The organism is Flavobacterium sp. CF136, assembly GCF_000282055.1.
Lineage (GTDB): Bacteria > Bacteroidota > Bacteroidia > Flavobacteriales > Flavobacteriaceae > Flavobacterium.
This window is the reverse complement of sequence record NZ_AKJZ01000050.1, coordinates 1-57,671: the sequence shown is the minus strand read 5'-3', so window position 1 is coordinate 57,671 and position 57,671 is coordinate 1. Positions and strand designations below refer to the sequence as shown.

Annotated in this window: 59 protein-coding genes (1 of these 59 running past the window's edge); 29 read left to right on the top strand and 30 right to left on the bottom strand. The window is 32.1% G+C overall.

Annotated features, from left to right (window positions below; genetic code table 11):
* The 28 genes from PMI10_RS15125 to PMI10_RS14980 form a co-directional block, all read left to right on the top strand.
* Positions 1–156: the 3' end of a hypothetical protein gene (locus tag PMI10_RS15125; RefSeq protein WP_007809519.1), read on the top strand. The gene continues 795 nt to the left of window position 1, outside the view; 156 of the gene's 951 nt are visible here — the last part of the coding sequence; the start codon falls outside the window, past its left edge; its stop codon occupies positions 154–156.
* Positions 157–158: 2 nt separating this feature from the next.
* Positions 159–1,127, top strand: coding sequence for a TssN family type VI secretion system protein (locus PMI10_RS15120; RefSeq protein ID WP_007809517.1), 969 nt, complete (start codon positions 159–161; stop codon positions 1,125–1,127).
* 15 nt (positions 1,128–1,142) lie between these two features.
* Positions 1,143–2,222, top strand: a complete 1,080-nt coding sequence (locus PMI10_RS15115) for a LysM peptidoglycan-binding domain-containing protein (RefSeq protein WP_007809515.1) — start codon at positions 1,143–1,145, stop codon at positions 2,220–2,222.
* 71 nt (positions 2,223–2,293) lie between these two features.
* Positions 2,294–2,788 carry a DUF4280 domain-containing protein gene (locus PMI10_RS15110; RefSeq protein WP_007809514.1) on the top strand — a complete coding sequence of 165 codons (495 nt, stop codon included), beginning with the start codon at positions 2,294–2,296 and terminating at the stop codon, positions 2,786–2,788.
* Positions 2,789–2,798: 10 nt separating this feature from the next.
* Positions 2,799–5,534: a glycosyl hydrolase 108 family protein gene (locus PMI10_RS22265; RefSeq protein ID WP_007809512.1), complete on the top strand. Its 2,736-nt coding sequence runs from the start codon at positions 2,799–2,801 to the stop codon at positions 5,532–5,534.
* Positions 5,535–5,545: 11 nt separating this feature from the next.
* Positions 5,546–6,487 carry a hypothetical protein gene (locus tag PMI10_RS15095; protein WP_007809510.1) on the top strand — a complete coding sequence of 314 codons (942 nt, stop codon included), beginning with the start codon at positions 5,546–5,548 and terminating at the stop codon, positions 6,485–6,487.
* Positions 6,488–6,627: 140 nt separating this feature from the next.
* Positions 6,628–7,848 (top strand): hypothetical protein, encoded by a 1,221-nt coding sequence (locus PMI10_RS15090; RefSeq protein ID WP_007809508.1) that lies wholly within the window; start codon positions 6,628–6,630, stop codon positions 7,846–7,848.
* A 180-nt stretch (positions 7,849–8,028) separates the two neighbouring features.
* Positions 8,029–8,946 (top strand): hypothetical protein, encoded by a 918-nt coding sequence (locus PMI10_RS15085; protein ID WP_007809506.1) that lies wholly within the window; start codon positions 8,029–8,031, stop codon positions 8,944–8,946.
* A 209-nt stretch (positions 8,947–9,155) separates the two neighbouring features.
* On the top strand, positions 9,156–9,644 hold the full coding sequence (locus tag PMI10_RS15080; protein WP_007809504.1) for a hypothetical protein: 489 nt from the start codon (positions 9,156–9,158) through the stop codon (positions 9,642–9,644).
* Positions 9,645–9,937: 293 nt separating this feature from the next.
* A complete protein-coding gene (locus PMI10_RS15075) occupies positions 9,938–11,107 on the top strand; it encodes a hypothetical protein (protein ID WP_007809502.1) in 1,170 nt (389 codons plus the stop codon).
* A 19-nt stretch (positions 11,108–11,126) separates the two neighbouring features.
* Positions 11,127–11,639 carry a type VI secretion system TssO gene (gene tssO / locus PMI10_RS15070; protein ID WP_007809500.1) on the top strand — a complete coding sequence of 171 codons (513 nt, stop codon included), beginning with the start codon at positions 11,127–11,129 and terminating at the stop codon, positions 11,637–11,639.
* Between the two features lie 53 nt (positions 11,640–11,692).
* Positions 11,693–12,142 carry a hypothetical protein gene (locus PMI10_RS15065; protein ID WP_007809498.1) on the top strand — a complete coding sequence of 150 codons (450 nt, stop codon included), beginning with the start codon at positions 11,693–11,695 and terminating at the stop codon, positions 12,140–12,142.
* A gap of 20 nt (positions 12,143–12,162) precedes the next feature.
* A complete protein-coding gene (locus tag PMI10_RS15060) occupies positions 12,163–13,536 on the top strand; it encodes a DUF5458 family protein (RefSeq protein WP_007809496.1) in 1,374 nt (457 codons plus the stop codon).
* 99 nt (positions 13,537–13,635) lie between these two features.
* Positions 13,636–14,163 (top strand): hypothetical protein, encoded by a 528-nt coding sequence (locus PMI10_RS15055; RefSeq protein ID WP_007809495.1) that lies wholly within the window; start codon positions 13,636–13,638, stop codon positions 14,161–14,163.
* Positions 14,164–14,246: 83 nt separating this feature from the next.
* Complete coding sequence (locus PMI10_RS15050; protein ID WP_007809492.1) at positions 14,247–14,960, top strand: hypothetical protein; 714 nt, start codon at positions 14,247–14,249, stop codon at positions 14,958–14,960.
* An 11-nt stretch (positions 14,961–14,971) separates the two neighbouring features.
* Entirely contained in the window at positions 14,972–15,403 is a 432-nt protein-coding gene (locus PMI10_RS15045; RefSeq protein WP_007809489.1) for a GPW/gp25 family protein, read from the top strand.
* A gap of 139 nt (positions 15,404–15,542) precedes the next feature.
* Entirely contained in the window at positions 15,543–15,929 is a 387-nt protein-coding gene (gene tssD, locus PMI10_RS15040) for a type VI secretion system tube protein TssD (RefSeq protein ID WP_007809486.1), read from the top strand.
* Positions 15,930–16,059: 130 nt separating this feature from the next.
* Positions 16,060–16,455 carry a type VI secretion system tube protein TssD gene (tssD, locus tag PMI10_RS15035; protein ID WP_007809484.1) on the top strand — a complete coding sequence of 132 codons (396 nt, stop codon included), beginning with the start codon at positions 16,060–16,062 and terminating at the stop codon, positions 16,453–16,455.
* A 29-nt stretch (positions 16,456–16,484) separates the two neighbouring features.
* Positions 16,485–18,296 carry a type VI secretion system Vgr family protein gene (locus tag PMI10_RS15030; protein WP_007809482.1) on the top strand — a complete coding sequence of 604 codons (1,812 nt, stop codon included), beginning with the start codon at positions 16,485–16,487 and terminating at the stop codon, positions 18,294–18,296.
* A gap of 2 nt (positions 18,297–18,298) precedes the next feature.
* A complete protein-coding gene (locus PMI10_RS15025) occupies positions 18,299–19,876 on the top strand; it encodes a hypothetical protein (RefSeq protein WP_007809480.1) in 1,578 nt (525 codons plus the stop codon).
* A 37-nt stretch (positions 19,877–19,913) separates the two neighbouring features.
* Complete coding sequence (locus PMI10_RS15020; protein WP_007809478.1) at positions 19,914–20,201, top strand: hypothetical protein; 288 nt, start codon at positions 19,914–19,916, stop codon at positions 20,199–20,201.
* Positions 20,202–20,276: 75 nt separating this feature from the next.
* A complete protein-coding gene (locus PMI10_RS15015) occupies positions 20,277–20,483 on the top strand; it encodes a hypothetical protein (protein ID WP_007809474.1) in 207 nt (68 codons plus the stop codon).
* A 179-nt stretch (positions 20,484–20,662) separates the two neighbouring features.
* The gene (locus tag PMI10_RS15005) at positions 20,663–20,941 is read left to right on the top strand and encodes a hypothetical protein (protein WP_007809470.1); all 279 of its coding nucleotides are present in this window, start codon (positions 20,663–20,665) and stop codon (positions 20,939–20,941) included.
* A gap of 344 nt (positions 20,942–21,285) precedes the next feature.
* Positions 21,286–22,992 (top strand): hypothetical protein, encoded by a 1,707-nt coding sequence (locus PMI10_RS15000; protein WP_007809469.1) that lies wholly within the window; start codon positions 21,286–21,288, stop codon positions 22,990–22,992.
* Positions 22,989–23,318, top strand: a complete 330-nt coding sequence (locus PMI10_RS14995) for a hypothetical protein (protein WP_007809468.1) — start codon at positions 22,989–22,991, stop codon at positions 23,316–23,318. The genes PMI10_RS15000 and PMI10_RS14995 overlap by 4 nt, the downstream gene beginning before the upstream one ends.
* A gap of 11 nt (positions 23,319–23,329) precedes the next feature.
* The gene (locus PMI10_RS14990; RefSeq protein ID WP_007809467.1) at positions 23,330–23,905 is read left to right on the top strand and encodes a hypothetical protein; all 576 of its coding nucleotides are present in this window, start codon (positions 23,330–23,332) and stop codon (positions 23,903–23,905) included.
* Positions 23,859–24,314, top strand: coding sequence for a hypothetical protein (locus PMI10_RS14985; protein WP_157489860.1), 456 nt, complete (start codon positions 23,859–23,861; stop codon positions 24,312–24,314). Before PMI10_RS14990 ends, PMI10_RS14985 begins: the two co-directional genes overlap by 47 nt.
* A gap of 362 nt (positions 24,315–24,676) precedes the next feature.
* On the top strand, positions 24,677–26,515 hold the full coding sequence (locus PMI10_RS14980) for a type VI secretion system baseplate subunit TssF (RefSeq protein WP_007809465.1): 1,839 nt from the start codon (positions 24,677–24,679) through the stop codon (positions 26,513–26,515).
* Between the two features lie 103 nt (positions 26,516–26,618).
* Here PMI10_RS14980 and PMI10_RS14975 read toward each other — a convergent pair whose 3' ends face one another.
* From PMI10_RS14975 to PMI10_RS14945, 7 genes are all read right to left on the bottom strand, one after another.
* A complete protein-coding gene (locus PMI10_RS14975) occupies positions 26,619–27,464 on the bottom strand; it encodes a KPN_02809 family neutral zinc metallopeptidase (RefSeq protein ID WP_007809464.1) in 846 nt (281 codons plus the stop codon).
* Between the two features lie 95 nt (positions 27,465–27,559).
* Positions 27,560–31,612, bottom strand: a complete 4,053-nt coding sequence (locus PMI10_RS14970) for a PAS domain S-box protein (protein WP_007809463.1) — start codon at positions 31,610–31,612, stop codon at positions 27,560–27,562.
* A gap of 72 nt (positions 31,613–31,684) precedes the next feature.
* Positions 31,685–32,476 carry a hypothetical protein gene (locus tag PMI10_RS14965; protein WP_007809462.1) on the bottom strand — a complete coding sequence of 264 codons (792 nt, stop codon included), beginning with the start codon at positions 32,474–32,476 and terminating at the stop codon, positions 31,685–31,687.
* Between the two features lie 105 nt (positions 32,477–32,581).
* Positions 32,582–33,910, bottom strand: a complete 1,329-nt coding sequence (locus PMI10_RS14960) for an aldehyde dehydrogenase (protein WP_007809461.1) — start codon at positions 33,908–33,910, stop codon at positions 32,582–32,584.
* A gap of 76 nt (positions 33,911–33,986) precedes the next feature.
* Entirely contained in the window at positions 33,987–34,676 is a 690-nt protein-coding gene (locus tag PMI10_RS14955; protein WP_007809460.1) for an RluA family pseudouridine synthase, read from the bottom strand.
* A gap of 115 nt (positions 34,677–34,791) precedes the next feature.
* On the bottom strand, positions 34,792–35,610 hold the full coding sequence (panB, locus tag PMI10_RS14950; RefSeq protein ID WP_007809459.1) for a 3-methyl-2-oxobutanoate hydroxymethyltransferase: 819 nt from the start codon (positions 35,608–35,610) through the stop codon (positions 34,792–34,794).
* Positions 35,611–35,698: 88 nt separating this feature from the next.
* Positions 35,699–37,126 (bottom strand): L-serine ammonia-lyase, encoded by a 1,428-nt coding sequence (locus PMI10_RS14945; RefSeq protein WP_007809458.1) that lies wholly within the window; start codon positions 37,124–37,126, stop codon positions 35,699–35,701.
* Between the two features lie 319 nt (positions 37,127–37,445).
* On the opposite strand from PMI10_RS14945, the gene PMI10_RS14940 reads away from it, so the two are divergent.
* Complete coding sequence (locus PMI10_RS14940) at positions 37,446–39,593, top strand: cation:proton antiporter (RefSeq protein WP_007809457.1); 2,148 nt, start codon at positions 37,446–37,448, stop codon at positions 39,591–39,593.
* A 12-nt stretch (positions 39,594–39,605) separates the two neighbouring features.
* On the opposite strand, the gene PMI10_RS14935 is transcribed toward PMI10_RS14940, so the two are convergent.
* From PMI10_RS14935 to PMI10_RS14825, 23 genes are all read right to left on the bottom strand, one after another.
* The gene (locus tag PMI10_RS14935; protein WP_007809455.1) at positions 39,606–40,295 is read right to left on the bottom strand and encodes a 2'-5' RNA ligase family protein; all 690 of its coding nucleotides are present in this window, start codon (positions 40,293–40,295) and stop codon (positions 39,606–39,608) included.
* 172 nt (positions 40,296–40,467) lie between these two features.
* The gene (locus PMI10_RS14930) at positions 40,468–40,842 is read right to left on the bottom strand and encodes an iron chaperone (protein WP_007809453.1); all 375 of its coding nucleotides are present in this window, start codon (positions 40,840–40,842) and stop codon (positions 40,468–40,470) included.
* A 16-nt stretch (positions 40,843–40,858) separates the two neighbouring features.
* Positions 40,859–41,326, bottom strand: a complete 468-nt coding sequence (locus PMI10_RS14925) for an SRPBCC family protein (protein ID WP_007809452.1) — start codon at positions 41,324–41,326, stop codon at positions 40,859–40,861.
* 17 nt (positions 41,327–41,343) lie between these two features.
* Positions 41,344–42,033 carry a DUF2490 domain-containing protein gene (locus tag PMI10_RS14920; protein ID WP_007809450.1) on the bottom strand — a complete coding sequence of 230 codons (690 nt, stop codon included), beginning with the start codon at positions 42,031–42,033 and terminating at the stop codon, positions 41,344–41,346.
* Between the two features lie 96 nt (positions 42,034–42,129).
* Positions 42,130–42,711, bottom strand: a complete 582-nt coding sequence (locus tag PMI10_RS14915; RefSeq protein ID WP_007809448.1) for an LOG family protein — start codon at positions 42,709–42,711, stop codon at positions 42,130–42,132.
* 1 nt (position 42,712) lies between these two features.
* Positions 42,713–43,237: a GNAT family N-acetyltransferase gene (locus PMI10_RS14910; RefSeq protein WP_035631949.1), complete on the bottom strand. Its 525-nt coding sequence runs from the start codon at positions 43,235–43,237 to the stop codon at positions 42,713–42,715.
* Between the two features lie 214 nt (positions 43,238–43,451).
* A complete protein-coding gene (locus PMI10_RS14905; protein WP_007809444.1) occupies positions 43,452–44,582 on the bottom strand; it encodes a lactonase family protein in 1,131 nt (376 codons plus the stop codon).
* A 16-nt stretch (positions 44,583–44,598) separates the two neighbouring features.
* Entirely contained in the window at positions 44,599–45,696 is a 1,098-nt protein-coding gene (locus PMI10_RS14900; protein WP_007809442.1) for an MBL fold metallo-hydrolase, read from the bottom strand.
* Positions 45,697–45,700: 4 nt separating this feature from the next.
* A complete protein-coding gene (locus tag PMI10_RS14895) occupies positions 45,701–46,123 on the bottom strand; it encodes a DUF1801 domain-containing protein (protein WP_007809440.1) in 423 nt (140 codons plus the stop codon).
* Between the two features lie 6 nt (positions 46,124–46,129).
* Positions 46,130–47,176: a serine hydrolase domain-containing protein gene (locus PMI10_RS14890; protein ID WP_007809439.1), complete on the bottom strand. Its 1,047-nt coding sequence runs from the start codon at positions 47,174–47,176 to the stop codon at positions 46,130–46,132.
* A gap of 13 nt (positions 47,177–47,189) precedes the next feature.
* Entirely contained in the window at positions 47,190–47,555 is a 366-nt protein-coding gene (locus PMI10_RS14885; RefSeq protein WP_007809437.1) for a nuclear transport factor 2 family protein, read from the bottom strand.
* Between the two features lie 123 nt (positions 47,556–47,678).
* Entirely contained in the window at positions 47,679–48,080 is a 402-nt protein-coding gene (locus PMI10_RS14880) for a bleomycin resistance protein (protein WP_369792096.1), read from the bottom strand.
* Between the two features lie 128 nt (positions 48,081–48,208).
* Positions 48,209–49,273, bottom strand: a complete 1,065-nt coding sequence (locus PMI10_RS14875) for an alpha/beta hydrolase (RefSeq protein WP_007809432.1) — start codon at positions 49,271–49,273, stop codon at positions 48,209–48,211.
* Between the two features lie 21 nt (positions 49,274–49,294).
* A complete protein-coding gene (locus PMI10_RS14870; protein ID WP_007809430.1) occupies positions 49,295–49,717 on the bottom strand; it encodes a (R)-mandelonitrile lyase in 423 nt (140 codons plus the stop codon).
* Between the two features lie 11 nt (positions 49,718–49,728).
* Positions 49,729–50,343, bottom strand: coding sequence for a sugar O-acetyltransferase (locus PMI10_RS14865; protein ID WP_369792095.1), 615 nt, complete (start codon positions 50,341–50,343; stop codon positions 49,729–49,731).
* A 64-nt stretch (positions 50,344–50,407) separates the two neighbouring features.
* A complete protein-coding gene (locus PMI10_RS14860) occupies positions 50,408–51,286 on the bottom strand; it encodes a helix-turn-helix domain-containing protein (protein ID WP_007809426.1) in 879 nt (292 codons plus the stop codon).
* A 108-nt stretch (positions 51,287–51,394) separates the two neighbouring features.
* Complete coding sequence (locus tag PMI10_RS14855) at positions 51,395–51,781, bottom strand: YdeI/OmpD-associated family protein (protein ID WP_007809424.1); 387 nt, start codon at positions 51,779–51,781, stop codon at positions 51,395–51,397.
* Between the two features lie 34 nt (positions 51,782–51,815).
* The gene (locus PMI10_RS14850; RefSeq protein ID WP_007809422.1) at positions 51,816–52,289 is read right to left on the bottom strand and encodes a group II truncated hemoglobin; all 474 of its coding nucleotides are present in this window, start codon (positions 52,287–52,289) and stop codon (positions 51,816–51,818) included.
* Between the two features lie 305 nt (positions 52,290–52,594).
* Positions 52,595–53,617 carry a T9SS type A sorting domain-containing protein gene (locus PMI10_RS14845; RefSeq protein WP_007809420.1) on the bottom strand — a complete coding sequence of 341 codons (1,023 nt, stop codon included), beginning with the start codon at positions 53,615–53,617 and terminating at the stop codon, positions 52,595–52,597.
* Between the two features lie 253 nt (positions 53,618–53,870).
* On the bottom strand, positions 53,871–54,593 hold the full coding sequence (locus PMI10_RS14840; RefSeq protein WP_007809418.1) for a YoaK family protein: 723 nt from the start codon (positions 54,591–54,593) through the stop codon (positions 53,871–53,873).
* Positions 54,594–54,655: 62 nt separating this feature from the next.
* Positions 54,656–55,339: a GNAT family N-acetyltransferase gene (locus tag PMI10_RS14835; RefSeq protein WP_007809416.1), complete on the bottom strand. Its 684-nt coding sequence runs from the start codon at positions 55,337–55,339 to the stop codon at positions 54,656–54,658.
* A 310-nt stretch (positions 55,340–55,649) separates the two neighbouring features.
* Entirely contained in the window at positions 55,650–56,333 is a 684-nt protein-coding gene (locus PMI10_RS14830) for a DUF6090 family protein (RefSeq protein ID WP_007809413.1), read from the bottom strand.
* Positions 56,334–56,512: 179 nt separating this feature from the next.
* Entirely contained in the window at positions 56,513–57,523 is a 1,011-nt protein-coding gene (locus PMI10_RS14825) for a hypothetical protein (RefSeq protein WP_007809411.1), read from the bottom strand.
* Between the last annotated feature and the right edge of the window lie 148 nt (positions 57,524–57,671).

The following is a 57,671-nucleotide window of genomic DNA, read 5'->3' as shown; positions in this document are numbered from 1 at the left end:
GTTAATAATGGAAAGATAAAAATATTTATAGATTGTTTTTGCGAGCATTTTTTCCCAATGGAAGTTGAGGTAAGAACAATTTTAATAATGAATCAGGAAACCGAAGAGTTCAATTTTAGCAAACTACCTGTGTTAGGGTATACAACACGAATTTAGAAATGATAAAAAAGCATTTAGGAGCCCTTGTTGATGTCAGGCTTATAGTATTTTTAGTTGTAATTATAGCTGTCAGTTTTATACTTACAATGATATTTAGCGATAAAATAAAAGAATTTGCCGTAAAGTATAAAAGGAAATTTTACATCTATATTTTTTCATTTGTACTTATTTATGCGCTGGTCGGATTTTTAGGCTACAATAAATTATTTACAGAGCTGTCTGATGAGTTCCTTTTTTATCAGATTGCTTCCTTACTGTTTGGTTCCCTCAATGTTTATTTGTACAGATGGTATTTTGATGAGTTTAATTTAAAAGCAGTCGGTATTGAATTATTATTTTCCCTGCTGATTATGCTTTACTCCAGTGTACTTTTTATTGTAATTTATACTGCACTAAACGGAATTGGACTTACTTTCCTTATGTGTTCACACTTTTTGATATTTATAGTGCCTACGGGTGTTTATGCAGTATTTAATTATATGATGCAGATTCCTCCAAAAGAATATGTTACCTGGAAAATACCGGAGAGGAAAAACCCTTTCCCGGAAATTGAAAATGTCGAAATGAAGGATTTATTGCTTATAACTTTATTAATTCAAAAAAAACCAGACAGTACGGATTATACTACTATAAGATCCAAAGGCCCTGTCCGAATTGATTTTGGTGCTTTGTTTTACCATACGGTTTCCGGATACAATGACCATAATGCCGGAAGTAAAATTGAATTAAGGGAAAATGGTGAAAACTGTAGCTGGGTGTTTTTTCTGCAGCCTAAATGGTACCAGACTGCAAAATATGTAGATGCCAAGTATACTTTGGGAATGAATGGTATCACAGAGAATTCAGTAATTATTTGTAAAAGACAGAAAAAAGAAGAAGTTAAGCCGGATAAAAAAGAGAAAAAAGGCAATGAAGGCTTTATGTTTGAGCCTAAAACTGAGAAAAAAGAAGCTGAATTAGCTAACTAAAAATAGTTTAAGCAAATGTATTATATAGGGGAATCTGATGTGTCAGAATATGACAAGCACCGTACTTATAAGATAAGAAAGGGGGATACATTGCAAAGTGTGGCCCGCGAACTTGGTGTAGATGCTCAGGATCTCAGAAGACATCATAATATATATTGCAGAATTCCTGATTTGATTGAAGCCGATTTTAAAAGTCATTTGGAATTATTAATTCTTCCTCCCGAAAAAAAAGAGGCTAAAACAAACGACGAAACAGAGAAAAAGCGTAGAAAAGTTAGTTTTGGAGATGACAATAGGCTTCATTTTTCACCGGAAAGAACTAATGAAAATTATAAAGTACAATATATTTCAGAGGTTGGTGATGAAGTTGATGTTACTGAAATGAATGTAAATGTAAAATGGCTTGCTGTTGATAAAAATAAATATCATCTCTTTGAGATTAACCGGGCGTCAGATATTTATATTAATGGCAAAGTACCGGATACAACGATGAACGAATTGGGAGCAAAGACTGCAGAAGTTTTGTATCCGTTAAAAATTGTTGTTGATGAATTTGGCGAATGGATAGCTGTTTATAATTATAATGAAATTGAAAGCCGCTGGGAGAAAATAAAAAATGAAATTTTAGATTATTATGAAGGCGAAGTAGCTGAAACTTATATAGAACAGATCGAGTACGCATTGGAGAATGAAGACACATTATTGGCATCACTTCGTTCTGATTATTTTTTGAGAGCTTTTTTTAATGGTATTCATATAGGTTATACAGCAGATTATTCATTTAAAAATGAGATTACTTTTCCATTAGAAAAAAATAAGGAATCTGTATTTAAGGTGGAACAAAAAGTTGCCTCTCATTTAGATGAAGAAGGTTTGATAAAAGTAGAACAAAAAGGAGATTATATAGATTCCGGTTTAGAAATTGATTTGGGATATGCCCCTTGGAAAGGAAATTATAGTGCTGCTTATTTTTTAGATGCTGATTCTTATTATATAGAAAAAATGAATTTGGAGTGTAGTATCGATTATGATAATCCAATTAAAATTGCAATTAAAATTGATAGTATAAAACAAGTGAATCCAAATAATGATTAAATAATAATTATTTAAGATTATAAAAAGATAGGTATTAATAAAAATGTTTAATATTCAAATACGGTAAAGCCATGAGTGAAAAACATGTACTAGTGCAAGGAGCAACTGTAAAATGCAAGTTTAGCGTAGAACCTAAGTTGGATAAACTAAAGGTAAAAACACATAGTAAGCATTATGCCAATGATAAAGATGCCGAAAAAAAGCTCATTGCTACCGATAAAGAAATTGGACAGACACTGGAGAAAAACACTTTTGGTAAATGCAAAATGCAGCCCAACGGAAGCGGAGATTACCTGCCTTGTCAGGCCACTATTACCAAATGGAGCGGCTTTTATGACAAAGTTACACTCTCTAATAAAGGAAAAATTTTATTAGAAAGCAGCAAAGGAACATGTCCTGTCGGAGGACCTGATTGTATCACAGTGGACAAACACGGACAAAAAGCAGAACCGGGAAAACAAAATGCAAAAGAGGCTAAGCCACAGGTGAATAATCAGATAAATCCTTTGGCTAATACGAAGAGTTTAAAAAAGAGTTTAGAAGAGAGTGATTCTATTTGTAAATAAATAAAATAGTATGTCAGATTTTAAAATAACCGGAAATCCTAATCCAGTAATTGGAAAAGAAGAGTTTTACAGCATAGGTAATCCTGTGGCTAAGACATTTCCGTATACTGCTATACCAAAAAGCCCATTTGATACGCCGGTTTTATGGACTGTTCATATTTTAGAAAATGGCAGATGGAGAAAAACAAAAGAGAATGACAAAAAAGGGGATAAAGTATCCTATACTTTCTTACAGAGAAGCCTGGGCAGAAAAGGTATTCGTATTATGGCAACAAGAGGAGAGCAGACAGCCCGACTTGATATAGATACCCATCCGGCCGATAAGCCAAAAATTGACAGTATAGATTTACTCGATAAAAGCGGAAAAAAGCCTGCAAAACCTCTGTCATACGGGCAAACGCTTAAAGCAAGGGTTCATTGCCTCCATATGGAAAAACGCAAGGTATTTGTTACACTTTGGGAAGATGACGCAAAAGGTGCAGGACATAATAAAGAGAATGAAAAAAATATAATTGAAACTCGTTGGGGCTTTGTCGAAGACGGAATAGCCGATGTTGATTTTCTACTAAGACCCAGTTTTGCGAAAATTGCAACCAGAGGTGGGGAAGAAAAAGACAAAATCCATGAATACTATGTGACAACTAATTTTGACAATGAAAAATTAGCCAGTAGCAATGTTAATGTTAATGAACTTGAAACCCCGGTAGCCCCTTTTAAAGGTAAAGTGCCGGTACAACAGCCTGCTAAAAATAATGCTCCTGCGCAGCAGCCTAAAGCACAAGCTCCAGCCACTCCCACTCAGGCAAAGCCAAAAGGCGCTATTAGCAGCGTGAAGATTACAGACGCTGATGGAAACGCCATAAAAGGTGTTTACAGGGACAAACAAATTAAGGTCTGGATAAATTCTAGTGGATTGATAGGGAAAGAAATTCGTTTTAGGTTGTATGATGAAGACTATGTTAGTAATGATTTATTGGTAGATCAAAAATTTACGATTACAAATAATGTATTACCAATCATTGTTACCCTCAATAAAATACCAAGAAGCTTGGGTGGAGATACCGGAGAAGGAGCAGAACAAGAAGTATTTGCAGACATTGAAGTATTAGAAACCAACAAACATACAGTAAGTGCAGTAGTAGATGTAGATGCCAAAGCTTTTAAACCAGATCCGGTAAGTGATTCTAATACTGTTTTTAAGATTTTTCAACCGGATAAAGAAGAAAACAAAGGTGTGAGTTGTGGTGAGAAGTATTGTATTAAGAAAGGTGACAAAAGTGAATTGATACGAGAAGTAAATATTCGCTTGGCAGGTTTTGGAGGAAATGTACCTACTGATGAGTTTACAGATCGTACGGAAAAAATGATAAAACAATTTCAGCGAGATTATATGAAAGTCCCTGAAACTGGTAAAATTTGCGGAAATGTTCTTGTATCTATTGATGATTTTTCTCGTAAATTCGATATATCAACCACGTTTTGGAATCAAATTAAATGTAGTTGTGATACTAAAGGTAAACAGGCCACTAGTAAATTAAGAGGCACAAAGGAACTTAATTCTTGTGACGGATTTGGAGATAATACAGGGAAGTTAACTTATAAGGCTTTACCAAATAATGAGGCTAATCATAACTATGAATATCCTGGTATACATCGTTCATTATTATTTGGAGTAAAAGCATTACAATTCTATTTTAGTAAACAAAACGTTTATAAAATTGATCAAGTAACATCGGGATATAGATGTCGTTTTAAAAATTACAAAACAACAAATCACCAAGGTAAAGCAATTGATATACAATTTAGTAAAGGTGAATGGCAAATTCGAAATGCTGTTGAGAAAAATTTAAAAGCATTAGAGGATATTCGAGATAGTTTTTATATAAAGTATCTTGGAGCTCAAAAGAATTGGCCGGATAAAAATCTTTTTTCGACAGAACCGATAGGTTTATTGTATTATCCTGATGGATCTTTAAGATTTGACTACACTTTTAGTTGGTTACATGTAGATGTAAGACAGTTTGAAAGTATTTATCTTGAGGATAAATATTTTTGTAAGAATGCAAATGGCCTAAATGGAAAAAGTATCCTTCAATTTGCAAAAGAAGCTGGGTTTGATAAAATTTGTACATGTCTCGCTTCTAAAGCTGTTGTTGTAAACACAAATGTAAATACAACTAAGCAAGCTTGTTCGTGTGAAGATAAATTTAAAAAGGTTGCTCCAATAATTTTAAAGCACGAAGGCGGTTATGTAAATCACCCTAGCGATAAAGGCGGACCAACTAATAAGGGAATAACTGAAGCAACATGGAATAAATATGCTTTGTCAGATACTAATAATGAACCGACTTTAGAGAACTTAAAGAAAATTACTGATGATGATGCTACAAAGATTTATTGGAAAAGATATTGGGAGCCAAAAGGATTCTGCAAGATTGTTGATGAACGTGTAAGTTTAATGATTTATGATTGGACAATAACATCAGGAGGGGCAATAAAACAAGTTCAAAAGTTACTAGTTAATGAATTCGATCAAAAAATTACTGTTGACGGAGGTATTGGAAATGAAACTATCACTGCTATCAATAATATTCAAGAACAAGATAAATTATTAAAAAGAATAAGTGAAATCAGGAAGACATACTATACTGATTTGACTTATACAGACGGTGAAAAGAATGAACAAGACGTTTTCTTAAAAGGCTGGCTTGCTAGAGTAGATGATTGCCTAAATTTTAAACCATAATTTAATTAAAAATGAAAAAAACAATTGTATTAAAATATGTAATATTACTTTATTTATTTATCGGCTGTAAAAATCATGAAAGTAATACTAATGATGACAAAATTGCTAGCAATGAAATAAATTTAAAAAATAATGATCAAAAAGAAAAAATTGAAGAAAATGTTTCTTTAGATGGCAAATGGGAATGGACATATAATCCAAATAATGAGGATGTTCCCGATATGTTATTTACATTGTCAATTCAAAAAACAAATGATAATGAATTTATAGCTCAATATTGTGCTATTGCACAAAAAGGTAATAGGATAGATTGCTCAAATGAAAAAGAATATAATGTAAAAGGCACAATTAAAGGGAATAAAGTTGAAGCTACCTTCTATAGTTTTTTTGATAATAAAAAAACAAAGGCTAATGTTGAGTTATTAATACTAAACAAAGACAGTATTCAATGGCAAATTACAAAACAAGTTAACTTTGAATTTTATGCACCAACAAAGTGCATACTTACAAAGAAAAAGAAGAAAGTTTCCCAAAATAGTATACTTAAGAAAAATAGTTTACCATTTGATTTTGATAATTATAATAAGGTAACTGATAAAAATGTATATAAAGTTTACAACCCAGATGAGTTACCACAGATCACTAAAATTATAAATGATCAGTTAAATGAATATCCCTCGAGACTTTTCCTAATAGATAATGGAGGGCTACCTTTTGATACATATGTTTTTGAGACTGATGGAGATTCAGTAACTCAAATTTTAGTGAATATTAAAGACGATAAAGTTTTATCTAAGGAGATTGTTGGTTATGAGTCTGATAGCAAAAATACTTTTGTAATTAATAAAGATTTGTCTATTACAATGTATAAAGTTGATAGTGATAAAAATTCAAAAAGTATTACGAGAACTTTAAAAATAAAACAAGATGGAACCATTGTAAAAGTTAAATAATTTGATATTAACGATTTATAATTGATTCACAAATAAAACAATAAGTTCGTTGACGTATTGAAAAAGAAAAGGCCCCAGCTAGCAAAAAGAGATTTACTGTTGTTAGCTGGGTGGAATTCCTAATATTGAAAAAAAGAAAAATGCAGATGATATTAAATGTATACAAAACAAAAAAAATAGCCTTAATCATTTTTTTGATTCTAATTAGTTGTAAAGATTCTACAATTGCTAATGATCAAATTAATAATAATAGTGTTAAAAAAACAACTCTAGTAAAAGAAATATTAAAAAAGCAGTTAGAAAGTGGGGCATCGGAAGAATATGGAAGTTTTGATGATTATAATGTAGAAGATTTGAATGCATTAGCAAGTTTAGAAAGTGAAATATTAAAAAATAATGCATATACTTTTTTGTCTGATAAAGGTTTTTCTGAAAAAATAGATCTTTTTTTCAAGCGGAAAATAGACCCTAATTCAAATTCTGAATTTTTAAAAATAGATGTTAGCAATAGATGTGAAAAAAAAATAGATTTTAAACCTCAAACTGCAGATTTTCAATATATATACGTATCAAAAAAAAATAAGTTCATCACCCCTTTTTTGGCAATACCCCAATTAATAAATTATGAAAAAAAGTATCCTGAGCTTTCAGTTTATGAAAGTAAGGCAATTTTTGTAACAGATGAAGTTGAAGGTAATAAAATTGAAATTAAACGATGGAAAAATATACCTGATATAGAAAAACAAAGGCAAAAAAATATCCAAATATTAATTAATCGTAACAAATATATTTTTAATGACAATAAAGCAAGTTTAGTTTGGTTGAAATTTAATGATAAGGAATTTTTAGAATCATTAGTGAAAATTTTTGGATATGTTCAGGATAAGGATTTATTGAAATGGGTAGTTGAAAATAATCGATTTAAAACAAAAAGCGGGATTACTAATGGAGAAGAATATGGTCAGTTAATTTGGCATAGAACCTGTGACGGAAAATTTGTTTTTCATAAAGAAACCATTGAAATTATGCAAAAGGAAATGAAACCAAGCAATGGTAATTATATGGATGATTTGCTTGACTACATTAGGTATTTAGAAGAAGAGAAAACTTTAAAATTTGAAGAGAAAATGATTATTGTTGCTAACGTTCTTAATCTTTCTTCTATCCTTGCACAAGATAATAGTTATGAAAGATACAGATATTCTATGGGATCTTATTATAAATTTAGTGATGTTGAAACTAAAGTTTCTATTGATAATGAATTTAAAAAGAATAATTATTATGGGCTAACTAATTTAAAGACTTTTTGGGAAGAGGCTAAAGTAGATGGAGATGGTATTTCATACCCTGGACAAGAGTAGTATCCCTATATTTTGATTGAGAATATAGATTACCGATTTAGATATATAATAAATAGAGAAATATAATTTAAAAATAAAACAATAAGGTCATTGACGTATTGAAAAAAATCCCCAGCTGGCAAGAGTGGGATACTCTTGGTGGCTGGAGGGATTCATGAACTAGCAAAAAACACAAATAATATGCTTAAAGCAATGAGAATTACAATAATGGCTGTTTCTCTAATCTTAATTGGTTGTAAAGAGAATAATAATATAGAATCTTTAAAAACAGAACAAAAATCATTAACGACTAATCTAATAGTTAATGAAATCCCTTATTCAGAAAAATCGATTGATAATCTTTTGAAATGTGGTGATTATTCCTACATAGATGGTTGCTTTACTATAGCTGATTATGGATGCATATACCAACCAAATACAATAAATAAATTAGGTAATGCTGAAGTATATCTTGTTCCTAAAAAAGAATTAAAAGAAAATCTTGATGTTGAAAAAGAAGAAAGCAAAATTGGGAAAATGAGTATTGGAGATTTAAAGAAATTTTATGATATATACATACTTATAATAGATAAAAAATATTTAGTCCATAATATTAATATGGATGTGCCATATTATCCAAATTATCCTTATAAGCAAGCAATTTATAAGTATGAAGACGGCATATATAAAAACACTGTCATACTCAATATAAGTAATGAAAAAGATTCTCAATATAATGATTGGAAAACAAAATTTCTAAATACCTCTAATCGGTCAAAACAAAAAATAACTTCAGATTTGAAAGGAGATTATTTTATTAAGACTAAGGTTTCTAGTGTTGAAACAGGTGATGCTATTGATGTTAGTTTTTACTTTTCTTTCGATGTCTCGAAAGCAATTCTAAGTATAGGGACGAATAACTCTCTTGAAGCATATTGTGAAGGAAGTTATAGTGTTTCTGCAAATGATAATGTTTTAACGTTAAAATATACTGGTGAAGGCACTTGCACTTCAGATGAGGATGAAAGCACTTTTTTAATAAAAAAAGAGGACAATCAATATTATATTAAAAGTAAAAGATTTTATGATTTTAAATGGCAAGGATTAAATAAAAAATAAATTTTTAGTATTATAAAATAGATTAAATATTATAATCAGACAGATAGAAATCAATTAAAAAAGATAATCTACTTATTAAAAATAGCCAAGAACAATAAGGTCATTGACGTATTGAAAAGAAAAGCCATAGCTAGCAGAGCAGGATACTGTTGTTAGCTGATGAATATTCCAATCAATAATAATTATTAATTAAATTTATATTTAAAATAGTGAGAATAATAGTTTTAGCAGTTTTATTAATTCTGATTGGTTGTAAAGATTCTGCTTTAAAAGAATCAAATAAAAAGCCATTGAATGATGTAGCATTTAAGAAAATATCTAAAGAAAGCAATACTAAAAATATTCAATCAAAAGATTTAAAAACAAAAAATCAGGATTCTACAGATATATGGAAAGGGAAGTATTATTTTGAAGCTAAAAATAAAGACGATTTAAAGACAAGCTTCGAAATAAGTATAAAACAATTAGGAGATATTTCTCTAAAATATATAAGTGACGGAAATAAACCGGAAACATATAATCATATAGTGGGAGAATTAATAAATCCTGAAAAACTGAAAATAAATTTCAATATGAATTATGATGAGATGGGAATAATATTTTTGGAAAAAGATGAAGATGAGTTTTCGATTTCAGGCGAACCAATATATTTTATTAATCCGGGAAATGATAATGTATCAATTAAGAAAATAGAATAACCACTAATAATAGTAATTGATTTAAGCTTTAAAAGTTAGCCATTTTACAATAATAAAAAGCAAAAATCACGTGTAAATATTTTCTGTAAAAAGGGGGCTCAGTGCGCGATTTTGCTAGGGTTTAACCCGAAAAAGCCTATTTTAAAAGCGGTAAAAAATATTTTTGTAAAGTAAATAGTAAAAAAAGATAATGAATTTTTTGGTTATTACTTTTTTGAAAAAAGAAAGCATCAGAAAATAACCAAAAAATAAAAGAATGAATCTCATTTCAAATAAAAAAACAATATAGAATTATGATAGAAAAATTAAGTCATTTTCCCGTTAACTGGATCGACGGGATGAAGATAAACAAGAGTCATTTTTTATCGATTCAGGATAATGTTTCCGAATTGGTAAATGATGCAATCGGTATTCATACAACACCTATGAGTTATGGATTGCTGGATTCCGTAAATCAAAATAAGGAATCTACAAAAATTACATTGGCAATTGACAATCACAAACTTCTTCGCGTACGTGTAGAAGAATGTCATGCCATTACCCCAAACGGATCAAGGATTGAAATCAGCCAGAGCAACACAGATACATTAGATCTTCAGGTTCCGTATCCGGAAGACACTTATGATATTAAAGAAGGAGAACAATTGGTATTACTGGCTTGTATATCAGTTAATTCTAAGAAAAGAATTCCGTTTGGCGAACCGGACCCGGATGAGGTTCCCCCGAGATATCCCTATACACAGCCGGAATATAAACTTCACCTGATCAAGGCTGAGGAATTTCGTTCGGGAATAGGTTACGGAGGGTTTTATCTGGCAATAGGTAAAGTACTGGTAGGTGATACTACACTTCTTGATGAGGATTATATCCCGCCATCGGTTACAGTGGCCTGTCATCCAAAATTGGTCGATATGCACACGCAAATTGCACGTTCGTTTGGTCAGATAGAGATTTATTCGGTACAGATTTCACAAAAGATAAACCGAACTCAGCAAACAGGACTGCTGCCTCAGACGGTTATGCAATTGACGGATAATACAGGATACTATTTAGGAAGCTGTCTGACACAGTTTCGCTGGTTTTCATTGCACCAGCATCCGGCTGCGATGTTAAGTGCAGTGGTTTCATTTGCCAGAGTGATGAAAAACTTTATAGATTCAAAATCAGGTGCAGGAAAAGAGGAGCTGTTAAATTATTTTGCTGAGTGGTGCGATATCTCACAGGGAGATCTTGAAATATTGTTCACATCACTTATTAATACAGGCTACGACCATGTACATATAGATAAAACAGCTACACTGACTATGAATGCCCTGGCCAGAATAGAGAAGTTGTTCGAAACGCTGAACAAGCTTGATTATATAGGTAAGAAAAAAGAAAATATCGAACTTTTTGTTGCTGAAACAGATAAAAAAGACATCATTCATAATCCGAAACGACATGGTTTCTTTATAAAAGATTAAAAACAGATAATAATAAATTATGGAAGTATTAAACAAATCAGAACGACAGAAAGCCTTTGTAGCTTTTCTAATTGCTTTTATTCTCACTTTTTTGGTTATGTTAAGTGCCATATCATTTAATTTTTACATGCCAATAGCAGAAAATAAAATGCTTAAAGCAGAGAATGAAATGATGAAAAGGGAATATGATTATCAAACTAATTTTTCGGTAAAAGTGGATAGTATCAGAATGACGATCGACTCTATTAATTCACCAAAAGTAGATAATGATTTTCAGCAGCGTCTGGCAAATGTTATGATTGCCAATATGTATCAGAAAATTCCAAAAGATACTACGGAGAACAAAAAATTATATAACAATGTGATTCTGGCCTATAAGAATATAATCGATTATAAAAAGCAAATCAGAAGCCTTACCCATAATTCGCATTTAATAGACAGTTTGAACCAATCGGCTAAAACCTATAAAGAAGAATTAGAAAAAGTAAGCAGGGATTTAGATGTCTGCCGCCAGATTTATCAAAATCAATAATAAGAATAAGAGTAAAAAGAACTAATAAAATAATCATTTAAAAATTTAAAATTATGTTATCAAATTATGGAATTGGAGGTAATGAAGTAAAATTAGATGCTGATGAAGCAATCATTGCAATCCCTCAAAACAGAACACTTGTTGCGCAAAAATTAACTGTTGACGCACCAGTAAAACCAGAGTTGGTAGAAGGAATTACAAGTGTTGAAAAAGCATTTGAACACTTCAAACCGGAAGTAAAAGTGAATTTTGAAACTGTTGACGGAGGTACTAAAACCGAAGCCCTGAACTTTAAAAATTTAGGAGATTTTGGTATAAAAGGAATAACATCACAAAGTAGTTTCTTATCGGACCTGGAAACAGAAAAAGACCAATATCAAAAAATTATCCGTCAGTTAAAATCAAACAAGATTTTGAAAGCTGCACTGGAAGATGGGGAAGCTAAAAAAGCATTATTAGAAAGTCTTGATTTGCTAATTGGGGAATTAAAAGATAATAAGTAAGAATTTAAAAAATAAACAAGATGTCTACAAAAGAAGTATATAAAGGTAATGAAGATGATACTGCGGTATTAGAGCGTAAAGTAGTAACCGGAGGTTCGGTTGAGAAAAATATTGAAAAACTGGCTAAATATGGCGGGTTCGATTTATTGGAAATGTCAATTGAAGGGATTCAAAACCTTAATCCGGAAAGAAAAGCCAGAAGAAAAATTTTCCTTGGAGAAATTAATAAAGCCAAAGAAAGAGAAACTCTTAAAAAGACATTAGAGCTTTGGGCTTCAGTTTTAAGAAATAATGAGGCTTTGACGGATATGGTGGCGCAGAGCGAAGACAAATGCAAGGAATCTGAAGCATTGTTGAAAAAAAACCTAATTAAAGCTGTTGAAGATACCAGAGAAATAGAAGCTGCATACAGAACTATTGCTTTGTTTTTCAAAAACACAGAAACAGATAAAGTTAAAAACGTTACGATTGTAAATGCTGACTTAGAGCAATTAAAAGATCTTGATAATACTCGTTTTATCGATGCAATCCACTCTGAACTGGTAGATAATTATGATCGTTTAGATCTTAAAAACAATTACGGTATTTTGGTTATTCCAGGGTATTTAGGATCTAATAAGGTAATCGAAAAATGGGCAAAGATTGCACATGAAAACAAAGTAATGCTGGTTACGGATTTTGAGCATCTTGATGAACCGGATGATGTATTGGAAATGTTTGATGCAGCTTCTTTAACCGGAGGTGATGTATACCGTTCTAATGTAATTATGACATGTAACTGGCTTGTTGGCCGTGGAAGATTTGAGCAGATAGGTGAAAGTGATGATTTGCATATAGCACCATCAGCAGCACTTGCCGGAAAAATCTATAAAACGTTAATGTCTCAGGTTACAGCCGGTAAAAAATTCGGTGGAATCAATGAGGTTGACGGAGTGAAATTTGATCTTAAGAAAAGTGAAATCGCTAATCTTGAAAACTTAGGATTGGTACCTATGGTAAATGAGTACGGAAAAGTAATGGCTTTCTCTGCAAAAACATTATTTAGCGGTGATAATTTAGGATTACAAACGTATTCAGTAGTTCGTGTTTTTGATTATGTGACAAAAGTATTAATGGATTTCCTTAATCGTCGTGCTTTCGAAAACTTTACAGCCAAAACCCGTAAAGAGATTATGAATCAGATCGTTGCTTTCCTTGATGGTATTACCGGTCCGGACAAATTAATCGAGAATTTTGAAATCCGCAGATTCGAACAAGATCCTATTCAGAAAGACAGGATATACATGGATATCCATATGAAACCTTATTTCCCTGCTAAAAACTTCCTTATAAAAATGGATGGTCATAAAGGAGATGACGGAACAGAATGGGATACAGATTACGAACAAAAATAATAGTTATAATAAATTCTAAAAGGGAGCACATGCATAATGTGTTTCCTTTTTTTAACAAACATTGATCTTTTGAATGATCAAAACAAATAATTCAAATTCATGAACATACTTAAAATTTTATTTTTAATCGTGTTGTTTTCAATTTCAAATCCAATAAAAGCTCAAAAATTAAATCCATCAAGTGATTTAAGCTGTCCTGTTACTCAAAAAGATTTATTGCTCGATGGTAAACTTTTTGCCAGTGCACCACCTATTTTACTGAGAGTTTTTAATGAAGAATATGAATATGCCGTATTTCAGCTTGGAAAAAGAAAAAGCAGCATATACTTATATTTTAAAATTTTTACAGATAATGTTTGTGTAAAACAGGAGCAGCCACTGGAGCTTTATTTCAAAAACGGAGAGATGTATATCTTAAAAAACACGTTTAATGTAAACTGTGACGGTACAGCAGCTTTGGAATTGACAAGAAGGGATATAAAAAAATTAATGGCTAATAATATCAATACCATAAAGTTTTATACGCTTAAAAAAGATTATGAATTTAGTCCCAGTGATGCTGATAATCAAAATATAAAATTTTATCTGCGTTGCCTGAAATCGTATAAGATTAAGAAAAAAAGATAAGCTAAACGTACAATTTCAAAGAGTATAATAAAGGATTTATCCGATAGCAAAACTAAAATTTAATTTATTTTAAAAATCTAAATATGCCATTTCCAGAATTGAATCTTTCATTAGGGCTCACAGATAATGACGGCTCTGTTTTCTATGCCGGAAGCGGTGAGGGCAAAGTTATTGTCCGGACTGATTCTGCCTTAAAAAAACATACAATCAGTATAGTAATTTCTGAGCAGCAAATAGGATCAGTAAATTTAAAAACACATTTTGAAGGAGTAGAAATTCCTGCTGAAATTGAAGTTCCAACTTATCAGATGATTGTTACAGACGATAAAACCAATGAAAAAGAAGTCTATAAGGTAACGCGAGATACTTTTTTTTATAAAGAGCAAACTGCTAAAAAGGGGTTGTGGAGCTTTTTAGGTTTAAAATTTTTAGCACCAAAGAATTTTCTTTTCGAAAATATTCCTTTTGAACCTTTAAAAGAGGATATGGAAATGTTTGACATTTCTAAATACAGGAAATTAAACCAGGAAGAACTCACTTATACTTTTCGAAAAGAAGAACAAAACATTCAGATTTTTGCCGGAGACATAAATACACTCAAAGTTGAAAAAGGAACCAGTTACTTTATTATTGTAGATGAAAAAAAAGGACAAAGATTTATAGGAGATATTCTGTATCGTGAAAAATTCTTAAAACTTACTCCAAATGTAAAATTGCATATAATCAAGCGTAAACAAGTTTCAAAAGGAATGGAGACAAACAAACAAGGACGTACAGACAGGTTGATTTATATTTAAAGAAATAAAACATGAAAGGAGCTTTTTATAAACTGCCTATTGATTTTAATAGTGTAATACAAAAAAAGGAATTAGAGAAGACCTCAATTGAGCATTCAATTGCGCAACAGATAATATTGTTGGCGACCACTACATTTGGTGAATGCAAATTTGACGAAACCTTTGGTTCTAAAATCTGGGAGATTGATTTTGATTTGCTCATGAATGAAAATACATTGAAAGAAATCATTTCAAAAACAATGAAGCAATCATTACTTTTTCATGAAAAAAGAATAAAAGTTAATGAACTTAAAGTTGAATTATCAGAAACAATGTATTTGGTTGATGATGTGAGCAGGGCCAAAAAAAAGGTAGATATTATTATTGAAGCAACAATCAAAAGTACCAATAGAACTTTTGATTTCAGAGGGTATTTTTTTGTTGGACCATTGTCCTATAAATGAGTAGTGTAACGTTATTTTTATCTCATGTTAAATTTTATACATAACAAGTAAAATTTTATTAAATAAAATATAATAACAAGAAATATTGTATATATTTGTGGCATGAATAAATAAATTAATAATTAAAAAAAATTTTATTATGTCGTTTTTAACATCGTTATCAGTAGCCGGAAAGGATTACAAAGTATTAAATGTGAGTTATGATTTAGCTCAGGAAACAGATGCTTCCGGGCGTCCATCTACAGTAACACGTGGAGGTAGAATCATGATCGAAGTAGAGTCAACAGGCAGTACCGAATTGTTCGAATGGATGACCAACAATTTCGAAAGAAAAGATGGTTCAGTAAAATTCATCAAGCGTGATTCTAATGCTACTTTAAAAGAGCTAAAGTTTACTGAGGCTTACATGGTTAAGTACAAAGAAAACTTTGATCATAACAGTGACACTCCTTTAACGGAGACTTTTATGATTTCTGCTCGAAAAATTTCGATGGGTGGAGGAGACTTTGATAACGCCTGGGTATAATCCTTGGACTTCATCAAACTTCATTAAGCTTGAAACAATTAAAGGAAGTCCTGCTATGGGACTTCCTTTTTTGTTTGATATAAGCCTAATCTATTTTTAATAATTTTTAATAACCTAATAAATCTACAAAATGAGTTTTTTATCTAAATTACATATAGACGGAGAAGAATATAACGTACTTGAATTTAATGTCAGCTTTAAACAGGAAATAGACACTACCAGTAAGCCTACAGGAAGCGCCAAAGGCGGAGTCGTAAAAATGGTGATCGAAGCGACCCAAAACAGTCATTTTTTAGCATGGATGCTAAATGGTGATTTGACCAAAGATGGAAAAATTGTCTTTTACAGAAGAGATGCTTTGAGTAAAATGAAAGAATTGAAATTTGTTAAAGCATTTTGTATTGGTTATGATGAACAATTTACAAGTACTACAGAAGTTCCAATGAAAATAACAATGGAATTAGTAGCAAAGGAATTGACTTTCGGAGATGCTAAATTTACCAATAACTGGATTGCTTTAGATTAAATTTTAATGACTAATTAGTACGTATTATTATGGCACATTTCTCAGAACAGGTACATATAACAATAGGCAGCTTTACCCAAAATGTTGTTTATTATGATTTGGAACTATCACAAAAGATGGCAGATCATCATCATTTTTCATTTGTTTGGCAATATACAGGCAAGGCAATAATCAATCCGGCAGATCAGGCAAAGGCTTTAAGAACCTATCTGGGTGACGAGGTTGTCTTTACCTTCAAGAGCCTTACCGGAATTAAACTGATGAGTAAAGGTATTATAACGGAACTTTCCTCTGTAGACTTGCATGGCAGTGCAGTAGGCTTGCATGTAAAAGGCATAAGTCATAGTATTGTTCTGGATGATATGAAAAAATCAAGAACTTTTCAGGAGCGTGGAATGGATGATATTGTACTAAGCATTTTAGCCGAAGGACCAGGAGAGTTTTATCAAAGGGAATCCATAAAATCCACATATCTTCAGGAATTCAAATGCATGGCGCAGTATAATGAAACCAGTTTTGAATTTTTAAAACGATTAGGAAAACGTTACGGACAATGGTTTTATTTTGACGGAATGCGAATGCAGTTCGGACAGACCAAAACCAGTACTATAAAACTGGTCAACGGAGCTTCGTTACATGGTTTTAAAATACAGGCCAATATGTCTGCGCATAAAATTTCCCTGGGCGGTTATGATTATAATGGTGCTGCCAATATTCGTAACGCTTCTGCTAGAACTTCTACAGGCAGTAAGGACAGTTTCTCATCGATTGTGGGTCATAATCAGGGAACCGTAACGCAATCAGAACTGAGTATTGGTGCCTATACAACCAATGCCCAGAACAGCGAAGAAATAGAAGAAATGGTCAAACTGCAAACTGCAGGCAGTGATGCCAACAGTGTGTATTATAGCGGGATATCCTATTTTCCGTTAGGACTTGGACAGGTTTTTACGATACAAAACCAAACCGTAGAGCATGAACTGATTGTGATAGAAGTGTCACATATTTCGCAGGTGCACGGAAATTATTCCTGTAATTTCAAAGCTATTCCGGCCGATGTTGCAGCACCGCATTATACGGATGTCCATGTATTTGCCAAAGCAGAAACACAGCCTGCGAAAATAAAGGACAATAATGACCCTGAAGGACTCGGACGTGTAAAAGTGCAGTACAACTGGGCAAGCGGAAACACTACAAGCGACTGGATGCGTATGATACAGCCACATTCGGGTGCAGGCAAGGGATTTTATTTTATTCCCGAAATTGATGAAGAAGTTTTGGTAGGTTTTGAAGGAGGAAATGCACAGAATCCCTATGTGTTGGGAACACAATATAATGGTCTGGAAAGTTCAGGGTATAATTCCGGAGAAAACGATAAAAAAGTCATTCATACCCGTTCAGGTACAAAAATACTCTTTAACGATGCAGAAGGAAGTATTTTAATCGAAGACCCGAGCGGAAATACCTGGCTGATGGATGGGCAAGGAAACATAAGCGTAAATGCGCCAAAGAATTTTACAGTAAATGCAGGGGAGAACATTACATTAACAGCAGGACAAAATATAAATTCTTCAGCAACTATGAATATCTCGGAAAGTGCAGGTGTTGATAAAATTACTACAGTGGGAATGATGTTCAATACGAATGTTGGAGGCAACCATATGCTTAATGTAACAGGGAATTTTGTTGAACATATTGAAGGAAATCTTGAATCTCATACTGAAAAAGAGAGACAGGAGTCAAGCGTAAAAGGAATTCAAATGAATAGTGAAGATACCATAAACAAGCATGCAAAAAAGGAAATACAAAATAATAGTGCCGAAAAATCTAAATCTCACTAGACATGAGTAGAATACGAACTGTTGGAGGTACAATAACAAAAACTACTAAGAGAGCACATCATATGTATTCTGAAGGAAGTATCGTTTTTAATTCAGGAAAAACAATAACTGAAGTAGGAGAAGAAAACGGGGTTGTTTTTGGAGAGCCAAAAACTCCTCCGCTTCTTAAAACTAAAGAAAAGGTTGTAAGTATATCTTCGGAACTTTATATGCATAATAATCAAGAATTAAAAATACCTTATCTGGATGTATCTAATATTTTAAACTATGAGAGCTCCAAGCCATTTATTGCAGGCATAAGATTAATTTTTGGTCGTGATATTAAACATACAGCAGCAAAAAAATTAATGAAAGACTTAATTGGTAATAAATTGATTCTTCCTAAATTTGAAGTTGAAGATAAATTATCTATTTTTCAAGGCGGATATTACCATGATGGAGTTATAAGTATAAATCAAAAACTAATATTAGATTCAGAAAAAGAGCCTGAAAAAGCATGGCTATTGTTTAGGGTTATAATGGAAGAAATTGGACATTATATCGATGATTTATTAAGAAATAAGTACGATAATATTGGTGGAGATGATCCGAAAGATGAGGGCGTATTATTTACTGCTGATTTCATTAAATTTAATCAGTTATTATTAAAAGATTTTGAATTTGCAAAAGTAAAAATTCAATCACAAGATGGAAGTATTAGAGAATTTTCACCTAAAGTATTATTTGAAAAACCCAATATTGAGGAAAAAGCAAAAGAGTTATTATTTGTAGCATCAAAAGAAGATGATCATGGAATAGTAACATTAAAATCAGGAAAAAAAATAGAAGTCGAGTTTTTTAAAATACGTGGAGCAGGAGCTATTCATGAATCAATCACTAAGAAAGCAGCAATTGCAGCTGGGATAAAATATGATTTCAGATTAGATGAAGGCTGTGCGTGGCCTGATGTTCCTTGTGAAGATGAAAATTCAATAGAAACATGTTATTATAACACTTGGGATACACAACACACAAAGGGAACTAAAGCGTATGATTCTCATCATGGTACAAAACAATATTGGCATTCTATGGCTCCAATAGGGAATCATACAAATCAAGAAATTATTGAACTAATTATTTTGCAAGCAAAAATATGGTTTAAAAAAGCATTAGAAACAAAAGTAGATAATGGATTTTTTAACAGTGGTGATGATGGGTTGTTTCACATAGGTAAAATACTTCATATGGTTCAAGATTCTTATTCATTATCTCATGTTCAAAGAGATAGTAATAACAGAATAATTCAATTTCAAGGATATGAAGATCAAGATGAAGACAAACATGGTACACCAGATAAAAATGATAAGGCAAAAGGCGTTCAAGATGCTATAGTAGCTTCAACATGGATATTAAGTGCTTACAAGCAAGCAAAAAGCTATGTAAATCTAAAAGCCGAAGTTTTTCTTCCTCTTATAGATAAATACTTGCGTACTGAAGTATATCCTTTAGCACCCAATCGAGGAGGGGTAAAAGCAGGAGGTTCATTGGATGCATATAAAAAGATAGAAGAAAAAAAACAACTTCCAAAAGAAAAAAAATAATGTACTTATTATGTGTAAATAGACTAAAGACTAAAAGATGAATAGATTAATAATTTTTCCAATAATAATAACAGTAATTCAATTAATAAGTATTGGGCATTTATATTACATTCATAAACATGGGAGTGGACAATTTCCTGCGGATTTTATTGAATTGAATATTTTAGCTATTTGCAATATAGGAGTGCTGATTTTAGCTTATTTTTTTTATTTCAAAGCAGATGATAAGTTAAGTATATGGTTAGTTCCTATTTTAATATCAGCCATTACAATTCTTACACTACTTGTTTCATATGTAATAATGTGGATTGATAAATATAAATGATAAAAAATATCAATGAAGGTAATGATAAGGTTAAAAGAGATGATGTTAAAATAGAAATATTGAAGATATTTTCTCATGGATTGCCAAGTATTCTGGATTTTGGACTCGATAGCAAAAATAGTGCTGTCTGAAGAAAGTTTAACTCAAAAATTATCTGAGCAATTAAATGCAACAGTGTATGCATATTTAAGAAAAAGCAATTATACTCCAACTTGGGTTGAAGGAAAAGACGAAGTATACAAGAAAAAATATACTAAAATTGATGTTGAAGAAAAAATATAATAACAGTGCTTTCTATGGGAATAATAGCAATACTTGTTTTTTTGTTTTTTATTATAGTTTTTTCATAAAACTTATAACAAAAGAGGAAGCTGGAATTAATGAATATGCGAGTTTATTAAGTATCGAAAATAATACAAAATCAAAGATTTATCTTATACTGAATTTTAATTTTTCAAATATTGAAACTCAAAAATTTAAAAAGTATACTTAATATTGAAACAAATGATTATTTAAGTAAAGATACTATAGCATTAGGAGGTGTGAATGATTATATTAATCATCAAAATTTTGAGCTTTCAGGTATTCTGGAAAAACTACAAGTCTTACCAGAAAACTTTTCTTTAAAAATTCTGGATAGTTCTAAACATGTTTTGAAATTTTGGGATAAAGTAAATTTCAACAAAGATTTCAAATTAAAAAATAATCAAAGAATATTAAAAATTACAAATGATAAATGATAAAAACAATATTATAATTAAGTAATTAAAATTAGTTTTTCAAGAGTGATATGAAGAGTAATGAATATCAATTGACTTAGGTTGTTAATATTTAGGGAAGATTTAAATCTAGGAAGTGTTATAAAGATTAAAATCATTTTTTGCAAATTTAACTCAAGATATTTCACATGAAGAGATTGATGAAGTATTTTAATGGTGGTCCATAATAATGGTTGATTTTAAAAGAGGAATTGGAGCTAAAAAAGATGCATTAAGTTTATTATGGTTATCAAAAATAAAATCAGTTTAAAAATGAGAACCATTTATATTGAATTGATTTTTGTTAAAAATAAATCTTACGAGGCATGAGTAGAATACGAACTGTTGCAGGTACAATAACAAAAACTACTAAGGGAGCACATCATATGTATTCTGAAGAGAATATTGTTTTTAACTCTAATAAAACAATAACTGAAGTAGGAGAAAAAAATGGAGTTGTTTTTGGAAAGCCAAAAGATCCACCGCCACCTGTAATAAATAAAAAGATAGTAGATATTATTATGTTTGTAGCAGGAACTACGGACCCAATAAATATAAAAGGAGAGAAACATCAAGCTAATAAAGGTTATTGGCGTGACAGTCAAAATAATTTCTGGGCAAAAGTAAAAGAATTAAAGCCTCAATATTTAGATTTACACATTGAAGATAGCTTTTTTAGCTGGTCAGGCGATAATAATACAGAGGAAAGAAATCTTGCTGCTGATCGTTTATTAGATTTGTTTGTTAGAGTATATCCTGGCTTTAAGAATAGAGAAGTACACTTACATTTAATAGGTCATTCGCATGGGGGCAACGTTATTAATCAATTTACAAATTTGATAGCAACAGACAAGCGATTTCCTAAATTATGGAAAACAAAAAGTATTACTTATTTATCTACACCATTTTTTCAAAAAAAACATCAATTAAATCATGCCAAATTGCATAAGGATTGTAAAATCATCAATGTACATAATGAGTATGATTTAACGCAACGTCTCGTTGCAGATTTTAGTTTAGTCAATTTAGAAGTATTTCTTCGGAATTTTCAAATGGAAAAGTTTCAAAAAGGCATGGATATATTAAAATCTGTAAATAGTTCTGCATTTAATCTTTTAACTAATGCGTATATTGAAGATGATAAGGAAGGACCTTTGTTATGGCGTGAAACTGCAAAAGGGTTATCAGGTATTAATCAATTAACTAGTGAATTTATTAATTATATAAAAAGCATTAATCTAAATAAGCCTTCTTTGGATAAAGATAGGGATCAGTTTATAACTTTGCTTAAGGCGTTTTTGCATTGGACATATACAACCCATAATACTTTTACTAAAAATAGTCAGAAACGAAAAGAAGGTTATGGACGTTCAGAATTTTTTGAAGATTTAAATTTACCTTCGGCGTTAGCAACTCTTAATAGTTTGTTTGATATTAAGACTGGAGTAAAAGATAGCTATATCTTACATTTACTGGCACAAGTGTTTGCAACAAATTCTGGGATAACTGATAGTATTGAGATTAATTCTTGGAATCCAAAAAATCAGTCGAAAGGATTGGATGTTTTGGATTTAAATATTACAAAATATGATTCTTATAATTCCCGTGGTAAAAAGGCCATATGTGAAGGCTTTATAAATTCAACATCAAAAGCACTACAAAACAATAATCTGGAGGAAGTGTTAATGCGGTTATTTAGTCAATTTCTTAATCCTGATACAGTACAGAATATTACTTATGCCTTTCATGGTGCTGAAATTTATTTTACAGGAAACACAGATACACAAATCAAAATTTTGAGAAAAAGTATAGAAAAATATTCTACTCTTGTCAAACAATATCATGTAGGTTTAGTTACTGAAAAAGATGAGAAAGAAATTACTGACATGATGAAAAGACCTGGGACAATTCCTTATTTAGCTATGATATCTCATGGTTTAAGTCATACTCAATTCTGGCCAGAAGTTGAAGATGGGTTAAAGAACGTTTTTAGCTCGGGAAAAAACCCAGGATATAAAAAGAAAAAAACATGAAAAAAACATTCCCTATACTTATTAAATTTTTGGTAGCATTTATTCTTTCAACAGTAATAATTGTTGGTTATCTCTTTTATGATTTTTCTAATGAAATTAATATAAAATCTATAATTAATGTTCTTTTTCGATTCGGATTTCGATTTGCTTTTCCTATTGCCATTTTATTCATTTTGTTAGATTTCGTATTAAACAAAACAAAACAAAAAAAAGTATTATCTATAATAATAATTGCGTTTTCCATATGTGCGTTGTATTACTATTATCATTTTTTTTTGTGGTATGTTGGAATTAGTGGATTAATAGATAATCCTTTTGTTAAATAATTTTAAGACAAATGAAGAAAACACTCTTTTTACTTCTAATAATTATTATATCAAATCCAATTTTTGCACAATCTACAAGAAAAATAGTAAAAGATCTTGATGGGGATTTAAAAAAAGATACGATACGAATTGATAGTAATGCCCGTATACTTATTTGCTTATTATCTTCTCAAAAATTTAAAAAAAATCAAAGTGGAGAAATTCAAAGATTAAATTTTGGAAATACACTGGTGCCAACAAAAAAAGGATTTGAATTTTGGAATGACTTTGACAGGTCGGGTTTTAGATGTGTTTTTGAGTATAATAAAAGAGAAAGAAAAATGCAACTCATCCAAATGAGGAGAGTTGATGATATTTTGAGTATTCATTACGGTGCTAAATACAAAGGATTTTCAGCAGTCAACCTTATAACGAGTAAGTATGTGGGTGATTTTTATCAAGTCTGTAATAAAAAAGTAGTAAAAATACCAACTATTAATACAGAAATGATTTTTCCAAAAACTTATCTGGAAACATTTAATGATATTTTATGTTTCGATTTTGAGGCTAAATGTTTACTGTTATACGATAAAAACAAATGTAAATAAATATCCTGCTTCTGCTTTGGCGAAGTTCCAGACTCCTACTTCAATTTTTGCTAAAATCAAAAGTATCGCCTATTTAGCAACCGTTTCGCACGGATTAAGCCATACACAATTTTGGAAAAATGTAGAAGAAAAATTAAGAAGTTCATTTAGTTCAGATATATTGAAATCTTGTGAGAAATCAAGATTCAAAATAGTTATAAATAAGAAAGGAAATCAATTTTTCTATATAATTTTTGACAAGAAGAAAAGTATTTCAAAAGGGAAAGCAATTATTACGATACATAAAGAATATAATTCTATTATGCTGGGTTTAATCGGAGGAATTTATTCTAAGAGTATCAAATTCAAAATTATGGCAACGCATAAAATGAATTTATTCATTTTATGCAATGTGATGAGAAATATTTAACTTTTTTGAATAAGTAATTCCTATTAGATTTAACAAACCTAAATTAAAATAAAACTTTTGGAATACAAATCTATCTGTAAAAAATGATTTTTCGAACATTAAAGTAATTGCGGATAAATAACAAACATATTGACATCTACTATTTCAATATTTGATACCAAAAATTATTGAAATAGTGGATGTCAAGGATTCATTGTTCATTTTGACTGTGTGAGATTTAAGAATATGTTATAATATAAAAATCGTATATTATTTTATAAAAAAAATATAAGATTTAACTGGTAATTATGTAGATTTGATTCTGTGAAATAATTTAAATTCAAGTAAAATTTGTTGCTTCCAAATAAAAAAAATAATAATAAATGAGACAAGAACGAATAAAAGACAGGGTATTAAAAAGAGCAGCCAGATTATGGGGCTTTTCAGATGTTGAGATGGAAACATCATTCGATCCTGTGGTATCTATGATGCTTAATGCATTATCTTATGAATTGGAAAAAGTTGCGCATGAACTTGAAGATTCTAAAACCCGTGTTGTAGAAAGAGTTTTGGAGATTATGTTTCCGGAAGTTACTGTAGGAACAAAACCTGCAAGGGCAATTATGCACGCTTTGCCTATTGACAACAATATAAAAGTTTCTCTGCAGAACCAAATGACTGTAAACAGGAGAATTCATAATATCTATAATCCATTAGCGCCAATTAGTAAAGAGATAGCACTTTCACCTACACTGGAGGTAAAATTATCTTCTGCTGAGGTGAAATATATTGCTTATGAAAGAAATCTATATGAGGTTTCTAATCTTTTTTACAAAGATGCTGTCCACGATTATAAACATTCTTTACCTTCAGGTGAAGTCTTTTTGGGGATTGAATTAAAAAATGCCAATGTATTGGAGCTGGAGGATTTAATGTTATATATCGATATTAAAAATACCCATCAGAAAGAAATGTTTTATTACTATTTAAAGCAAATGAAATGTTTTCATGATGGCATACAAATTACAGTGCAGGAAGGGTATAATGTACCTGTCAACAATCTTGATGTAGAGAATATAATCAATCGTAATTATACGCATCTTAGTGAAGTAATGAAGGAGGTAAATGAATTTTATTTTGATAATTTTTATACATTAAAAGGAGTATTAAAACATAAACCAATAAAAGAATACAGTGCCGAATATAATTATTTTGAAGGAGTAACAAATAATAATGATAATCCTGTTATCTGGATAAAAATGATTTTTCCGGAGTCGTTGATTCCTCAAATATTAGATAATGTATCTTTTACCGCAAATTGCTTTCCTGTAATCAATAAAAAAAGACATACAATAAATAAAACACTTGGAAACTTTTTGTCTTATGTTGCATTGGAAACTGACAACAATATTTATTTGGATACGGATTCGGTTATTGACGGATTTAATAACCGTTATGAAATAAAAGAATTTAAAGATGGTGTTATAGAAGAAGGAAATGCAGTATTACGAACAGGTGGTGTTTCCAGATTCGATTCCAGAAGTGCCTCAGAATTGCTTCAGAATGTCTTAGATTTATTAAAAGACGAAAGCTCTTCGTTTGCAGGGTTAGGTAAAGATTTCATGAACAGTTCCCTGGTTGAAATCAATCAGTTATTGGCTTCTGTTGAACAACAGGCTAAAGAAAATAGTTTCTCTAAAAATAATGCTCCTTATTTAATGATTAAACCTAAACTTGATGAATCAGTTGGAAAATCATTTACAATTAATTATTGGTCAACCTGTGCAGAAGAAGGAAATGATTTAAAGACAGGTACCATTTTAGAGTCTAAAGATGATTTGTATTTTGTAAGCAAAGAAGGTGTATTGGTTACAAATACTGTTGGAGGAATGAACAAACAAAATAACAAAGATCGTATTTTGGCTTATCGCAATGCCTTACTGACAAGAGGCCGTATTGTGACTTTTGCAGATATAAAAGCATTCAGTTTTAATCATTTTAAAAATTTTATTTTGGATGTTAAAATTGAAAAAGGTACACGAAAAGAAATTTCTGTAAAAGCAGGATTCAGTCGTACTGTAGATATTCATTTAAAAGTAAATTCAGCCGAAAAAGATTATCTGTCAGTTACAGAATGGGACTATTTGTGTGAGAGTTTTATGAAAAACTTAAAAAACAAATCTTCAAATGTGTTTCCATATCGATTATTTATTGAAGATTAATTTTACTTATTTATACCTAAAACAATCTGTTTAAAACATAAAAAAAAGCATGACTTTTAGGGTCATGCTTTTCTGGTTATTATTGGTTGGTTTTAAAAAATGGTCATATTTCCTGAAAAGTAGTTCCCTGTTTAATGTCACCTGAGCTGAATCCTTTTTTAAACCAGTACATTCTCTGTTCTGAAGTACCATGTGTAAAAGAATCCGGAACGATCTGACCTTGCATTTTGCTTTGGATGGCATCGTCCCCAACTGCATTTGCAGCACTTAAGGCTTCTTCAATATCCCCCGCATCTAAGTTTTTCTGATTATAATGTGCCCAGACACCGGCATAAAAATCTGCTTGTAATTCTAAGGCAACTGAAAGTTTATTGGCTTCCGCTTCACTTTTTCCTTCTTGTGCCTCATGCATTTTTTCCGAGGTTCCCAACAAGGTTTGCACATGGTGGCCAATTTCATGGGCAATTACATAGGCAATGGCAAAGTCTCCGCCTTTAGCGCCAAATTTAGTTTTTAGTTCATCAAAAAAATCAAGGTCCATATATACTTTTTGATCACCGGGACAATAAAATGGACCGGATGCCGAAGAAGCTCCGCCGCACGCTGTTTGTACCGATCCTCTGAACAATACTAATTTTGGGTTTTTATAGGTCATCCCATTCTCAGTAAAAATTTGTGCCCAAATGTCTTCATTGTCTGCTAAAATAACTTTAACAAATTTACCCATTTCCTCATCTGCTGCACTCAGTGGGGCAGAAGCTTCTGTTTGGGTTTGACCGCCCTGCAATTGTTCTAAAACAGGGGTTATAAGTCGTGCATTTTCACCACCAAATACATTTACCAGTAAAATGATAATACCAATAATGCCGCCGCCAACAGCCACTTTTCCGCCGGAGATCGAGCGTCTGTCTTCGACATTGTCACTTTGTCTTCTGCCTAGCCATTTCATATGATATTGTATTTAAGTTTCTTGAGTAGTTTACTAAACACGAATTTATATTTTTTTTGGGAATAAATTAGGAATAAAATACATTTAGTTTATAATTATTTTAACCATTTTATCAGTGCTTCTTCCACAGATCCTTTCATGATAGGTTTTGGGATATAATCATTCATTCCTGAAGCGATACATTTATTTCGTTCTTCTTTTTCAGTACCTGCAGTTACGGCGATTATAGGGATATGTTTGCCTTTTATTGTGTTTCTTATGGCTATAGTTGCTTCATAACCATTCATTATAGGCATCTGGATGTCCATAAAAACAAGATCGGGGCCGATGTTTTCAAATTCTTTTACCGCTTCGTAACCGTTTTCACACTCATAAATAAAAGCGTTGCAGTACAGGTTTTTTATAATTGTTTTTAAAAGTAACATATTTACTTTGTTGTCTTCTACAATCAAAAAAGTAAAATTGTTCTGAAATGAACTTTCGGGGATATAATTCGATTCACGGTCAAAAAGGCTGAAATCGGCTTTGTATTTTTCATTGATGTTTAAATCACTGGTTTTAAGATTTAGGTCAAAATAAAAATTACTTCCCACATCTATCTTACTTTCAAGCTGTAGATGACTTTCCATTAATGCCAGTAATTGATTGGATATGGTAAGTCCTAAACCGGTTCCGCCAAATTTTCGGGTAGTCGAGTTGTCTTCCTGTGAAAAAGCCTTAAAAATTTTCTCCTGATTTTGATCTAAAATTCCAATTCCGGTATCAACTACCGAAAAACGAATCATATAATTGTTATTTTCTTTTTTTTCTAAAACGGAAACATTTAGTTTTATCGAACCTTTTTGAGTGAATTTTACAGCATTGGATAATAGATTAATTAAAATTTGTTTTAGTCGTACAATGTCTGTCCAGATGTATTTTGGCACATCAGGAGCTATGTTTAGCTCAAGTTGAAGTTTTTTTAAATTAGATTCATATACAATCAGGTCAAATACCTGACTGAGTACTTTTTTGATATCGTACAGGTCGATAAATAATTCTAATTTTCCTGCTTCAATTTTTGAAAAATCAAGAATGTCATTTATAATTTCTAATAAGGAATGTGCCGATTGATTAATGGTAATCATATACTTCTCCTGAATTTCTTCAAGATCTGTTTTCATTAATAAATGGGTAAAACCGATAATGCCGTTAAGCGGAGTCCTTATTTCATGCGACATATTGGCTAAAAAATCCGATTTCGACTTGTTGGCAGCTTCAGCCAGTTGTTTTGCTTTTATGGCATCCTCGGTTTGCTTTTTATTGGTAATATCAAAATAAATTCCGCCTACAAACTCAATTTCATCTCCTTTTTTAATAACATCCCCGAATTCTTCAATCCAAATATATTCGCCTGTTTTTCTTTTAATCCTGTAAGTGTTATGCAGTGCTTTTCCGTTTTGTAAATTTTCAAATTGGTTATCAATGACTTCGTCTTTGTCATCAGGGTGAATAAGGGATAAAAAGGAAAGATTGGTTTCCAGAAATTCGGATTTTGAATAACCGGTTAGGTTTAAAATTTCATCATTCAGAAATATCTTGGTAGAAAAAGCATCAAATTTGGAAAGATAAACCGTTCCGGGAATATTATTGGCTATTAATTTGAACTTTTCTTCACTTTCGATAATTTTAGTCTGATTTCGGTTTCGTTCCAAAGCAGATGAAATGTTGTTTGCCAGGGTCTGGAAAATATAAATTTCTTCTTCTGACCATCTGCGTTCATTTTTACAGTCGTCAAAAGCGATAAAACCCGTAAAAACATCATGAATATATAAAGGCAGGATTAATATTGATTTGATATCGTTTAAAATAAGTAAATTTTTAAAATAACTGTCATCATCGAGTTGACGGGTAAGTGTATTTAGGATTTTTTTGTTTTGTGCTTTTTCAATAATTTCTTTTAAATCAGATTCTGTAAAGTGTTGTTTAGGACTATTTTGCTCTCTTGTTTCTTCTCGCGACCATTTGTATTTTTGACTAATCGTATCCGTATCAAAATCTTTTTCGTAATAGTAAATATGATCAGTTTTTGCTACTTTTCCTATGATATTGTATGTTTCCTGAAACATTTCCTGGGTAGTTTTACTCAATAAAAACTTCTCGGTACAAAGTGCTAATGCGGAAAGTAATTGACTTTTGAATTCTAATTTTTGCTCGGCCTTTAAACGCATTTGCGAAGAAATGGCTAAAGAAATAACGTCTGAAATGGTACGGGCATAATTAATATCCTCATTGTCCCATTCTCTTTTTTTTTCGGTACTTTCAAAACAGACTACACCGGCCAATTGTCCACTAAAAAAAACAGGAACATCAAGCATCGACAGGATTTTGTTTTCGATAAAGTAGCTTTTTTGAAATTCTGAGGTTTCGAGTTTGTTGAAAACATCTGAAGCATTTATGACTGCTTTATTTCTTAAGGTTTCAAAATAGATTGGAAAAGTAGCTTTATCCAGTACTATTTTATTATAAATATCAGATTTATTTTTACTGTAAAGATTTTTACAGGTAATAGTATCATTGTAATATTTCCAGAAACTAATTCTGTCTGCTCTAGAAACCTTGGCTTCTTCAATAATATAATCAATTACACTATTTAAACTATTATAGTGACTAAAATCGGTTGTTGATAGTTTTTTTGTAGAATCATTATAAGCTTCAATTTTTTCGAGCCTTCTTTTTTTCTCATTTTCATTATTTTTTAGCTCAGTAATATCTCTTGCAATACCAGCAAAACCTATAGTTTGGCCTAAATCATTTTTACGGATGATAACTTTTTGGGAAATCCATAATTCATTACCGTCTTTCTTCAGAATTGGAATTTCAATGGTAGCGTAACTGGATTTGTTTTCTTCCATTGTTCTATAAAAATCAGCAATCTTTTTTATAAAATCAGGATGGACGAATTTAGAATAATGTTCTGAAACGACTTCTTTTTCGGTATAACCTAAAACTATAAAGGCAAATTCGTTGATAAAAGTAAAATTGCCTTCCGTATCAATTTCAAAAATAATATCTGCTGCTGTCTGGATCAGGTTTTTGTATTGGTTCTGGATTTTAATCTGTTCAGTAATATCCTGTCCGATTCCGATAATTAAATCTTCAGAAAAACGTTTGTCCTTCCATTGGATGTATTTGTACTCCCCATTTTTGCATTTTAATTTACGGGTATACAAAATGTTATCCTGATAGTGGTCTAAATAAAGTTCCCCAATAAAATCAGGGTCTTCAGTAAGTGTCCAAAAGCCCATTCCCAGGACTTCATCAGTTGAGTATCCCAGTATTTCATTAACGGACTCGCTGCAAAAAATAATTTCGCCTTTTTTATTTGAAGCAACAGTTAAGGAACTTCCCTTATGAACAATTTCGTTTGTAAATCTGAAATTATCCCGGGTATTTAAGAAAATTGCATATTTTACCTGATTGATAACAAAAATCACAAGACTGAACGTGAGCAGTAAAACACTTGATTTTAATGGAATTAAATGAAAAGTTAGATTGATTATGTGATAAAGGAACACCGCTGCGGCAAAATACCAATAAACTTTTATGGGTCTTAAGATACTGTAAGAAAAGTAAAATGTTATTAGAAAAGAAATGACCGGAACAATATCATTGGGAAGCCTGATAATATTGCGGGCTATATAGGAGGAAAATAATAAAAATATAAAAATAAATATATAAGAAACTTTATTTCTTAAATAGGATATCCTGTTTGTTAAATAATAAAGTATCAATATCGAAAAACCAATAGACAAATTAACAAATAAAAGACTGCGCGGTCTTATTTTGAAAATTTCGTTAATGATTTCGATTACAACAATAGTAATTCCAAAGAACAAAAGATAAAGCTGATATTCTTTATTCGACGTTTCCTTTTCTTTATTTTTTTCAATAAAGGAACCAATTTTGGTTTTGATTTTAAAAAACTGATATATAAGGAAAACCAGAAAGCCAAACAAGCACAATCCTAACATAGTTAGTTTAGGATTGTTGTAAAATATAATATTTGAGTTAAAAATAAACCAATTTTCTCCAAGTGATCTCAGGGCATTACTAAAAACAGTAAGACCGGTAATCGAGGAGTTAAAAATACTATAGCTGATTACCATAGAATTTGAGTGTATGTTGGTTTATTAATCCTTTTATTATTCTTCTGAGGGAATAAATTGATTTAGGGGATTTTATTCTGAATCTGACTGACCAATTGATTCAATTGAGTCTTCATTTTCAATATTTAGAATAGCGCTGTATATTGCATATTTTACAGAATATGTTATGGGAATTGTAAATACAACACCAATACAGCAACCGATAAAACCGACTACTGAAGCTATCCCTGCCACAATAAATAACAGAGCCAGAATAAGTGGTTGTTTGCCCACTATGATGATACTCGATTTTATAGCATCAGTTACATTTAAATTTCCGAAAATAATTAATGGAATGGTTAGTGAAGTAAATAACGAAATTGCCAATGAAAGCAAAGTATCAATTACGGTAACTCCAATTAGATTAAATCCAATAGAAATAAATGCACTTAAAAAACCGATTAATAATGTTGCTATAAATATTCGGGAGAAGTAAGGCGATTTGTAATAGGTAAAAACGGTAGAAAAATTAAAGGTTTCATCTTTGTCGGCACAATCAGCCATTTTTAAAAAACCAGCAGTGAAAGGGCTGAAAATAGCAGTTAGAACAACTACAACCAGCATGTAAATCATAAAAGTCGTTTGCTCGGGCTGTTGATTCTGTAATGATTCAAAAAACTCTTTGTTGAAATGATTAACACCATACAGACTAACTAATATTCCACCTCCAAGAAAAGAGCAAATTATGGAGATAATCAATAAAATGAGTCCGGCATAAAGGGCGATTTTTTTGTAATTTTCGAAAGCGTGATTAAAAACATTTGAAAAATCTAAGGAGTAACCATTATTTTTTATGTCTTCGATTTGATTAAGTGTAGATTTCATATTTAGTAGAATTGTTTTATACTCTTATTTTTAAGTTAAATATTCAAACGTAAATATAATATTTTTAATCAATTTCACTTCATAATCTATGAAATAGTATGTTGTTTACATCCAGTCTAACAATCTTTTAATAGATTTTAATTTATCTTTATAAGGAGCATAACGCATAGGCAGGTCAAGCCAGTTTGCTTTTTTGACAACTGCTTTATGATGTGAGAAAATATCAAAACTTAATTTTCCATGGTAAGCACCAATTCCACTGTGACCAACACCGCCAAACGGTAATCTTTTATTCGAAAAATGAATAAGGGTATCGTTAATACAACCACCTCCAAAGGAATATTTTAAAATCATTTTTTTAGTAAACGAATCGTTTTCACTAAAAATATAAAAGGCCAGAGGTTTTTCATATTTGCTTATTACTTTGTCAATGTCACTCTCGGATTCATAGATCAAAACAGGTAAAATGGGCCCAAAGATTTCTTCCTGCATTACCGGGCTTTCCAATCCCGGTTCTTCAACAAGAGTAGGTGCAATATAAAATTCATTAGCATTGGATTCTCCCCCAAAAATCACTTTTTCGGGCTCAATCATACTCATTAGGCGCAACCAGTTTTTAGTATTGATAATACGTGCATAATCTGGAGATTTTTCAGGTTTTTTACCATACGCCTGTACGATTTCTTCAATCAAAAAAGTAATGAAATTTATTTTCATGCTTTTTTGAATCAAAATATAATCAGGAGCTATGCAGGTTTGTCCGGCATTGATGAATTTTCCCCAGACAATACGTTTTGCAGCCAGTTTTAAATCGGCAGTTTCATCAATAATGCAGGGGTTTTTACCTCCTAATTCTAAGGTTATTGGCGTTAAGTTTTCTGCTGCCGCCTTGGCTATTATTTTTCCAACTGTAACACTTCCTGTAAAGAAAATATAATCCCAGCGTTTTGCCAGCAATTTATCCGAAACTTCAATACCGCCCTGAATAACTTCAACATGGTTGATGTGAAATGATTTTTCGATGATTTTAGCAATAATTGTTGAGGTATTCGGAGTAAGCTCTGATGGTTTTAAAACGACTTTATTTCCTGCTGAAACGGCTGAAATCAATGGGCATAAAGCCAATTGAAATGGGTAGTTCCAGGGAGCAATTATCAAAACATTTCCGTAAGGTTCTTTGTAGATGTAATCTGTAGAAGGAAAATTTAATATTGATGGAAAAACACGTTCGGGTCTTGCCCATTTGCTAATGTTTTTAATAGTGTTTTTTAGTTCTGAAATAACATAATTAGTTTCTGTTAAAACGGCTTCAAACGCTGGTTTTTTAAAATCGTCATATAACGCCTTAATGATTAAATCCTCGTATTTCTGAATGTTAAAGAGTAATTTTTTAAGCGTTTCTTTTCGGTATTTTATGTCATTTTTATAGTCCATTTTACTTCCAGCTTAAATTTTTGACTATGCAAGTTAATTGATATAAATTGAATATCTAACAATTAAATCATAAAAATCATAAAGCATTCCAAATGGTTTCATCCGGCGTTGGTGCTGTCAGAGTGATGATTTCTTTAGAAACAGGATGAGTGAAAATTAATTTCCTGGCATGCAGATGAATGCCTCCGTCAGGATTACTTCTGTCAAAACCATATTTCAAATCACCTTTTATAGGAGATCCAATGGCCGATAATTGTGCACGAATTTGATGATGACGGCCTGTATGTAAATTGATTTCAAGCGCTACATAGTTTTGAAGCTCTTTGAAAACAGTATAATCTAAACTGGCAATTTTACTGTCAGGAACTTCTTTTAAATGTGCTTTTGAAGTGTTGTTTTTCTCATTTCTTTTTAAATAATGAACCAATTTGGCAGTTGTTTCCTGAGGTTTATTTTTAACAACTGCCCAATATGTTTTTTGAGTTTCACGATTACTGAACATTTCGTTCATTCGTGATAATGCTTTACTTGTTCTGGCAAAAACAACAATTCCCGTCGTAGGTCTGTCTAAACGATGAATTACACCCAGAAAAACTTCACCGGGTTTATTATATTTATCTTTGATATATTCTTTTACAATTTCAGACAAAGGCTTGTCGCCGGTCTTGTCACCTTGAACAATATCGCCCACACGTTTGTTTACCACAATAATATGGTTGTCTTCGTGCAGAATCTGGAGATTATTTTTATTGGAAACGATTTTCATTTAGACTTGCTAAAATTTAAGTTCTCAGGAATTTGTAAAAGTTTTTTTAACGGATTTGTTTTTCAAAAACCTTTGAACCTTTGCAGCTTAGAGCCTTAGAACCTTTTAAAAAAAATTAATATTGCTCTTTCTCATTCGGAAAATCACTCGATTTTACATCAGTAACATATTGACTGATAGCCGTTGTCATTTCCTGATATAAATTTAGATAACGGCGTAAAAAACGAGGACTGAATTCATTGTTCATTCCAAGCATGTCATGAATAACCAAAACCTGACCGTCAACATTTCCTCCGGCTCCGATTCCAATTACGGGAATCGAAATACTTTTAGCCACTTTCTCGGCTAAATCAGCAGGTATTTTTTCTAAAACCACTCCGAAACAACCAATTTTTTCGAGCATTTTAGCATCTGCCATCAGTTTTTCTGCTTCTTCTTCTTCTTTGGCACGAACGCTGTAAGTCCCAAATTTATAAATGGATTGTGGAGTTAAACCCAAATGTCCCATTACCGGGATTCCTGCGTTTAATATTTTTTTGATGGATTCTTTAATTTCTTTTCCGCCTTCAAGTTTTACTGCGTGACCACCGCTTTCTTTCATGATTCTGATAGCAGAACGTAAAGCTTCTTTCGGATCTGACTGGTAACTTCCAAAAGGCAAATCAACCACTACCAAAGCTCTTTCGATGGCACGGACTACAGATGATGCATGATAAATCATCTGATCTAAAGTAATTGGTAATGTCGTTTCATGGCCTGCCATGACATTTGATGCAGAATCGCCCACTAAAATCACATCGATTCCGGCTGTATCTACAATTTTGGCCATAGTATAATCGTAAGCGGTTAGCATAGAGATCTTTTCTCCATGGTTTTTCATTTCGATTAACGATTTGGTAGTGATTCTTTTATAATCTTTTTTCGCAACTGACATTATACCTGATTTTTTTAGTTTTTTTGAATAGTTTTTAAAGGTGATTTTCTTTAAAACGATTTTTTTTGCAAAATTAAGCAATATTATGCTAACAATCCGCCATATTTACGGCAATTGCTAAACCTCCTTCAGAGGTTTCTTTATATTTGGAATTCATATCTTTTGCCGTTTGCCACATGGTATCGATTACTTTATCCAATGGTACTTTTGCATTTTTCGAGTCAGTTTCTAAAGCTAATTCGGCAGCATTTATCGCTTTTATGGCTCCCATAGTATTTCTTTCGATACACGGAATCTGAACTAAACCGCCAATTGGGTCACAAGTTAGGCCCAAATGATGTTCCATAGCGATTTCGGCAGCCATTAAAACCTGTGCAGGAGTTCCGCCCATTAATTCACAAAGAGCTGCTGCAGCCATTGATGAAGAAACACCAATCTCGGCCTGGCAGCCACCCATTGCAGCTGAAATTGTAGATCCTTTTTTGAAAATACTTCCAATTTCACCGGCAACCATCAAAAATTGTTTGATTTCTTTTTCGCCGGCATTATGATTTTCAATTACCAAATAATACATCAATACTGCCGGAATTACACCGGCACTTCCGTTTGTAGGTGCTGTAACTACGCGGCCTAAAGATGCGTTTACTTCATTCACGGCAAGTGCAAAACAGCTTACCCATTTTAAGATTTGGCGAAATTTCACCTCAGTTTTTCTGATTTCTTCCAGCCAGGATTGCGGATCGGAATAATTAGATAAACCAATTAGATTCTGATGCATATCAAAAGCCCGTCTGCGAACATTTAATCCGCCGGGAAGAATTCCTTCGGAATGGCAGCCAATATACATACATTCAAGCATTGTATGCCAGATGCGCATTAATTCCGAATGAATTTTGGCTTCAGGGCGCATTGATTTTTCGTTTTCATAAACAATTTCCGAAATTGACTTATTTTCTGAAATGGTATAATTTAATAGTTCAACAGCATTTTGAACAGGAAACGGAAAAGCGCATTTTATTTCCTCTTTTATTTTTGCATTGGTACGTTCTTCTTTAACCACAAAACCACCTCCGATTGAATAAAAAGTAGATTCATATTCAGTATTATCGGTTTTATAGGCAGTAAATTTTAAGCCATTTGCATGAAAAGGAAGGAACTCTTTATTAAAAACAATATCCTGAAGAAAATAAAATGGCACCGCAATTTGGTTTCCCAAAATAATTTCATTTGAAGTTTCGATAACCTTGATGATTCCTGCTATATTTTCTACTGGAATATATTCCGGATTCTGGCCGCTTAACCCTAACATAATTGCAAGATCGGTTGCGTGCCCTTTTCCGGTTAGTGAAAGTGAACCGTATAAATCGATTTTTACCCGAATTACCTGCTCTAAAATTGATTGGTTTCTTAACTCTTCTAAAAAACGTTCTGCTGCGCGCCACGGACCAAGTGTGTGTGAACTTGAAGGACCGACACCAATTTTAAGCATATCAAAAACCGATATACATTCTTCCATTTTTTTAATAATTTAGTATCACAAAGATAATTGAATAATGCAATGAATTTAAAATCTGAATTGTTAATATTGCGTTTTTGTTAAAAAATATATTAAATTTTAGTAATTAAGCAATGAAATAAATTTTATTGCTTAATATAGGTGTTTCGTAAAAAGTTCGTGGTTTTTTTAGGTATTTTTGTAAAGAAGCAAAAATTTGAAGAAAATCGATTTTAAGACTTAAAAACAAAATGCTCCGTGTAATTTAATACTGAGAGTCTTTAATTTAGAAACTTTCTTTTCGAAAATTATAATACTGTTAAGATTATAAAATTACACTATGATTGAATTTTTTAAACACTTATTTCACGAATTTGAATTACCCCTCCATAATCCGGTATTGATTTTCTCTTTGATACTTTTTATTATTTTACTGTCTCCAATTTTACTTAAAAAAATAAATATTCCGGGTATTATCGGATTGATAATTTCTGGTGTAATCATTGGCCCTCATGGGCTGAATATATTAGAAAAAAATTCAGCAGTAGAATTATTCTCCACTATTGGTCTTCTTTATATTATGTTTATTGCCGGTTTAGAACTCGACATGAATGAGTTTAAGGCTAACAGGAATAAAAGTTTATTATTTGGATTTTTCACCTTTATTTTTCCACTTTGCATAGGTTTTCCGGTTTGTTATTATTTATTGCAATATGATTTTAATGCCAGTTTTTTAACTGCAAGTATGTTTGCTACACATACTTTGGTTGCTTATCCGATTGTCAGTAAACTTGGAATCGCAAAAAATCAGGCTGTTGCCATAACTGTCGGGGGAACAATCCTGACTGACACTGCTGTTTTGATTATTTTGGCTGTTATAATGGGAAGCAGTCAGGGGAATTTAAATCAGGCGTTTTGGATTAAATTAGGTGTTTCGCTGGCCATTTTTTCTGCAATTATGTTTTTGGTGATTCCAAGAATTGCAAAATGGTTCTTTAAAAAACTGGAAAGCGAAAAACACGCTCATTATATTTTTGTTTTATCGGTAGTATTTTTTGCTGCTTTTTTAGCCGAAGTAGCAGGAGTAGAGCCTATTATTGGAGCTTTCGTTGCCGGTTTGGCATTAAATCCGTTGATTCCGCATTCATCGGCATTAATGAACAGGATTGAGTTTATTGGGAACTCATTGTTTATTCCTTTCTTTTTAATTTCGGTTGGAATGTTAGTAGATGTCAGTGTGATCCTAAGCGGTCCAACTGCTATAATTGTGGCTGGAACATTGAGTGTTGTCGCTATTTTTGGAAAATGGATTGCAGCGTTTTTTACCCAAATCGTGTTTAAGTATACAAAAACCGAAAGACAGCTTATTTTTGGATTAAGCAGTGCACACGCTGCAGCAACACTGGCAGTAATTTTGGTTGGTTTTAAAGCTAAAATTTTAGATGAAAATATCTTAAACGGAACCATTATCTTAATATTAATAACCTGTATCGTAGCTTCTTTTGCAACTGAAAAAGCAGCTAAAAAAATTGCTATTTGCGAAGAAGAAATTTTATCAAATGATGAAAACAAGGATCAGATTTTAGATGAACATATTTTAATTCCGTTAGCAAAAACTTCAGCAACATCCAGTTTATTAGATTTTGCACTTTTGATAAAAGATAAGAAATCATCAAATCCGGTAACTTTATTAACGATTGTTCCTAATAATGATCAGGCTGAAATTAATATTTTGAAGTACCGAAAAGCAGTTGATAAATTTGTGATTCAGGGTTCAGCTTCGGAAGTAAAAATTAATACGATTGCCAGAATCGATCATAATCCTGCAAGTGGGATTGCGAGAACTTCTAAAGAAATTATGTCGGATATTGTTATTGTCGGATGGCCGAGAAAAACGGGATTCCTGGATAAAATTTTTGGAGAAAATGTAGATTCAATCATCAATAATGTAGATAAAAGTTTATTTATTTGCCGATTCCAAAAAACTTTTATAGAAGAGAACAGATTGGTTTTTATCTGCCCGCCTTTTTCAGAAAGAGGTATTGGATTTCATCTTTTAATGCAGAAAATCAGTCGATTGTCGCAGGAATTGAGTATTCCGATAGTGATTTATGCTGAGTACAAAACACATCAGGCGATTCAGCAAATTGCCAGTAATTTGAGACTGAATGCAAAATTTGGATTCAAAAGCATTTTGGATTGGGAAGATTTCGAGGCAATTTCAGATGAAATTAAACCGACTGATTTAATTGTGTTTAACTTATCCCGAAAAGGCTCTGTTTCCTATAAGTCTATTTTTGATAAATTACCTCAAAAATTCGAAAAATCGTTTAATGATAACAATATAATTCTCGTATATCCGCAAGATGACCGAAAAGAGAGTGCAATGGATGCTTATGAGGATTTTACTGCAACACCATTGACAAAAGGTATCGAAGCAATCGAACAAATTAGTAAAGGTTTGGGGAATATTTTGAAGAAAGGGTAATAGTCTTTATATTTAAAAATACTTCAAATATAAATCACATAAATTTCTAGTGTTTTTTTCACGTTGATACCAATCGTTAAATACTAATTCAATTTTATCAACTGTAAATTTTCCAAAATTATGGTTTCGGAATTTTTCAATAACCTGAATTAATTTCTCGGGATTCTCCAATTTTTGTTTAAAACGCATTACTGTCATGTGAGCTGTGGCAATACTGTATCGACTATCAATACTTTGTTCTAAAGTAGTATTTTTAAAGCCTTCACGTAATTTATTACGCAAAGTATCCAAAGCATCATCAACAGGAAATCCCTGAAGCATTACAGCGGAAGGCGATGCAGTCACACCCTGAAAGTCAATTTGAATTTTATTTACATCGACTAAACTTTTTTCAACAATTTCGATATAATCAGAGGAAGAAATTTTATCTAAAGTAAAGCCTTCGTAGCACGAAATAATGGACATAACAGTAATATGGATATCAGAAGCCGGATAGTAATATTGGTCAGGATCAACTTTTTTTAATTCATTAATAAACAGCTGAATGTTGGCTTTTATTTCCTGACTTGGCCGGATAAGTAAAGTAATTCCGAAACGTTTATCTGAAGGATTATTAATTTTAGTGTCTAAAGTATAATCTTCAGACAAAATAGCTTTGGAAGATTTTTTGAAAAGCTCATTATAATGTTCAGATAAGTTCATATTTGATTATTTATTTTACTCGTTATATGTAATTCAAAAGAGGTGTCAGGCTGAGCGGAGTCGAAGCCCTTTTTAATCCTANNNGTCGAAGCCCTTTTTAATCCTAAAAGCNNNAAGCCCTTTTTAATCCTAAAAGCTCAANNNCCTTTTTAATCCTAAAAGCTCAACGGGTTTATTTTTCACCTTTTTCTATATTTTCTTTAACCCTAAACCTGACAATTCGAGTAATCAAATCAAATGGTATTGGTTTATTTAATGGAAATTGAACCGAACCTTTTCCCGATTTATACTTCGATAATTCCTCCTGAAAAGCTTCATGACCGCTTGGCAAAGCATATAATCCGATATGTTTTTGAAAAGCAGCAAAATATACAACAATTCCGTTTTGGTCAAAGGCAGGCATTGAATAGCTTATTTTTTCTTTCGCATCAGGAGCTGCTTTTTGAATGGTTATACGGATTTCTTCTAAAATTTTCTGGACCTCACTTGGAAATGCGCCAATGTATTCGTCAATAGTTGCAGGCTTTTTGATTGGAATAGTTGACATAATAAATCTGTTGAAGTTAACTTAATCCCTTTGGAAATCTGTCCAAAACTAAATTCAATTGGATTTGATGCTCCAGATATGCTTTGGCTCCGGCTAAAACCAATGTAAAGCCTTCGGTTGAGTTTCTTACTTCGGTAATTATTTTATCAATTTCCCCTTGAAAATTAGAATTGGTAATACTTACAAAAGTTTCTTTTTCGTTTAAGGAAGTAAAGATCCATTCGACAATTGTTTCTTCGCCTTTATTTCCCCATTCAATAATGATCCGTTTATTTTTTTCAATGATTTTTGTCAAAACAGTTAACGAAAAACCATACATTTCCCAAGTCCATACAGCCGATTTTCCCTGTTCTAATTTTTCTGAACCTTTTGTAAACCAAAATTTACGGGTAACTTCGGGATCGATAAATGCCTGAAAAACCTCTGAAACAGGCTTTCTAATCAGCATTTCGGCTTTTGCAAAATTGTTATTTAGTGTTGCCATATTTTTTAGTTTTAAAATTATTTACTACTAAAAGGAATGTTGTTATAAATTACGATTTGAAATTGATTTCGACCTGTTTTTTCCTGAATTTGTCTCATAAAACCAGCTTCAACCCTAAAGTTCTTATTGATTACATAACCCAATGCTCCATATAGGCGGTCTCTGTCAAAAACAGGTGATTCTGCATTCAGGAAAATTTCATTATATGCCGAAATATAAAAAGCTTTATCCTCCATTTTTGGTTTGTTCAACGGAACATTCAAAGCCAGAAAATATCTAAAACGCATTTGAAAATCGTCTTTTAAAAATCGTTCTTCCACCCGGTAACGATGTTGTAAATAAATCCTGCCAAAGTTTTGTCGTGTTATAAATTGCTGATAAATCCTGTTTTCATTAGTATCTGTTTTCTCATCCGTATCGCCAATATAATTTTGTGAATTTATATAAGCATAACCCAGTAAAATATTATTGTTGTTTTCGGTCAGATTATACCCGATTCCCGTTCTTAATAATAATTGCTGTGTATCTCCTGCAAAATTGTAATTTCGATATTGTATTTCGTTATGCCAATTCCATTTTTTATTTATAGCCTGATTTCCAAAATAAATAAACCAGTTTCCAGTATCTGTTTTTTGAGCGTAAGTAATGTTTAAATTTAAAAATAAGATAAATGCGGGTAAAAAATAATAGGCTTTTAAATGTTTCATTTTTGTAATAGAATAGGATTTTTTTGGACTTCCAAGATAAGAAAGTTATTCCAGAAATTGTGTTAAAAATAGAAATTCAGATTATACCGGAAATTTTTAATTTTGTTTTTTATCAATCCATTTTCCAACGGTTGGAGGGATATAATTTTTCATTTTATCCAATAAATCTTCAATGTCATCACTCACCAACAACATTTTTTGATTTACTTCTTTCAGTAAACCTTTATCTGTCATGGTTTGCATCAATTCTAATAAAGAATCATAAAAGCCATTTATATTTAAAATGGCAATTGGTTTTTTATGCAATCCTAATTGTGCCCATGTAATCATTTCAAAAAGTTCGTCGAGAGTTCCAAAACCGCCCGGAAGAGCAATAACACCATCACATAAATCGTTCATTTTGGTTTTTCTTTCGTGCATACTTTCAACCAGAATTAATTCGGTTAAACCTGTATGGGCAATTTCCTTTGAACGCAGAAAGTCAGGAAGTACGCCAATTACTTTTCCACCTTCGTTCAGGCAGCCATCCGCAACAGCGCCCATCAAACCTACATTGGCACCGCCGTAAACCAATTCTATATTTTGTTTGGCTAATGTTTGCCCCAGTAAAGCAGCCTGTTCTTTGTAAATTTCGTCAGTTCCAAAACTGGATCCGCAGAAAACGGTAATTATTTTCATTTTATTTTTCTATTTCGTAAACAAAATTATAACGCGAAGGCTCATTATAATAAGCTACTTCTTGTTCGTCTATTTTCTTTGCACCTAATTTTTCTATGGCTTTTTGCGAACGATAATTTTCTGCTCCGATATGAAACTTAATTTTATCAACCGCTTTAAAAGAATAATCGAACATCATTTTTTTTACCTGAGGATTAAATCCGGTACCCCAGTATTTTCTTCCATAAAAAGTATAGCCAATAAACACACTTTTGTTGTCCGGCTCATATTCATAAAAACGGGTGCTTCCTGCAATTTCATTTGTTTTTTTATCAATAATCAGAAACGCACCTTTACTTTCAATGGCGCCTTCAAAAAAGTTTTTGAAAACGTCTCTTTCGTAACGATTTTTATTTGGATGCTGTTCCCAGATTAAAGGATCTGATGCTACTTTGTAAAGTTCTTCAAAATGATTTTCCTTTAACGGAATTAACTTTATTACATCGTCTTCTAAAATTTCAGGCTGAAGATTGAAATTTGGTTCCATTTTTTTAAGAATTTTGATAACCTCCTGAATGTAATTATTTTCAACACATAGATACATAGATTAATTTTTATATAAAAGGAAAAATTAAAGAAACTAGTTTCTCACACATAGCACTATGTGTATTTAAATAAGTGAAACGTCTTCTTTTAAGTTTACAAAAACTATGTTTCTATGTGTTAAACAAATTTTTTATGAATTACATCCAACAGATGGATTATTGGTATATTTTTTTAATCTGAACGCAGGAAACGTTTTTCATTTTTACTTTTTTACCTGTTTTTTTAAGTAATCCCGTTTTTGGGTTTCGTTTAAAAACAATCACATTTCCGGAATTTACATTTATTGCAATAAGGAATTTTCCGGTTTCGTCAATGGAAAATATTCGAGGATGTTTTCCTAAAGTCGATTGGTACCCTATATTTGTTAAAGTTCCATTCTCGGCTATAGAAAAAATAGCAATATTATTCTCTTTTCCTCTGTTTGCAGCGTATAAAAATTTTCCGTCAGGTGAAATATGAATGTCTGAACTTTCAAAACCTTCTGTAATATTATCAGGATGTGTATTGACGCGCTGGATTTTGTTTAAAGTTCCATTTTCATATTGATAAACACTTATTGTTCCTGACATTTCCTCAATACAATAACCAAATTTTTGATTCGGATGAAAAGTAAAATGCCTTGGTCCGCTTTCTAAATCTGTTTTTGTAAACGGAACTTTAGCTTCGACTAAAGGTTTCTTTTGCGTTTCGTCAAATTGATAACATCTTATTTTATCAGCTCCTAAATCGGGTAAAAACAAATAATCAAATTGAGGTGAAAAAACAGCAGAATGAACATGAGAACGGGTTTGCCTTTTTTTGTTTACACTTCCATCCATATATTGAAAATTTTGTGCAATAGAATCGATTCTTCCATCTTCTAATAAAGGATGAACTGAAACACTTCCTTCTGTATAATTAGCATTTACAAGCCATTTTCCACTTTTATGCACCGAAAGATAAACAGGGTTTTCGCCGCCACTTGACTGTTTGTTTAAAAAAATAAGCGATTTGTTCTTCGGATTAAATTCAAAACAGCTCACACTTCCTGCATTTGGGGTTTTGCTCTCTGTGCAGGCATAAACATATTTTCCGTTTGGGGATACAGTTAAAAACGATGGATTTATAAGGTTTCTGGCCGAAGTTACTTTTGTCAGTTTACCGTTTAAAGTGTCTAATTGATATACCAAAATCGATTCTGCAGTTTTATCCTGATTGTATGATCCCAGAAAAACATAGGTATTCTGAGAAAATACAGTAAACGAAGCAAGTAAAGTAATTAGTAATAGATTGATTTTTAGTTTCAAGTTGCAGGTTTTAATGTTATTTTATTTCTTTCCACCATTGTTGAAATTCCTGTTTTTCATTTTTCAATTCCACTAATTCACCAATCATAGGAGTCATTAATGGTACTGGGTTTTCTGAAGCTGAATTCAATTCAGTTACTCTTTTTAAGGGTTCGTCCCAGGCATGATTTGCCAAAGGAAATTTTGAGGAATGTACAGGAAACAGTTTTTTGGTTTTTACATCTTTAGCGGCTTGTATAACATCTTCCGGCGAATTATGAATGTATTTCCACTTGATATCATACTGCCCATTATCGATTAAAGCAATGTCAAAAGGGCCAAATTTATCGCCAATTTCAGCAAAATGAGTATCGTAACCGCTGTCACCGCCCAAATACATTTTAAAGTCTTTTGTCTCTAAAATATAGGACAGCCAGAGTGTGTTGCAGCGTTTGAATCCACGTCCGGAAAAATGTCGTGTCGGAGCCGTATAAAGTGTAATATTCTCGTCAAGTTCTATTTTTTCATGCCAGTCTTTTTCTATGATTTTTTGAGTTGGAAATCCCCAGGATTCAAAATGAGAGCCTATACCCAGTCCACAGACAATTTGTTTGGTTTTCGGTTTTAATTTTAGAATGGTTTTATAATCTAAATGGTCATAATGATCGTGCGTAATCAATAAATAATCAATTTCAGGAAGATTATCAACAGTATAAATATCAGAACCTTTAAACGATTTTGTAGTGCCGGCAATAGGGGAGGCGTTACCGCTAAAAACGGGATCAACCAAAATTCGTTTTCCTTCAATCTGAATAAAATAGGATGAATGTCCAAACCATACTAAAACATCCTGATTTATAGGCAGGTTCAGTAAATCTGTTTTTATCGACGGAATTTGTTCAGCAGGAATTCTTCGGTCTGCTTTTTTAAATAAAAACTCATACAAAACGCCAAGTATTGTGTAACCTTCTGTGAGGTCCGGAGTAAAGTGTACATTTTCAAATTTACCGTTTTTATAGTTCGGGGATTTTTGAATTAGTGCAAGTCTTTCGCCAGAAGGTGCTTTTCCAAATCGTGCATCTTGCAGAAAAAGATAAAAAGCTAAAAAAATAAGTATTATAAAAATTATGGTCATGTTTTTATTTGGATGGATACAGTTTATTTAAATTTTCGACCGAATACAAAATCATCTTTTTAAGGATTTCAATATCAATATCGGCTATTTTTTTGATGTAAATGCAGCCTTTTCCGGCTTTATGTTTTCCAAATTTTGAGAGTAATTCTTCTTTACTTTCAAAAGAAGAACAGAGGTAAAGTGAAATAGCATCCTTTCTTGGAGAAAACCCGACAAGAGGGGCATCGCCTTCGTGACCGCTGGCATATTTGTAGTGATAACTTCCGAAACCAATAATAGCTGGTCCCCACATTTTAGGTTCGTAACCAGTTTGTTCCTGCATTAATTTAACAAGTTCAAATGAGTCATTTCGTTTTGTAAGATCTTCAACAGTATTAATAAAATCAATAACACTGTTTTGGGTTTCTCTTGTTTTATTTTTTGCCATTGAATATTATTTTTGATTCAGTAAATCGCTTTCTAAAAGGATATTTTTGATTTTAATTTCAATACTATACAATAAATCCCGATCTGCATTCATCTGATTTTCCAAAATAATCAAACTGACATCACTCTCGGGGAAATACAAATTTACGGAAGAAAACCCGTCACCTAAACCTGTGTGGCCAATATATTTTGGAGTTTTCTGATCTACAATCCGAATCCCGTAACCGTAACCTTCTTTTTCTTTTCCAAAAACATTATGCTGTGCTTTTATATTGTAATGAACCATCAATTGATATGTTTCCGGTTTCAGGATTTTTCCTTTATGGAGATTGTTATTCCAAATGGCTAAATCATTTACGGTCGAAATAATTCCGTCTGCACCTAAACTTTCAGGAGTTATTTGTGATGTTGTAATCTTTTCAAAGATATTTTTATCGGTACTATATCCTGTAACCAAATGTTCTGTTTTTTCTTTAGAATAACAGAATGTATTTTTCATTTTTAATTCCTTAAACAAAGTATTTGCCATTTCGGAATAGCTTTTCTTAGAGGTAAATTCAACAATTTTGCCTAATAAATTAAAGCTTAAATTACCGTATTTAAAATCAGTTCCGGGTTTAAAAAGCAATGGTTTTTTCAAATCTTCAATTCCGTGTGTGTGATTTAATAGCTGATGGACCGTAACAGTATCTGCCCAGCTTTGCGTTAAATACGGAAGATATCTTTTTATTGGGGCCTGCAAATCGATTCGTCCTTTCTCGTATTCTTTCAAAATCAAAACAGCAGCAATTTGTTTGCTGTTCGACATGATTTCAAATTGACTATTAATTGTTAACGGAATTTTTTTATCAAAATCAGCAAAACCCAGTACTTTAGAATAAACTGTTTTTCCTTTTTTCGAAAGAAGAACAGCACCATTAAATTTGGGGTCTGCAACTTTAATTAAACTGTCAGTTTTAGATTTGAAGTTGTCTTTTTTTTGTGAAAACGAATTGCAGTTAGAAAGTAAAAAAATAAAAGAGAATAAAAAGGAGGTTCTTAAGATTGGGGTCATTTTTTTATTTTTATTAAAACATTCCATTTTCATTTATCATTTTGGCAGGTACAGGTTGGCCTAAATCCCAAAGTTCAACTATTTTATCAGATTCAAACTTAAGAATATGAACTACGGCAAAACCCAAATCAGCTTTGGTTTGCTGTAAATGTGAATGTACCACGACTAAATTCCCATCTTCTAAAATATGATGAATTTTGAAAATTTTATTCGGATTTGTTTTTGCCGATTCTTCCATAGCCAGCATCAATGTATTGGCATCACCTTTAAAATGTACATTATGATGTTTGAAATTTTTGCTTACATACAGACGAAACGCTTCATGAGCGTGTCCTTTTGCAGCAAGTTTTAAAAATTCACGGGCTATTTCTTTTTTCATAGTTTTTATTTTAAAAAGAAAAACTAAGTTATGAAATAAAAGTCTTTTTTTAGCGAAATATTGCCATAGATTCCTGACTTTGCTAAGTATAAAAAATGGTGAAGACTGAGTATAATTATTTACCTAAAATATACTTTGACCAAATGTTATCAAATTATTGTCAGGATCAAGTAATGAAAATTCTTTTTGTCCCCAGTGTTTCATTTCAAGATGGCCGGCAGGGTGAATATCGATTTTTTTGTCTAATAATGATTGATATAACTCATCGATATTATCAGTTCTGATGTAAACCTGTCCATAATTTTCCTTTGGATTAAGTTCCTTGAATTCGAAAAAGTGAATTTGTATTTTGTCTTTTTGAATCATTAGATAAAAGTCATAATCAGCATTTCCAAATTCTTGAAAACCTAATTTGTTCAGATAAAAATCTTTGGTTGTATTTTTATCACGCATTGGTAGTTTAGGATGAACAGCTATAAACATAATTTTTGAAATGTTTTTTGTTGATGAGTTTTGTAGTTTTATGAAGTTAGGAAATTTACTGAAAATATTTAAATTTAAAGCAAAAATAAACCCCGTTCTAATTACTTAAAACGAGGTCAGTTTATATGATTTTTGAAATTTTATTCTTTTGGGGTTTCTTCACGAATTCACTATAAATTCTTTTTAAAAAAATCTTCCAGTTTGTCAAACGGAATAATATTTACTTTGTCATATAAATCCACATGAACGGCGTTAGGTATAATCATTAACTCTTTAGGTTCTGATGCTGCTTTATACGCATCTTCACTAAAATAACGTGAATGTGCATTTTCGCCTGCAATCAATAATATCGGGCGAGGTGAAATTTCTTTAATGTAGGTCAATAATGGCATATTCATAAAAGAAAAAGCATTGGTTGCTGTCCACGCACCGTTTGAATTAGCCGAATTTTTATGAAAGCCGCGTGGTGTGCGATAATAATTGAAATAATCGACTATAAATTGAGGTTCGTTACCTTCCAGTTTTTCGGGTAAATTACGATTACCATAAGCAGTTGTACCATTTTTTGCATCTTCCCAACGTTGCAGGCTCATTTTCTCCAATAGTTGTGTGCGTTGTTCAAGTGTCATTTTATCGTTGTATCCTTTTGCCATAACCCTCGACATATCATACATACTGGTGGTGGCAACAGCTTTTATGCGTTTATCTACTGCTGCAGCATTCAATGCCATACCGGCAAAACCACAAATTCCGATGATTCCTATTTTATTACGGTCAACATTTGGCTGTATACCCAGAAAATCAACTGCGGCACTAAAATCTTCGGTGTTAATATCCGGAGATGCAACATTACGGGGTTCACCGCCACTTTCACCCGTATAAGAAGGATCAAATGCCAAAGCAGCAAAACCTCTTTCGGCCATGGTTTGTGCATACAATCCGGAAGATTGTTCTTTTACAGCTCCAAAAGCACCACTTATTGCCAACGCAGCTAATGGTTCATTGCCATGATTTTTAGGAAGATATAAATCGGCCGATATTGTAATACCGTAACGATTTTTAAAAGTCACTTTCTGACGTGTAACCTTATCACTTAATTGAAAAGTATAGTGTTCAGTTGTTTCTGTTTTACTCATTTTCTTTGAACTTTGATTTGATTTCTTTTTTTCGTTTTGTGCAAATGATTGTCCTGCTATTATCAAGAATAGCATTGCGAATACCAATGTCTTTTTCATTTTTCTAAATTTGATTAATTATTAATCCTCAGTAATTTTGTTTGCTTCCGCATAATCTTGTTCAGATACAGGTTGAAGCCAGGTTACCTGAACATCATCTTTGAAATTTGTGATAGCAATATGTACCATTTTACTATTTGCAGTAGCTCCATGCCAATGCTCAATATTTTCAGGAATATTGACTACATCACCTTTTTTAATTCGTTGTGCAGGTTTACTTTTTTCCTGATACAATCCGTTGCCTTCTATTACCAGCAAAGCCTGACCTTTGGGATGTGTGTGCCAATTGGTTCTTGCACCGAACTCAAATGTTACGGCACCTGCTGAAAAATCGTGGTTTTTATCTTTTGCTATTAATGGGGATAAAAAAGCATTACCGGTAAACCATTCCTTTGGTAAAGGATTTCCTTTTGGAAATATTGGAGTGTTATTTTCTGTTGTCATTGTTATTTTCTTTAAATTGTTTTTATAATTTTTGCCGGAATACCACCTGCTACCACATTATCAGGAACATCTTTTGAGACAACTGCGCCTGCTGCAATTATTGAATTTTCTCCAATGGTTACTCCGGCTAAAATTGTGGCTGCGGCGCCAATCCAGGCATTCTTTTTAATAATAATAGGTTTAGTTATCAGTGCTTTTCTGTCGGCTGGGTTTAAAGGATGATTTTCTGTAATAAGATTGACTTTTGGTCCGATTAACACATCATCTTCGATTGTAATTCCACCCATATCCAGAAAAGTACAAGCGTGATTTATGAAAACGTTTTTGCCTATTTTGATGAATTTTCCAAAATTGGTGTAAAAAGGGGTAAATACAGTTGTGCTATTGTCTATTGGAGAATCGATAATTTCGCTCAGCCGTTCCCTTATTTGACCAACATTATTGGATGTATTGAGTGCTGCAGATAATGTTATAGTACGACTAACGATTTCCAGTACCTTAGGATATTCAGGATCATCCAGCCGGAATAATTCACCGGCTTTCATCCGGTCAAAAATGCTTTTTCTATTCTGATTTATGGTATTTTGTTCTTCGGGAATGTGCATTGCAATTGAATTTGATAACATAGTACAAAGGTATTGCAGCAAATACCCTTGAAGTTAAAGATTATCAAACCAAAAGTTAAGAAAATCAAACCTCCGTTTCCCGCAACGTTTTTGGATTGGTGCCTGTAAGTTTCTTGAAGAAATTGTTGAAATAAGTAGGATATTCGAACCCCAGTGCATGGGCAATTTCTGCAATGTTCCAGTCGGTATGCTGTAATAATGCTTTTGCTTCTGTTATAATTCGCTCACTTATGTGAGTGGTTGTAGATTTTCCTGTGATTTCTTTTACAGAACGGTTTAAGTAATTGGCATGTATGTTGAGATTTTGAGCATAATCTTGTGCAGTTTTTAGTTGCAATGGATGATCAGTGGTTTCAATAGGGAATTGTCTTTCCAGTAATTCAAGAAAAACAGATGTAATTCGCGAAGCTGCATTATTGTGCTTTTCATAGTTTTCTGATGGCTGCAACTTTAATGCTTCGTGAATGATCAGGTTGATGTAGTTTCTAATAAGCTCATCCTTAAAAGCATAATCGCTTTTTTGTTCCTCAATCATTTTTTTGAAAATAGTATTCAGAAATAGTCGCTGTTCTTCTGTGATTTTTAAAACAGGAGTTCCGCCAATTTTAAAAAATGGTGATTGATGTAAACTTTCAGAACGCTCCGTTTGCTTAAAAAAATCTTCTGAAAAAAGACAAGTGTAACCTACATACGTTGTAGATAAAGTTTCCCAGGAATAGGGGATATGCGGATTTCCAAAAAATAAAATAGTGTCTTCACTTTCAAAACTTCTGTCCGCATAATGAATCTTACTGTTACCGGTTGTCAGGCAGATTTTAAAAAAGTCTTTTCTGCTGTATAATCTGGTAGCATCGGTGTCATCTTCTATTTGAAATGCTTTAAAGCCTTTTAGTTTTAGTTCATTGTTGAACTCCGAAACCAATCGTATTTCTTTTTCTTTCATACTGTAAAGTTAAGAAATTCAAACTTACCTAATTATAAATGTAACCTATTCTTTTACATAAAAAAGTTATGTTTTTTTGGGAGTATTGAAAATATATTAGGGATAGATCTATTTTTCCGTATCTGTCGGTTCCCATTTTCCTGTCGCTTTTGCTATATCAATTAATTTTTGTCCAAATTCTGTCATTAAATTTTCTTTAATCATCCTTTCTGCCCTTTCCCTGTTTGGTTTGCTCCATTTACTGGTTTTAGGATTGCGATGTGAAAATGTCAAATAATAACTTTCTGCATCTCTCTTTTTGCATAAACTGTCTATCCAGCCAAAACAAAGTGCTTCTTCAGTAGCTTCAACTAAATTTACACTTTGGACGTCGCTTTTTTTGTGGTATAAAATTAACCACACAGATTTCTCAGTTTGGCTGTTTTGTGACAGCCAAGTGCGCCAATCTTTTCTTGTTTTGGCATATATTGCTTGTTTACCGTCTTTTGTTTCCATAAATCACAGGCTGTTTTTTTGGTCTAAAGCGTAATCAGATTGGATCATAAGGTCCACCAGTTTCTCCCCAGCCCCATTTAGGCATTGGTTCATTTGATTCCATTGGATTTTCTGTAAGTTGTGAATTGATAACCGCCAGGCGAGTTCCCCATTCTATATAGCCTACAAATGCTGAACGAAACTCGGGATCACTTTTCAAACCTACTTCATCAGCGGTTTGAAGCAGAAGCTGTACCCAGCGCTGGCGTTTCTCTTCAGTCAGCATTTTGCCAATATGTTTGCCAATCATGATAGAATGGCTGCCTTTGTCCTGAGTTGTATAAAGTTTATCTCCGCCAAATACTTCGGCTACAAAGTGCGAGACCTGAGTGATATGTTCCGGGGACATGTTTTTAAAAACTTCGCCCAATAAATTGTCTTTAAGTACCTTGGCGTAAAACTTTGTAAAAAGATTCTCAAAGGTTTTCATGTCACCCGCCCATTCATAAAGTGTAGGTGTATTTTTCATTGTGTGTTTTTGCTTACAAAGTTAATAAGAATTAAATTTTTCGCAAATCATTAAATTTTTTTGTTAACAGTTTCGATTTTGAAACGGAGTAATTTTCGGCTAAACCAAAATACGAATTAAAAACGATAATTCTACTAAAATAAAACCTGCCATGCTTAACAGCTGTTAAGCATGGCAGGTTTATTAAAATGAACTATTAAATTTTGGTAATCGGTTTGTAACCTTGAAGAATTCCTAATGTTTAATTAAGTATAAATGTTTCATAAAAGTATCTGTCATTTTTGCAACTGCTGTTATAGGCAGTTTTAATTTTTAATCAGTTTTTTAGTTTGTCTAAATGTCCCGCTGTGGTTAGAAACTTGAAGCTGGTAAAGATAATTGCCCGATTGCAGCTTTGAAGTATTTATTTGAATTTCATTTTTTCCGCTATCCAGATTTTTTTTGGTAATCTTTTCAATTAGTTTTCCCGTTACATCTAAAATTGTTATTTCTATATCAGATGTTTGTATCAGATTAAACGATAAAGTTGTTTTCTCGTTACAGGGATTTGGATAATTTATAAGTTTGCCAAATTGCCCTCCTGTTTCGATCTCAATATCTTCAATGCCTAAAGTCCCTGCACTAACAGCTATTTGTTTTACAGCAATATATCCGCTTGTCGTGTTTCCTGTTACGGTCATGAGTTCATTAGCATATGAATCACTAAAAACCGAATCGTTTGTATTTGTAAAAGAATTTGTGCCGCTCGTATTATAATAAGCATTGACAGTTGTATTGGTAGCGTCTGGAAATGCTAATTGCGATGTTGCCAGAAGATTGTTTGAACTATCATAGATCTGAACGTGTAAATGTGTTGCTCTTGGTGTATACCATCCCGGATAAATGGTTGTAAAGGTAACTTGGCCATTAGAATCGGTATACTGAATTCCTCTTAGCCAGGTAGTTCCTCCATTATTTACTGTGCCATCGATTCCGGGCTGCCCATCATAAGCCGAATAGTAACCTCGTTTATTACAATGCCAGATATCTACTCTCAATCCCGAAACAGCCAAACAGCCATTATCAATATTAATAACTGTAAACGTCAGGGTTAGAGGTATGCCTGTTTGAGTTCCCTCAGTAATAGCACTTCTAACCAGAGTAGAAGTACTTACACTACCTGGAGCTGGATAAGGTCCCGCTGTTTCACCGGGAATTGCAGTACAAGCGAGTAAATCATTATTTGATGGTTCATCCATTAAATCTTTAACTTTTGCCAAACCAATTGTTGGGATTGAAATACCTACACCAACAAGCCCAATTCCTTTTAAAAAATCTTTTCTATTCATAATTTTTGTTTTTTAGAATTGTTAAAATAGCGTCACTTTATTACCTATTCAAATTTTTGAGGTAAACAATAGTTTTTTGATGGTGAAGCTTTTTATTCGGATTAAAAAAAGGTCTGGAAAGTACCGGTGATTTGTAGTGTTTTGGAATTTTTGAAAACCGAGTATTTTTGGTTAAATGATAATAGGAATTAAAAAACGGTAATTCTACTAAATTTGCAAATGGCTAGAGACTTGTGTTGGCAAGCGTTTATTTTTAGTGATTATATTTTCGGTTTAGCATAATTATTTTCAGTTTTAAGTTGTCGTAAATCAAACCTAATATCAACGTCGCTGCAGCAATGAATAAAACTTTTAGTTCAATTTTTGTATAAAATATTCCGCCAATTATTCCGCCGATAAAAAAGAAACTTATTATTGTCAATCGTAATTTAATCGATGAATATAATTTTGCTTTCATTTCTGGTTCATTGTAGAAAAATAGTTGTGATAATTCTATTCCCAAATCTGTAAAAAGCCCTGTCAAATGTGTTGTTCTTACAGTTGCATTCGATATTTTGGTTACTAATGAATTCTGTAAACCCATAGCAAACAATAAGCTACAGGCAATTATATTCGGATTTTTAGTTATTAAATTTCCACCAAATATTCCGATTGAGAATAATATTAAAATTTCGATTGAGGTTGGAAAAACGTAAATATTACGTTCGGTTTTTTGGGAAATAAGTTCAACTAAATAACTGGAGACAAATGAACCCAGAAAAAAGAAAAATATGTATAAAAAATAAACAAATCCGTTCCAAAAGTTCAACTTAAATATTTCATCCACAAAAAAGGCAAAATGTCCGGTAACGTTTGTAGTTAATTTTTGAACTGCTAAAAATCCGGCAACATTTACAATTCCAGCAACAAAAGACAATAAGGATGCGATTCGCAAATTGTGGCTTAAAGTTCTTGTTTTACCTTGATGTCTAAACATTTTTGTTTGTTTTTTCCATTTTCGTTTTTAAAATAGTATACCGCGGTTCGTTGTTTCTGATTTTAGGTTATTTTTACAAGATTCCAAAAACTAATTTTTCGCCGCATTATGAAACCTAATTTCTCATAGAGATTTATAGCACCTGAGTTATTTTCGGCAACATGCAAATATGGGATTTTATTTTCTCTGAATATTTTATTAGTTGTGTAAGCGATTAATTGTTTTGCGTAACCTTTTCCTATATATGATGGATGGGTTACAATTGCACTTATCTCTGTATATAAATTCATTTTCATTCTTTCACCTGTAACAGCTATTAATTTCTCATTTTTATAGATTTCATAATAACTGCCAAGTTCCGGAGTTTCCTCTTTAAAATATCCTGGCTGAACTAAATTTACAAGATCAAATAAATCTTTTTTATGTTTTGCTTGCAACTCAATGATTGTTTCAGTTATTTCAATATTAATAAAATCTGTAAGTACCATTTGGTTACAAATTAATTTTTTATTAATTTTTAATGATTTATTAAAATTTGGTTTGTTTCCTACAACATAAAAATTGGATATCATTTTTGAATATTTCTCATTAGCAACTAAAGTTTCACTTAAATCATTATAACCACCAAAAGGACAATATTTTGGATTATAGAATTTTACCTGATCAAATAAAATTGCAAAATTTGAATGACTTTCTGACAATGAATACCAAACCGGATTGTCTAATTTTTTTTCTTCTGTTATCATTTTAAAAAAAGTTGTTTACAATGACCACTAACGTTCTGGGGCTACAGCGTACTTCGTCTTTCTTTAATTAAGTTCGATAAATTTTCGACGCTGTAATTAATCATAAAACCTTTATAAAGGTTCAAAATACTTAGTTTTTTCTGAGAACGGACTCCAATTAGGTATACCTTTTTTTGTAGAATCAATATTGTCACGATTCGCAAATAGCTCCATATTGGTTAGTTTTGCAACCGGAAACGAAGTTAATAAATTAAAAATTCAGTTTGCCAAAAACCAGTAAATTGAGACTAAACCTTTGTTGCACTCCGTTTTATTTTTCCGTTTTGCTTTCTGTGATGATTTCGTTAACCTGTTTTATTGCCTCTTCATAGACGGCAATAAGAGAATTAGTATTGAACTGAAGGTTAGAATATTTTGATTGCATCTTTTGGGTGGTATAAACATCGTACAGAGCAAGGCTTCCTGCGTCAATATCTAATATTTTTAGTTGTTCGGCATTTATGAAGTTTACGCTGGATATTAAATTTGGTATGGTCTGTTGATAGTAACTTAGTATTTTATTTTTCAACTTGTCATCCTCAATAGTTCCAATTTTTCCACTTGATTTAAAACCTTCATATCTTCCTATATTAAAACTTGTACCAAGAAGGGAAAAAGTAGTATGTGGACCAATAAGACTGTCGTTTACTTTATTTTTTTTCAAAGACAGCATAAACTTATAGTTATTATTCAGCATAGTAGCTGTGTTTTTATTTTCTTCAAGTAACTTAATATCAGCACTAAGGTCTTCTTTTAATTCTTTTAAGAATTTATTCGCTTCTTTTTGTTCGTGTCTGTGTTCACTCCAACTGTGTAACCAAATGGAAAGCGATACAGCAAAAACGATTATAAAAATTTCAATAATAATTTCTTTAACTTTTTCACTAAGAGTATGTTTTTGATTTTTCATCGCTTTGTAGATTTTTTTCGTATGTTTATTAATTTCTTCTTGCATAATTCTTTATATATTGTTTGTTAAAAATTGGTACGGTCTGTACAAAATGATGTGCAACGTTTGGGCAGCTATCTGAAGGTGGCACTGAACGTCCACTTTTTGGTAGGTGCTATTAGCGGTTCGGTATTCTTTTCTGTCATATGTATTATTCTTCATTGCAATAATTAATTAAAACATATTTACCAATCAAATGGGAAGTTTGATTCGGCATATCCAATAGCAAAATCACTAAAACCAGGCTTTGCACCCATATACCACATTCTTGCTTTGTTATTTTCTATAATAACTGTAGGAGCAATTACTTTATAAGACTCCCAGGATTGGGTTTTAGTTAATATAGGATGTGGATATATTTCCCAAGGGCCAAATGGATGATTAGATCTTGCTACCCCAATGCCTTCTTCACCAGTAAAAAATAAGTAAAATATATTATCCGGACCCTTTACAATATCTACTTCAATAAGTAATTTTATCCAGGGTAAATCGCTATCAGTACCAGCAATAATTTTAGTTGGATATTTATTCCAATTTACTCCATCTGTTGACGTTGCCCCCAAAATGCCAATGAATGGTGTATTGCAGGAATCTATGCACCATCCCGTATATAACATATAATAGGTTCCGTTTTCTTTAATTACTGAGGGACTAAACAAAGCGTTATTATCCATTGCGTTTTGACTGCCCCGCTTAAGTATAGGAGTTGTTTGAAATCTATTAAATTCTATTCCATCTAACGAAACAGCAAGACCAATTTCACCATTCGAAACGGTTGTACCTAATTCCGTATTCTCTTTTGGGTAACCACAATAAAACATTTTAAAGTCTGACTCATCCTTTATGACATCTATTGCCTCCAAATGTTTATCCCACTCGGTAGCCCTATTATCCAAAGCTATAGCTTCGGATCCTAAAGGACCGGTCATTGGCATCCAGTGAATTCCATCATATGATTTTGCGCCGGCAATAATTATCTTTTCTGATGGACCGGTTCCCACTAAGCTAGTGTAGAACATCCTATAAATATTTCCATCTTTAATAATACTTGGATCACCCGCGACTAAATTTCCATTCCAAACCGGTTCTTCGTTCTTTATAAATTTAATTTGTCCACTAACCACAGTGTCTTTATTGCATGAGTGCAAAAAGAAAACAAATGCAAGTATTCCTATAAACTTTGTATAATGATTCATTTTGGTTTGGTTTTTAAGTAGTAACAAACTCTAATATGTTTATTTTATACACTGTCATTTTTTAAGCTGACCGCTAACGTTCTGGTAGTACAGTGGGTTTGGGACTAAATTAAGCCCTATTTTCGGATTTGCCAAATCATCCCAAATA

What these genes read in the sequence shown, in the direction of transcription:
- PMI10_RS15120 (WP_007809517.1), top strand. Translation starts at nt 159, where the DNA reads ATGATAAAAAAGCATTTAGGAGCCCTTGTTGATGTCAGGCTTATAGTA.
- PMI10_RS15115 (WP_007809515.1), top strand. Translation starts at nt 1,143, where the DNA reads ATGTATTATATAGGGGAATCTGATGTGTCAGAATATGACAAGCACCGT.
- PMI10_RS15110 (WP_007809514.1), top strand. Translation starts at nt 2,294, where the DNA reads ATGAGTGAAAAACATGTACTAGTGCAAGGAGCAACTGTAAAATGCAAG.
- PMI10_RS22265 (WP_007809512.1), top strand. Translation starts at nt 2,799, where the DNA reads ATGTCAGATTTTAAAATAACCGGAAATCCTAATCCAGTAATTGGAAAA.
- PMI10_RS15095 (WP_007809510.1), top strand. Translation starts at nt 5,546, where the DNA reads ATGAAAAAAACAATTGTATTAAAATATGTAATATTACTTTATTTATTT.
- PMI10_RS15090 (WP_007809508.1), top strand. Translation starts at nt 6,628, where the DNA reads ATGCAGATGATATTAAATGTATACAAAACAAAAAAAATAGCCTTAATC.
- PMI10_RS15085 (WP_007809506.1), top strand. Translation starts at nt 8,029, where the DNA reads ATGCTTAAAGCAATGAGAATTACAATAATGGCTGTTTCTCTAATCTTA.
- PMI10_RS15075 (WP_007809502.1), top strand. Translation starts at nt 9,938, where the DNA reads ATGATAGAAAAATTAAGTCATTTTCCCGTTAACTGGATCGACGGGATG.
- tssO (WP_007809500.1), top strand. Translation starts at nt 11,127, where the DNA reads ATGGAAGTATTAAACAAATCAGAACGACAGAAAGCCTTTGTAGCTTTT.
- PMI10_RS15065 (WP_007809498.1), top strand. Translation starts at nt 11,693, where the DNA reads ATGTTATCAAATTATGGAATTGGAGGTAATGAAGTAAAATTAGATGCT.
- PMI10_RS15060 (WP_007809496.1), top strand. Translation starts at nt 12,163, where the DNA reads ATGTCTACAAAAGAAGTATATAAAGGTAATGAAGATGATACTGCGGTA.
- PMI10_RS15055 (WP_007809495.1), top strand. Translation starts at nt 13,636, where the DNA reads ATGAACATACTTAAAATTTTATTTTTAATCGTGTTGTTTTCAATTTCA.
- PMI10_RS15050 (WP_007809492.1), top strand. Translation starts at nt 14,247, where the DNA reads ATGCCATTTCCAGAATTGAATCTTTCATTAGGGCTCACAGATAATGAC.
- PMI10_RS15045 (WP_007809489.1), top strand. Translation starts at nt 14,972, where the DNA reads ATGAAAGGAGCTTTTTATAAACTGCCTATTGATTTTAATAGTGTAATA.
- tssD (WP_007809486.1), top strand. Translation starts at nt 15,543, where the DNA reads ATGTCGTTTTTAACATCGTTATCAGTAGCCGGAAAGGATTACAAAGTA.
- tssD (WP_007809484.1), top strand. Translation starts at nt 16,060, where the DNA reads ATGAGTTTTTTATCTAAATTACATATAGACGGAGAAGAATATAACGTA.
- PMI10_RS15030 (WP_007809482.1), top strand. Translation starts at nt 16,485, where the DNA reads ATGGCACATTTCTCAGAACAGGTACATATAACAATAGGCAGCTTTACC.
- PMI10_RS15025 (WP_007809480.1), top strand. Translation starts at nt 18,299, where the DNA reads ATGAGTAGAATACGAACTGTTGGAGGTACAATAACAAAAACTACTAAG.
- PMI10_RS15020 (WP_007809478.1), top strand. Translation starts at nt 19,914, where the DNA reads ATGAATAGATTAATAATTTTTCCAATAATAATAACAGTAATTCAATTA.
- PMI10_RS15015 (WP_007809474.1), top strand. Translation starts at nt 20,277, where the DNA reads ATGGATTGCCAAGTATTCTGGATTTTGGACTCGATAGCAAAAATAGTG.
- PMI10_RS15000 (WP_007809469.1), top strand. Translation starts at nt 21,286, where the DNA reads ATGAGTAGAATACGAACTGTTGCAGGTACAATAACAAAAACTACTAAG.
- PMI10_RS14995 (WP_007809468.1), top strand. Translation starts at nt 22,989, where the DNA reads ATGAAAAAAACATTCCCTATACTTATTAAATTTTTGGTAGCATTTATT.
- PMI10_RS14990 (WP_007809467.1), top strand. Translation starts at nt 23,330, where the DNA reads ATGAAGAAAACACTCTTTTTACTTCTAATAATTATTATATCAAATCCA.
- PMI10_RS14980 (WP_007809465.1), top strand. Translation starts at nt 24,677, where the DNA reads ATGAGACAAGAACGAATAAAAGACAGGGTATTAAAAAGAGCAGCCAGA.
- PMI10_RS14975 (WP_007809464.1), bottom strand. Translation starts at nt 27,464, where the DNA reads ATGAAATGGCTAGGCAGAAGACAAAGTGACAATGTCGAAGACAGACGC.
- PMI10_RS14970 (WP_007809463.1), bottom strand. Translation starts at nt 31,612, where the DNA reads ATGGTAATCAGCTATAGTATTTTTAACTCCTCGATTACCGGTCTTACT.
- PMI10_RS14965 (WP_007809462.1), bottom strand. Translation starts at nt 32,476, where the DNA reads ATGAAATCTACACTTAATCAAATCGAAGACATAAAAAATAATGGTTAC.
- PMI10_RS14960 (WP_007809461.1), bottom strand. Translation starts at nt 33,910, where the DNA reads ATGGACTATAAAAATGACATAAAATACCGAAAAGAAACGCTTAAAAAA.
- PMI10_RS14955 (WP_007809460.1), bottom strand. Translation starts at nt 34,676, where the DNA reads ATGAAAATCGTTTCCAATAAAAATAATCTCCAGATTCTGCACGAAGAC.
- panB (WP_007809459.1), bottom strand. Translation starts at nt 35,610, where the DNA reads ATGTCAGTTGCGAAAAAAGATTATAAAAGAATCACTACCAAATCGTTA.
- PMI10_RS14945 (WP_007809458.1), bottom strand. Translation starts at nt 37,126, where the DNA reads ATGGAAGAATGTATATCGGTTTTTGATATGCTTAAAATTGGTGTCGGT.
- PMI10_RS14940 (WP_007809457.1), top strand. Translation starts at nt 37,446, where the DNA reads ATGATTGAATTTTTTAAACACTTATTTCACGAATTTGAATTACCCCTC.
- PMI10_RS14935 (WP_007809455.1), bottom strand. Translation starts at nt 40,295, where the DNA reads ATGAACTTATCTGAACATTATAATGAGCTTTTCAAAAAATCTTCCAAA.
- PMI10_RS14930 (WP_007809453.1), bottom strand. Translation starts at nt 40,842, where the DNA reads ATGTCAACTATTCCAATCAAAAAGCCTGCAACTATTGACGAATACATT.
- PMI10_RS14925 (WP_007809452.1), bottom strand. Translation starts at nt 41,326, where the DNA reads ATGGCAACACTAAATAACAATTTTGCAAAAGCCGAAATGCTGATTAGA.
- PMI10_RS14920 (WP_007809450.1), bottom strand. Translation starts at nt 42,033, where the DNA reads ATGAAACATTTAAAAGCCTATTATTTTTTACCCGCATTTATCTTATTT.
- PMI10_RS14915 (WP_007809448.1), bottom strand. Translation starts at nt 42,711, where the DNA reads ATGAAAATAATTACCGTTTTCTGCGGATCCAGTTTTGGAACTGACGAA.
- PMI10_RS14910 (WP_035631949.1), bottom strand. Translation starts at nt 43,237, where the DNA reads ATGGAACCAAATTTCAATCTTCAGCCTGAAATTTTAGAAGACGATGTA.
- PMI10_RS14900 (WP_007809442.1), bottom strand. Translation starts at nt 45,696, where the DNA reads ATGACCATAATTTTTATAATACTTATTTTTTTAGCTTTTTATCTTTTT.
- PMI10_RS14895 (WP_007809440.1), bottom strand. Translation starts at nt 46,123, where the DNA reads ATGGCAAAAAATAAAACAAGAGAAACCCAAAACAGTGTTATTGATTTT.
- PMI10_RS14890 (WP_007809439.1), bottom strand. Translation starts at nt 47,176, where the DNA reads ATGACCCCAATCTTAAGAACCTCCTTTTTATTCTCTTTTATTTTTTTA.
- PMI10_RS14885 (WP_007809437.1), bottom strand. Translation starts at nt 47,555, where the DNA reads ATGAAAAAAGAAATAGCCCGTGAATTTTTAAAACTTGCTGCAAAAGGA.
- PMI10_RS14875 (WP_007809432.1), bottom strand. Translation starts at nt 49,273, where the DNA reads ATGAAAAAGACATTGGTATTCGCAATGCTATTCTTGATAATAGCAGGA.
- PMI10_RS14870 (WP_007809430.1), bottom strand. Translation starts at nt 49,717, where the DNA reads ATGACAACAGAAAATAACACTCCAATATTTCCAAAAGGAAATCCTTTA.
- PMI10_RS14865 (WP_369792095.1), bottom strand. Translation starts at nt 50,343, where the DNA reads ATGTTATCAAATTCAATTGCAATGCACATTCCCGAAGAACAAAATACC.
- PMI10_RS14860 (WP_007809426.1), bottom strand. Translation starts at nt 51,286, where the DNA reads ATGAAAGAAAAAGAAATACGATTGGTTTCGGAGTTCAACAATGAACTA.
- PMI10_RS14855 (WP_007809424.1), bottom strand. Translation starts at nt 51,781, where the DNA reads ATGGAAACAAAAGACGGTAAACAAGCAATATATGCCAAAACAAGAAAA.
- PMI10_RS14850 (WP_007809422.1), bottom strand. Translation starts at nt 52,289, where the DNA reads ATGAAAAATACACCTACACTTTATGAATGGGCGGGTGACATGAAAACC.
- PMI10_RS14845 (WP_007809420.1), bottom strand. Translation starts at nt 53,617, where the DNA reads ATGAATAGAAAAGATTTTTTAAAAGGAATTGGGCTTGTTGGTGTAGGT.
- PMI10_RS14840 (WP_007809418.1), bottom strand. Translation starts at nt 54,593, where the DNA reads ATGTTTAGACATCAAGGTAAAACAAGAACTTTAAGCCACAATTTGCGA.
- PMI10_RS14835 (WP_007809416.1), bottom strand. Translation starts at nt 55,339, where the DNA reads ATGATAACAGAAGAAAAAAAATTAGACAATCCGGTTTGGTATTCATTG.
- PMI10_RS14830 (WP_007809413.1), bottom strand. Translation starts at nt 56,333, where the DNA reads ATGCAAGAAGAAATTAATAAACATACGAAAAAAATCTACAAAGCGATG.
- PMI10_RS14825 (WP_007809411.1), bottom strand. Translation starts at nt 57,523, where the DNA reads ATGAATCATTATACAAAGTTTATAGGAATACTTGCATTTGTTTTCTTT.